Source organism: Bacteroides sp. 43_46 (assembly GCF_001915455.1).
Lineage (GTDB): Bacteria > Bacteroidota > Bacteroidia > Bacteroidales > Bacteroidaceae > Bacteroides > Bacteroides caccae.
In genome coordinates, this window is sequence record NZ_MNQN01000141.1 from 1 (window position 1) to 57,671 (window position 57,671).

A 57,671-nucleotide genomic window follows, 5' to 3' on the forward strand; every position below is an offset into this window, starting at 1 on the left:
CTGAACGACATCCTCGGCTTCTGCCCTATCCAGGGTGATTCTGAGCGCCAATCGAAAGAGTTTGTCCTTCAACGGCAAAATATCGTTTCGGAAGCTGATTTCTTGCATCTCTATAATAATGACGGGCTAGGATTCGAAAAGTTACAGTCGCCCACTACTTTTTTTTGAATTATTTTTTTATCCGGGTTCCTCCGTTGCCGTTAATCGCTGATGCTAAGGTAATTATCACTTCAGACACCCCAGCATTTATTGCTTCAAAAGAATTCTCCAGTTTCGGAATCATACCTCCTTGAATAACGCCATCGGCTACGTATTGTTCAAATTCTGCACGGGTAATCTGAGGAATTACACTATCGTCATCATTCTCATCACGCAGTACACCTTTTTTCTCGAAACAGTACACCAATGTCACATCAAACAGGCCCGACAAAGCTTTTGCCGTCTCTCCGGCAATAGTATCCGCATTCGTATTCAGCATATTCCCTTGTCCGTCGTGTGTCAACGGAGCCATAACCGGCACCACACCTTTGTATATCAAGTCAGACAACAGAGAAGCATCCACCTTCTCCACATCGCCGACGAAACCGTAATCAACTTCTTTCACCGGACGTTTCACCGAACGTATCACGTTCATATCCGCTCCGGTCAATCCCAGCGCGTTGACACCATACGCCTGCAACCCGGCAACAATATTCTTATTCACCAAACCGCCATACACCATTGTCACTACCCTCAACGTTTCCGCATCAGTAATCCGGCGGCCATTGACCATTTTGCTTTCAATTCCCAGTTGTGCGGCTATCTTTGTAGCCGAACGGCCTCCGCCGTGCACCAGCACCTTATGTCCTTCAATAGCGGCAAAGTCGTTTAACAACTGACGAAGGGTGGCTTCCTCTTCTACGATTTTGCCACCCACCTTAATTACAGTTAGTTTTTCTCTCATTTTTATTCTAAATACGTATATCCATAAAGTCCCGAACGGTAGTTGGAAAGGAATTCTTTTCCTTCTTCCAAAGAGATTTTGCCTTCCTTTACTGATTTCGTCACCCAAGTTTCGAGCGTACGAACCAACTTCTTCGGATTATACTGCACGTAGTCCAATACTTCCGCCACCGTTTCTCCGTCAATAATCTGTTCGATATTATATCCTTTCTCGTTCACAGAGACATGCACTGCATTCGTATCACCGAACAAGTTGTGCATATCCCCCAAAATCTCCTGATAAGCACCTACCAGGAAAACAGCTACATAATAAGGTTCTGTTTTCTTCAGGCTATGTACAGGCAGATAATGAGCTACATTACGGGTAGAGATAAAGTTCGCAATCTTACCGTCGGAGTCACAGGTAATATCCTGCAAAGTAGCCGAGCGGTCCGGTTTTTCATCCAGCCGTTGAATAGGCATAATCGGGAATATCTGGTCTATCGCCCAGGAATCCGGCAACGATTGGAACAGTGAGAAGTTACAGAAATATTTATCCGCAAGCAGCTTGGACAATCCTCGGAATTCGTCAGGCGCATGTTTCAGGCCTTCGGCAATCTGATTAATCTCACGTGTGATCGACCAGTACAGGCGTTCAATCTGTGCACGGGTTTTCAAGTCGACAATTCCGTGACTGAACAAATCCAACGCTTCCTCACGAATCTGTTGCGCATCATGCCATGCCTCCAACATTTTATTCTGATTCAACGAATCCCAAATGCCATATAATTCCTGCACCAGTTCATGTGCGTCCGGAGCGATTACTTCTTCATCATCCCATTCGGGTAAAGTGGCAGTCTCCAACACTTCAAAGATAAGCACAGAGTGGTGTGCAGTCAATGCGCGTCCGCTTTCGGTAATAATATTCGGGTGGGGGATACCATTCTTATCGCTGACATCCACCAATGTAGAAATCGAGTCATTCACATATTCCTGAATAGAATAGTTCACGCTGCCTTCGCTGTTGGACGACCGGGTTCCGTCGTAATCAACTCCCAGTCCGCCGCCGATATCCACAAATTCCACTTTGAACCCCATAGCATGAAGTTGGACATAAAACTGTGAAGCCTCACGCAAGGCGGTCTTGATGCGACGGATCTTCGTCACCTGACTGCCGATATGGAAGTGAATCAGTTTCAGGCAATCTTTCAATCCCTTGCTTTCCATGAAATCGAGTGCTTCGAGCAACTCACTGGAAGTCAGCCCGAATTTGCTGGCATCGCCACCCGATTCTTCCCATTTTCCGCTACCGGAAGAAGCCAGTTTAATACGAATACCAATATTAGGTTGCACATTCAACTGCTTCGCCATTTTTGCAATCAGTTTCAGCTCATTCATCTTCTCCACAACAAGGAAGATACGTTTACCCATTTTCTGGGCAAGCAAAGCCAGTTCAATGTAACTCTCGTCTTTATAGCCGTTACATACAATCAATGAGTCAGAATCCGTATTAACAGCAATCACAGCATGCAGTTCAGGTTTAGAACCCGCCTCCAGTCCGAGATTGAATTTCTTTCCGTGGCTGATAATCTCCTCCACCACAGGGCGCATCTGGTTGACCTTAATCGGATAGATAATAAAGTTCTCCGCCTTATAACCGTATTCTTCGGCTGCCTGTTTAAAGCAGGACGACATCTTTTCAATACGATTATCCAGAATATCCGGAAAACGCACCAACGTGGGAGCCGCTACATCTCTCAGTTGTAACTCGTCGACCAACTCTTTCAAATCAACAGCTACCCCATCTCTACGCGGTGTAACAACAACATGACCTTTGTCATTAATACCAAAGTACGAGGTTCCCCAACCTGTAATGTTGTAGAGTTCCTCAGAATCTTCAATACGCCACTTTCTCATTTTTCTGTAATTCAGTGTTTTTAGTAAATAATTGGACGGCAAAAATACAGATTTATCTACATGTTGCCAATTAATTAGACATTATTTCTTTCAGTCGGTCCATATATCCGCTGTTTCCGTTACGGGCGTCATAGCGCTGTGCCAGTTCTTCAGCCTGCTGATAGAAATACCGGCGTAATTCGCTGACAGAGTAAACCCCGTCCGCGCGGTAAAGAGGGAACTCCTCCGGCAAAGCCAGATGAACCTCCGGACGCATCTCATACTTCAAGGCCTCCACCATATCACAGGAGAAACGATATTTCTTCAACGTATTGGTACGCAGGCTCCAGTCAATGCACCGTTCGGCATACTCCCAGCCGCGCTCCGGATTCGTCATCAAATAATAAGCGATAAACAGCCCCATATAGAGCAACAGATACTCGTCCTTCTCTCTTCCGGCCAACGCTTCTTCGGCACGTGTACACATATCGGCGGCAATATCCGGCTTACCCGCTTTTTGTGCATAATAAGCAAGCTTCAGGTAAGCACGCAGGTTAGCTTCATAGCAAGTCACCTGTTTGTTAATCAATGGCTGCGCCCGGCTATAAGCCTCATCAAATTTTCCCGTTTCCAGATAATAATCCAACATAAAGTTCAGTTCACAAGCCTCACACGACTGGTCGTCCATTTTCTCCGCCAGCATCTTATCAATATATTCCTTTGCCTTGTCATACTGCCTCATCCATGTGCATTCCACCGACCAGCGCTGATAATAACTCCGCAAAGAATATCCGTTCCGCAAGATACGGGTCTTATAATCCTCCCCTACGGCTTCCACCTGTTCCATTGGAATCTCCGGAATATCAAAAGTCGAAGACCATATCCATTTATACTTCCACAGCAGATCATCCTCCTTGATCACATCCTTATGATTCTCATAATCATCCAGAATCTTAGAGAACACGGCAATCTCCTCAGTGTCCGCCGAGAGAAGGTTCAGTTCATAAATGAGGTCCAGCCTCATTTCCGTTGCCCATTCCACATCTTCGTTTTCATCAGCGATGCGGATAGCCTCTTTCAACAAATTAGCTTTCTCACGGGGATGCAGGTTTTTATTCTGTGCCTGCAACAGCAGTTTTTGTATTTCAAGTGTGTATTTCATACGCTTTCTTAATTCAGGAAATTTATAAAATCATTCATTTTAGCAGTCATCAATTCACTGAGCGAGTGGTTGAAAAGTTCCATTTCCTCACTGTTCACAGGATACTTACCCTGAAGGAGTGACTGTACATATAATATATGTACCACATGCTGAAACATTTTATTATCTCCCTGTATTTGCAGTAAAGTGCGGACCATTTCATTATCCGCATTAAATGTCAGCGTCGGAGGTATCTGCCTGGTCGTATTGACAGTCCCCAACACAGCCGCTAACGGATTATTGGTACTCTTGGTCGTACTCTCTTTCTCCTCTGCCACAAATATCACCGGAATATCCACCGGAGTAAAGTGCTTCAACCGGCAGACGCAGCCAAAACGCTTTAACAACTCGTTCGCCTTCGCCTCAAAAGCCCGGAACTCTTTTTTGGCTTCTACCTCCCCAAACTGTTCCAGTAATCTCGAAGGGGATATTTCATCCAAAGTCAGTTCCGGATTCAGGCGGGCATACTTTTTCAACAACGTTTCATCAAACGTATAAGCGGCATTAACCACCAACCTTCCTTGTGCTCCGGCAATACGGCGTACCTGCCTGAAATCCTCCAGATTCCTGGTATAACAGATCACATTGTCCGTCGAACGGATACTCCCGAAGCTCCGTACCCCCTTATTCGTCTCAAAAGGAAGATAATCCATAAACAAACGAAGCAACTCATTATCTTCCGAAGCAATCGCCTTGATGTGAAAATGATGCACGTCCAGTATCTTATTAAACATAGCCCGGTTGTTCTGCACCAGTCCCCGCAAATACTCCTTGATAGCCATACCTATCTCCTTGCGGGCATCCTTCAGCAAATCATTGCTTACCAGAGACTCGCGTGAAGCGGTAGACAACAACCCATCCGCATTCACCAGACAACGGATAAAGAAAGCCCACTGCGGCAACAGGTTACAATCATCCTCACTCAACAGCATACGCTTCAAATACACTTTGTGAGAGTTACGCACAGAGAACTGCGTCCGGAAAGGCAACACATAAAGCACTCCCTCCACCCGGCCGCTTTCAGTCCGTATCCGAAAAACATCAAGCGCAGATGATTGAAAAACTTTCGCCCCGTAATCAAGGAGTTCCTTGCGGGTTGCCTTCGGGTCAAGCCATACAGGCGAAGGCGTATTCACCAACTCTTCCTCATCCTGATGATGCAGATAGACAGGATATGGCAACACCTCTCCATAGCCGACCAATATCTTCTTAAATGTATCATATTCAAAAAGATGCATCCAGTCATTCTTGGGATGCAATACCACCTGCGAGCCGATAGGACGTTCTTCGGCGGGTGACGTCAGTTCATACGTACCGTCCACCTTACCACACCAACAGACAGCCTGCCCACCCATTGCCGACCGGCTCTCCACCTTGATCTCATCCGTCACTACAAAACAAGACAGCAAACCAATACCAAACCTTCCGATAAAGTCATCCGCATCGGGCGTATCCCGTTTCGAGCTTTCCCCGATAACGGTAAGGAAACGATATACCTCCTCCTCTTTCAGCCCGATTCCATTGTCGCGGAATATCACCGTTTTGTCATCATTCAGAAAGACATCAATACGTCCTGCATAATTCTCGTCAATATTGCGCAAAGCTGTAATAGCATCCACACAGTTCTGCAACAACTCACGGACAAAGGTATTCGGATTACTATAAATATGCTCTGACAACAAGGCAATCATTCCTTTGAGATTGACTTGAAACAGATTATTCCCTTCTTTCTCCATGCCTACTTACTATTTTCTCCTCCTTCCGGTGATCTTAAGGGCCTTTTCGTTACCATTTTCAGCAGCCTTCTCGAACCACTCCATTGCTATATCATCGTTTTCTTCCACACCATTTCCCGTCAGGTAAGCGTTTCCTAGTTCAAATTGAGCCTTATCATTATTCTTTTCGGCAGCTTTCAACAGCCATTGCACAGCCGCTTCCGGGTCAGGCGTACAGCCTTCGCCATACATTTGCATCTTACCCAGATAATATGCGGCACCGATATTCTCATTACCGGCTGCATCCGTAAACCAACGGTAAGCCTCCGCATAATTCTGCTTCACACCCACTCCGTTGTAATAGCAAAGCCCGGTACGATACATACTCGTCACATTACCGTTATCCGCAGCCAGTGTATAATATTTAAAGGCTTCCGTCTCATTATCCTCTACACCGATACCCATTTCGTAACAGATACCCAGTCCTTCGTTATACCATTCGTATTCGGCAGCCTTCTTAAAGTAAGCAAACGCCTTTTCCGACTCGTTCAGACTATCATAATCATACAAATAATAATCCCCCATGCGCAGCATCGCCATAGGAATCTCATTCGCAACAGCCTTTTCGTACCATTCCACGGCTTTCTTGTTATCTTCCAAACAAGGACCGCACCCGAAGAAATAATAATCTCCCATTTTAAACTGGGCGTAACCATAATCCTGTTCCGCTGCCCGTGTCATATATTCCACAGCCTTTTGCGGGTTTTCCTCCACACCGTTACCGTTCTCATAAGCCAGCCCCAATTCAGTCAGACAGCGGGATTCGTTCTTCTCTGCCCCCTTTCCGAACCACTCGAGTGCCTTGTCCCAGTCCTCCTCCGTACCGATTCCCTGTTTGTAACAACGTCCCAGAGCAAAGATTCCTTCATTTTCATCCGCCATGGCAGCTTTTGTATACCAGGCAAATGCCTCCTCCGGCTTCGCCTCACCCAATACAGCTTTTTCCAGATAAAGACCTATGCGGAACATTGCATAAGGATAGCCTTCCTGTGCCGCTTTTTCACAGAGTTCAAAAGCCTTCTCATAGCTTCTTTCCACTCCGTTGCCATTCTCGTATAAGAATGACAGTTCTACCAATGCAAAACATGAACCCATTCCGGCCGCTTTCTCGTAATATTCTCTCGACTTCACCGCATCCGTCACACCGCTATATCCGTTAGCCAAGTAAAGCGCTGCACGGCAGTATCCGTCCACATTATCCAGTTCAGCTGCTTTCTCGTAATATTCCATAGCTTTCACATAATCCGGTTCTTCAGACAGAAAGCCACGTTCATACATCCAACCCAAACGATAGGCCGCATTTCCCGAACCCAGTTCGAGCGCCTTTTCCAGCAACTGTTTTGCACGACTCATGTCTTCTTCCACCAGATCACCGTTGAAATATACATTCGCCAGTCCTTCGATACCTTCTATATAATCACCTTCCACACAACGTTCGAGACACATCAGCCCACGTTCCACATTCTTATAATCATCATTGTACAAGTAAATCAATGCCAACTCATACGCACTATACAACTCGCAATAAAGCATTCCCTTCTCCAGCCATTCTATTGCTTTAGGCAGATCAAGCCATTCCTCCTCCTGATAATTGTATCCCAGGAAGTTGGCGGCAGACCATACTCCGGCATGCCAGGCTTTCTCCCAAATTTCGAAAGCCAGTTCTTTCGGTTTACCCAGTTCGGGATAACGGAAATAAAGAGTAGCGAGATTTTTCAGACTATATAGATTGGGAACGATTTCCAAAGACTTTTCATAACAGGCAGCTTCCTCGGCTATCTTGCCTTCTCCCCTGTCGAGTGCGTCTCCCATTGCCGCATACACATGAGCACGCAAACGGTCGCCTTCGGGCAGTTCGGCAAGCAAATCCTGCCGTATCTGCAACGCTTTCTCCTTGTTGCCCGTAAACTCTTCGGCAAAAGCGCGATAATGTTTCCCCCAAAGAATAGCTTCGGGTGAAGAAAGAGCCGCAAAACGTCGTTCTCCTTCTTCCTTATCCTGCTCACAATAAAACCCCATATACCGCCAATAGGCAACAGTCGCTTCCGCTTCACCCCAGCCCATATCGGCAGCCTTCTCGTAGCAAGGGAACAAATAGCTCATATCCCGCTTTCCATAGCGGGCCTCGGAGTACTGTGCACCTTTCTGCGCCCAGCCTGCTCCGCTGAACACAGCCACACGTTCGCACACCTGCATCACCTTCTCCCACCAGAACTCATATTCTTCTTCGCTGAGATCGACTTCGACATTACAGTCGAATGCACTGAATATCAATTCAAAGAAACCTTCCGTCAGTTTCTCATCCTCCCGGGTGTCCAACGCATATTCGCATACAGCCAATGCTTCCCACCAGTTATCAGCATTTAATAATGAAGTAGATGTATATTTCGGAAACCATGCCGCAGCAGGTTTCCCAGAGGCTTTAATCCCGGCGGACAACTCCTCGAATTTCTCTTTCAAAGTTCCCATAACAGTCTCTTTATCTTCTTTCTTGTGTTAATAGTCAATAGAAAAATCTCGTAACGAGCGCCAAGGTACAAATATTGACTGAATGAACAAAAAAGAGAACCCAAAAAGATAAAGAGCAGATAAAAAGAAAAGGGAGAAACCATGTGGTTGACATGACTCGTGAAAGTAAAATAGCTTATAGTCCCAACAATTCCTGCAATCGTTGCACGGCTGTTTCGATCTGCCAGCGATCTTCCAGTTCGTCGGCATTGAAAATATATTGCGCCTGCGTGTAGAAAGGAGCCCGTTGTTCCAGTGCCCGGATGATAAACGCTTTCAATTCATCATCCTCTTTTCCCTGAAGTATGGGACGCTGTTGCTTGGCGATACGCAACCGTCTGAACAACACATCGGGATGAACATCCAGAAATACCGTCTTCCCCACCCGGTTCATAAATTCCATATTATCAAAAAAACAAGGCGCTCCCCCCCCCGTAGAGATTACCACATTCTCGAACTCGGCCACCTCATGGAGCATATTCCTCTCCAATTCCCGGAATCCGGTTTCACCACGTTCGGTAAACAGCTCTCCAACAGTTTTGTGAAAACGCTCCTCAATATACCAATCGAGATCAACGAACGGTACATTCATCTTACGGGCAAATGCCTTACCCAATGTCGTTTTTCCGGCACCCATATAGCCGGTAAGGAAGATACGAACCATAAATGACTAATTTTGCTCACAAAATTAGTCATTTTATTAAAATCCAAGTATTAAAAACGAAGTTATTTGAATACCCTCACCCGTTCTTCGAGCGGTTGAAACTCTTTTTCACCCGGTTTAGTCACAGGAAGTCCGAACGGCATTTCCGCAATCAGATGCCAATGTCCGGGCAGATTCCATGCACGACGCACCTCGTCGTCAATCAACGGATTATAGTGTTGCAGTGACGCTCCGAAACCGACATCTTCCAGCATGACCCATATAGCCAGCTGATGCATGGCCGAAGTTTGCAGCGACCAGCCGGGGAAGTTATCCTGATAGGATGGGAAAGCCTCCTGAAGTCCTTTCACTACCTTTTGGTCTTCAAAGAAAAGCACAGTCCCATATCCGCAAGCGAACGAGTTATCTATTTTTTCTTCCGTCTTTACGAAAGCCTCCGCGGGCACAATTTTCTTCAACGCATCTTTCACAATCTTCCACAGTTTCTTGTGTGATTCCCCTAACAAAAGTACCACCCGCGTAGACTGCGAATTAAATGCAGACGGCACGTGGCGTACGGTCATATTGACGATACACTCAATCTCCTGATCCGGGATAGGCGACTGATTAGTAATTGAATAGTAAGTCCGGCGATGTTTCAAAGCTTCACTAAAAGATCTTTCCATAATAGCTCCTTTCTAAATGTTATATTCTTAAACTCTCTTATTTTTATAACAAGTAGCTCTGTTGACTTGTTCAGTTAGAGAATATATTTGTACCTTCGCGCTGTCAATATACAGACATCAATTCATTGTAAAAAGGAAAAATGGCTAAACAGAAATTCTACGTTGTATGGGAAGGCGTGACGCCCGGGGTTTACACATCCTGGACGGACTGCCAGCTTCAAATCAAAGGATACGAAGGCGCCAAATACAAATCATTCGACACCCGCGAAGAAGCGGAACGCGCACTGGCCACCTCCCCTTACGCCTATATCGGAAAAAACGCCAAGAAGAAAAGCGAGAAAGTTTCTTCGGAAACATTGCCCGCCTGCGTGATTGACAACAGTCTGGCGGTGGACGCTGCCTGCAGCGGCAACCCCGGTCCTATGGAATATCGCGGAGTCCACATAGCCAGCCGCCAGGAAGTCTTCCACTTTGGCCCGACGAAGGGAACGAATAATATCGGCGAATTCCTCGCTATCGTACACGGACTGGCTTTGCTGAAACAGAAGGGATTCGATATGCCCATTTACAGTGACAGCGTCAATGCAATCAGTTGGGTGCGGCAAAAGAAATGTAAGACCAAGCTTCCGCGTACCGCAGAAACAGAGGAACTGTTCAAACTGATAGAACGTGCGGAGAAATGGCTTCGGGAAAACACATACACCACCCGTATTCTGAAATGGGAAACCAAAGAATGGGGAGAGATTCCGGCAGATTTTGGCAGAAAATAAGACAAAAAGACCAAACACCCCAAAATATATTTTTATCTTTGAACCCAAGATAGATTTTTGTATCCAAACACATCAATAAATGTATGAAAAATAAGCAATTTATTATTTTAGCGGTCGTTTGCGTCGTTACTCTTCTCCCTTTTATGGGATTAACGGATTTCCATACCAAAGGGGAACCCCGCGAAGCAATCGTTGCATACTCCATGATTGAAACCGGTAACTGGACGCTTCCCGTCAACAACGGCGGGGACATCGCCTACAAGCCGCCCTTGTTTCACTGGTGTATTGCCGCCCTTTCCTCTATTGCCGGGAAAGTAACGGAATACACTTCACGTATGCCCTCTGCATTGGCACTGATAGCTATGGTGTTAGGCGGATTCTTATTCTACGCCAAACGCAGGGGAGCTTCAGTCGCCCTCTTTATGGGCTTAATTACCCTGTCTAATTTTGAAGTCCACCGTGCCGGTATGAACTGCCGCGTTGACATGATGCTGACCGCTTTTATCGTACTCGCGCTCTACCAACTCTACCGTTGGTGTGAGAAAGGGCAAAAAGGATTCCCCTGGATAGCCACCTTGTTTATGGGATGTGCCACACTAACCAAAGGTCCCGTAGGTATCCTCCTGCCTTGCATGGTCACCGGGGTCTTTCTGCTGATCCGGGGTACCAGTTTCTTCAAAGCCTTTTTCTCGATGGCGCTGGTAGCCATTACGTCCTGTATCCTGCCCGCCCTTTGGTACATCGCTGCCTACCAACAGGGAGGAGATAATTTCATCTCACTGGTTATGGAGGAGAATTTCGGTCGTTTCATGGGAAAAATGAGCTACGAATCCCATGAGAATCCTGCTTACTACAATATCATTACAGTCGTATCCGGCTATGCCCCTTACACATTGTTGGTTCTGCTTTCCTTATTCAGCCTTACATACGGGAAAATAACCGGAAAACCCCGCGAATGGTGGCAGAGGTTCACAACATATATCCGCGAAATGGACAGCACCCGCTTGTTCTCTTTATTGAGCATTGTTCTCATTTTCGTTTTTTACTGCATCCCAAAGAGCAAGCGCAGTGTTTACCTGTTACCCATTTATCCGTTCATCGCCTATTTCCTTGCTGAATATATCATGTATCTGGTCCGGAAAAACTCAAAAGCAGTTAAGATATACGGCGGATTTCTCTCCGTCGCCGCTATTCTTCTCCTTGTCACATTTATAGCCGTGCGGTTAGGATTAGTGCCCGACAGTATTTTCCACGGAAGACACGCCGCCGAGAATATAGCCTTCATGAACGCGTTGGCAAATATCTCACTCAACGCAGGCCACATCATCGTCATCTGCCTGCCATTAATTGCAGCCATCTATTTCTTCCGGACAATCGGGAAAAAAGAACCGGGAATGAACGTAGTGTATGCCACTCTTTTCGTTACATTCTCGCTTTTCATGTCATTGGATGGTGCTTACCAGCCCGCCATACTGAACACCAAATCGGACAAAGGAATGGCGGAAGATATCCGGGAAATAGCTTCGGGCAGCAAGATCTATTCTTATGTAGCTGTCGATATGCTCCGTTTCTACACGGTCAATTTCTATCACAACGACCAGATAGGATTGTTTGAAAAGGATATGCCGGCCGAAGGCTATCTATTGGTAGGACGACGCGATTTTGAAGGTTTCAAGCCCAAATATGAATCCGAATATACTTTTGAAGAAGTATATCAGAGCACGAAAAGAGGATGTGACATCCGTGACATTATTTACCTGTATCGTTTCAAGAGAAAATAGCCATAGGATCAGCATAGAATAACAGAAAAAGAAGTAAACCCGTTACAGGTTTACTTCTTTTTCTATCAGATAACGCGGACGGCGTTTCACCTCCTTATATATTTTACCGATATATTCACCGACCACTCCGACGGCAGTCAGGATAGCGCCGCCGATAAACCAGACAGAAATGAGTAGCGAAGTCCAGCCTCGGATTACGTCTCCGCCAATAAACTCCACCAAAGCATAGATAATGGCCAGGAAAGAAACCAGCATAAAGATAAGCCCGGATGTGGTAATCAGGCGTAATGGTTTGACAGAGAAAGAAGTGATTCCGTCCAGGGCGAAGTTCAACATCTTCGTGAACGGATATTTCGATTCACCGGCAAAACGTTCTTTGCGGTCGTAATAGACAGAAGCGGTAGGATATCCGAGCATACACACCATGCCCCGGAGGAAAAGATTACGTTCGGGGAAAGACACCAATGCCTTCAGGGAGCGCTTGCTCATCAGACGGAAATCCGCATGATTGTAAACAATCTCCCCGCCCATTGTCCGCATCAGTTTGTAGAACATCTGCGCGGTATGTTTCTTGAAGAACGTGTCCGTTTTACGTTCCCGCCGTACACCGAACACCACATCGGCCCCCTGATTATAATAATCCACCATTTCCACAATAGCATTCACATCATCCTGCAAATCAGCGTCGATAGATACAGCCGCATCATAATCGCCGGCCGCCACAAAATCCAATCCCGCCCAGAGAGCCTGCTGATGCCCGACATTATGCGCCAGTTTCAAGCCTGCCACACACCTATGAGATTCAGACAATTGCTCTATCAGTTTCCAGGTAGTATCCTTGCTTCCGTCGTCCACATACAAAATCTTTCCTTCGGCCACCTTCCCTTCCTGCTCCATTCGGGCAAGCACATCAGATAGCTGACGAGTCGTTTCTTTCAATACTTCTTCCTCATTATAACAAGGAACTACAATCACAAGTCTCACGCCGTTCATAGCTTTTTATGTTTAAAGACAAACCGAACAAATAAGAAATTCACAGGAATCGCTATCGCAAACACCGGCACAGGTGCCCATGCTTTAGAAACTCCCAGATAGAGGAATACATTCAACAGAATGATATGCAACAAATAATTAACCAGATGCGCCCCTCCCATACCAACCAACTTTTTCCATGACGGAGTGGTTCCGAACGTAAAATAAGAAGTCAGATAGAAGTTGACAATAAAACTGATTACATATCCCGTCGTATAGGCTACATTGACGTTGATAAAAGATTGCAGGAAATAATAAATCCCATAATGCAATGCCGTAGCCAGCACGCCGACCACGCCAAAACGTATAAACTCTTTCACCAACGGCTTTGTTTTCATAAAGCACTTACTTCTTGACGGATACTTTATCTAATGTCTTGTGTTCTTTTACCAGGGATTCCGTACTTTGCAGCATAGAGAAGCAATAATCCTTCAAGTTCCGGAAAGCCTCCTCATCAGTACCAGTGGCAGCGTGGAGCTTACCTTCCTCCAGTTTGTACTTGAATTCCTGTTGGCTGTCCGGCGAATAGATAAACATATTCACCGAGTCTCTTGCCCCGATCAGATTATCCGCCGTAAAGAACATACAAGGACGTTCTTCTTCCAACAGATTGACACCGAAATTGTTTTGCAGGTAACTTATGTTAAGCAGCCCCAACAACGTAGGAGATACATCCACCTGCCCACCAAAACCGTCGTATACCCCCGGCTTGATATCTTTCCCGTAAATCATCAGAGGGATATGGTTATAAGACTGGGGCATTTCACATTCAGGTGTTCCCACCATTTTGCCATGATCGCCCAGAAAAACGAAAATCGTATTGTCAAACCACGGCTGTTTTTCCGCAGCCTGCATAAACTGCCGGATAGACCAGTCGGCATATTCTACAATCTGTTCTTCGAGCACATCACTATGCGGGTGAAAATAGGGCGGAATCACATAAGGGGGATGATTGCTGATAGACAGCAATACGCTGAAGAACGGATTCCCCGTCCCGGCCCTTTCATTCAAAATAGGAAGTGCATACTGATACATGAAGTCATCCTGCACACCGAAGCTGTTCACTACTTTTTCCGAAGGATAATTCTCCTGAGCGTAGATTTCGTCGAAGCCGTTCGTGCGAAGGAAAGCATTCATATTGTCGTACTGCGATTCGTGAGTCATAAAGAACAGGTTACAGTATCCGTTCTCCTGCAATACGGTAGGCAGTCCCGAATAGACAGGAATCACAGAACCTTTCATGGCATTCCGTTTCATGATAGCCGGAAAAGAATAAAGCGTGGAATAAATACCATGATTGGTATGAATACCGGAGGAGTAGAAATGACTGAAACTCAAAGATTGCTGATAAAGGCTATCCAGATAGGGAGTCAGTTTCTTATCCGATCCAAAAGTCCCCATTAGATTGGCGGACATAGACTCCATAAAGACCAGAACTACGTTCCTGCGATTAGGCGTACCTTCCCGTTCTACTTTCCGTGCGATCGGAGACAACCGGTCAATTCCTTGCCTATGCAAATATTTCTGTACTTTTGATAAAGCGTCTTCCTCAGACATCAGATGCAGAGTCCGGTTTTCTTCCCGGTTATCATCCAGTGTACTTGTCAGCAGATTAAAGACGGGATTCACTCCCAACTGATTCAGGAACGGGTCTTCACAATAATATGCCTGACTTACTTTTATCGGGTTATATCCCATACGCCCACGAATGCCGAACAGGCAAAGCCCGATACAAATTGCACCTGCTACCAACACAGCTACCCGGCTCAACAGACTTATCTGTAGTGCAGCCCTTTCTGCCCTACGATAGAAATAGGATGTAAGGGAAGAAGCTCCCCAAACAAATACCACGATAGACAGGAGTCCGAGGAATATCGGAAAATAGTAAGAAGACTCCCCAAACATCAGACCAGCTGTTGTACCGCCATAGCCGAACCAATTATAAATAGAAGAATTAATCGTTTTGAAGAAATATTCAAAATATGGAATATTGGCAGCAGCGATAACAAAAGATACCGAATAAAAACAACTAAAATAAACCGTTGTAAACCTAAACAGCCATTTAGCGGTGTAGTTACAAAGAGCGGCTATCCACAAAACAGCCAGAGGGAGCAACAGGATATAACAAGCTATTACATTGTCAAACCAGAGTCCGCGGAGGAAAGCACCGGACTGCAAAAGAACATCTCCCTTTATTTCTGCCGGGAATTGATAGTCAATGGAACAGAACAGTGTGAACCGGAAAATAAAGAAAATGAAGAGAGCTGCCACGTGTATGGATAACAGATATAAGAGGTAGCACTCAAAACGTTTTATAGAGATTCCTTTCATTAGATTCAACTTAAAAAAGTTCCATTATAATTATTCCGTTACAGTTGCTGCATATCGTGTAAGCGTTTGTAATATCCGTTCAGTTCAATGAGTTCCTCATGCTTGCCGCGTTCTACAATCTCTCCCTCATAGAGCACGCAGATTTCATCCGCATTCTTAATAGTAGAAAGACGGTGAGCAATGGCAATCGTTGTACGCGTCTTCATCAAACGCTCCAACGCTTCCTGTACCAGACGTTCCGATTCGGTATCCAGTGCCGAAGTAGCCTCATCCAGAATCAGAATCGGCGGGTTCTTCAAGATAGCACGGGCAATACTGATACGCTGACGCTGACCACCGGACAACTTACCGCCCCGGTCACCGATATTCATATTATATCCCTCCGGCTTCTCCATGATAAAATCGTGTGCATTCGCAATCTTGGCAGCTTCTATCACTTGCTCCATTGTTGCATTTTCCACACCAAAAGCGATGTTGTTGAAGAATGTGTCATTAAACAAGATTGCTTCCTGATTCACGTTACCGATCAAACTGCGCAAATCGGCAATACGAACATCACGTATACTGGTTCCGTCGATTGTGATATCTCCTTCCTGCACATCGTGATAGCGTGGCAGCAAATCCACCAACGTCGATTTACCCGAGCCCGACTGTCCTACCAGTGCGATCGTCTGACCTTTAGGAACTGTCAGGTTCACATGCTTCAACACTTCCCGTTTACCGTCATAACTGAAAGTGATATCCTTAAACTCAATTTTGTCATTCAGTCCCTTCAACGGTTTCGGATTCGAAATTTCTTTGATCTTATTCTCAGCTTTCAGAATCTTGTCTACACGCTCCATTGAAGCCAGACCTTTCGGGATGTTGTATCCTGCCTTCGCAAAATCTTTCAACGGATTGATTACGCTATACAAGATCACCATATAAAAGATAAATGTCGGAGCGTCAATCGATGCGTTTTGTCCCAGAATCAATGTACCGCCGAACCATAACACAGCTACAATCAGAATCGTTCCTAAGAACTCACTCATAGGATGCGCCATAGCCTGACGTATGGCAACCTTATTTGTCGCGTCACGAAGTTCGTTGCTGCATTTGGTGAAACGGTTAATCATTTTGTCTTCCGCAATAAAAGCTTTGATAATGCGCAAGCCACCCAACGTTTCTTCCAGTTGCGACATCGTATCGCTCCACTTGCTCTGCGCCTCCAAAGACTGGCGTTTCAGTTTTCGTCCTACCACACCCATCAGCCAGCCCATTCCCGGCAACACAACGATCGTAAAGAGAGTCAACTGCCAGCTGGTGATGACCAGTGTCGCAAAATACAGAATAATCATAATCGGACTCTTCATCAACATATCCAACGAGCTGGTAATGGAGTTTTCCACTTCACCCACGTCCCCGCTCATACGAGCGATAATATCTCCTTTTCTCTCTTCCGAGAAGAATGACATCGGCAGACGCATCACCTTGGCATACACCATAATACGGATATCACGCACCACTCCTGTACGCAACGGAATCATTACAGCCGAAGAAGCGAAATAACAACCGGTTTTAAACAATGTCATAATCATCAGGAACAGTCCCAAAAAGATAAGCGCCATAGTAGGTCCATTATCTATTATCATCTGACTGATATAATAATAGAAGTTATTCTTAGCAACATCGGCCAAATCACCACTTCCCCATTCCATAAAATGATAGACCTTATCAGCCCCTTCCGTCTTGAACAGGATACTCAGAATAGGAATCAAAAAAGTGAATGAAAACACATTGAATACAGCAGATAAAATATTCAGCAAAACAGCCCAGCCGATATACTTCTTATAAGGCGACACAAAACGTCGCATCAATTGTAGAAATTCCTTCATTACTTGCCATTAAATAAGTTAAGACCGCAAAGATACAATAAAACCGATTAACAGACAGCAGTTTCACCGAATTATTAACGCGATTTATCGAAAAGAGCTTGTAAGAAAGCGATCATATATCCGACAAACTCTCATTTCCCGAGTCATAAAGTCTTCCTTCCGGCAAGTCTTTCGCAATTGCCCTGTATCTCTTTTTGAGCGACAGCCACCACATGATAATAAACTCCGCGCGTTTTCCTGTACGATTTCACTCCCAACCGTTGCAGAATACGTCCGAAATAGTTCACCTGACCGGAAGAGAATTTCATTTTACTCGCCTTTTGTATCCGTTGCAATATATCGGCAGCAAGTATCCACTCTCCTTCTTCCTCATCGTCCGCAACGCGGTAATACACAAGAAACAGCTGTTCGATAAGCGGTGACTGTTCAAACTCCTGATTGGCTTCCGTCATAATGGCTTCTTCCTTTTCGTCAAACCAATACCGTTCATTGTGATAGAGCGCCGCCATTGCCTGCGCATAAAGCTGTTCATAATCAACAGGACGAACCACATCAATCACTCCCGTAACCTCCACACCTATATAACGACGACTGCCGGAAGTATCTGTCAGCAAATCCTTATGATTGCTTGTTCCGATGAAAGAAGCGTAACGGCGAAGTTCTTCTACCGCCGAAGCATTCGGGCGCCGTGTATTAACGACCGGCTTTTGCATGATATGTTTAAGGAAAGGCTGCTGATTGATACCTATCTGGTCAAACTCATCCATATTAATCAGCAAAAAACGATTCAGATACAACTCCGCATCCCGTTTCCGGCTAAAGTCAATGCTATCCGTATAGTACGCCTGCAAACACGGCGGTAGAATCAGGCGGCAAAACGTAGATTTCCTGTAAGCCTGCGGACCGACTAATATAGGCGAAGTGCTGTTTGCATGATTTTTACCCAGTCCACGCCAATGAGCTATCATGCTGAGAAACCAACGACGGAACAACTGTGCCCAATGGGGATTATTGCAAGGAACCCGCTTTGCCAGATCTCCGATGTGATCTTTGCCGTCCCAACGGGGGAGATCATAAAGGAACTCTTCAATAGGCTGATAAACCGGTACATGATCTGAGTTCAGATAACGCACCACGTCTTTGTCCCACAATTTAAGCCCTTCGTATTGCGCATTCATGGTAATACTTGCCATCAGCCTTTTATTTACCGGACGAAAATAAAAATCAAAACTGTTCCGTTGCCGGCATTCCACTTGCGAGGTCAACTGATTGAAACGAAACTCATAACGACGTTTCATAAACTCATCCATTTGCATCACAAACAGTTGTTCCGGCAGCAGACTGCTTTTATCCGCAAACCCTTTACAAGTGCGATATACATTCTGCACTGTCTCACGGATCAGAAATTCATCATCCGGCAAGCGGTAATGGGCACGAGTCCACCGCACTGTATCCTCTGCGGGAATACCGGCACGAAAACAATGTCCGGCCAGACAAACCAGCAAGGAATGTATATCATCTCCCGGCTGATAGCCATGCTGCTCATCCAAAGCCCGCGCAAAAGCCGCCTCAAAAAGTACGGAAAGAGCTTTATAACTCTCATATCCCGGTACAAGCCGTTGCAAAGGCGAGGTTTCCGCCTTCACCTGTTCGCGATAGGTCGTTTCTCCCGGCATAGCCATAGGCTGTTTCATATAGACAGGCATCGCTTCGGGATTAAAATACAGTTCGGGGTCGAAGGTCAGACGACAATATTGTTCCAGTGAAGGTTCTTTCAAGTCGATATCGAAAGGAAGCTGCGGTTGATAAAATTTCACGGCGAGCCGGTAAGCGTGCGCATGGAAAAGTTCCGCTTGCTCACGGTTGCCCGGCAAAAGATCGTCAGGATAAGTAAAGCGTACCCATATCTTTACCGACTTTCCGGAAGAACCGGTAAAAGCAAGATAGGTCTGCGGAAACTCCTTCACACGTTCTTTCACCTCATCCGCTTCCATAGGTCCGGAGAGATTGTTCACTTGAAGCATCACCACTCCGTTGTACTCGTCCATTGTCATTACCCCATTCTTACGGACAAAGGCAGCCGCAGGAAGCAACTTCGGCACTTTCTGTACATAGTCATTTTTATCTCCCGGAAATATATAAGGCAGGACTTCTCTCATTCCTGAGACGAGTTGTGCTTTAGTTTCCACTTTCATTTGCTCCACGAGCTGTTCGATTTTCAACGTCCGCAAAGTGTTCACTCTGCCGTCGTCTCTAATTTGTGTTATTCTCATTACTTATTTAGTTTGTCCTGCATGTTTGTGTAGGGCGATTATTACCGGAGACAAAAGTACTGTAAATATTCCATACAAACAAATTTTAAAAGCGCTGGTTCTTCTTTCTACCAGAAAAGATTTTTCAATTTCATTTCTCATATTCTCATACTTTTCAGTTAAAGTGTAGTCAATCAAATAGATGTACTATGAGAAATACTTTTTCAAACAGGCATTTCTCATAGTTTATTCCACATTTCGGCTCAAAATTCGGGTATTTCTCATTGTTTTTCAGAGTATTTCTCATAGTCAGCACAACTCTGTTTGCCTAATGCCGGATAACCTTATCCAATATGAAATTAAACTATTATTTACGTATAAACAACTAAGCATTTACTTGTTTTCCGCCCAATATTGTTGTATCTTTGAAGGAACATTCCAACCGTTCCACTCCAGTGCACAGGCCTGTCTACTCCAGTAAAAAGTTCTGTCTACTGAAGTGCAAAGAGCCGTCTACCGGAGTGGAACGATAGAAGCATCGGTAGGAAAAGAAAGGAATGAAGGCAAGATATAGCAACAGCCTAAGTAACATAATACATAAATCACCATTAAATTGAAACAGCAATGGCAATACAATTCGAGTTTTATAAGAATCCCCAACCGGAAAAAGAAGGGGAAGAACCAAGCTACCACCCTCGCGTAGTTAATTTTCAACATGTCACTACTCAGCGACTAGCAAAAGAAATCCACATGGCAACTACTTTCGGAAAAGCAGAAGTAGAGGCAATGTTAATGGAACTGAGCAGATGCATGGGCAATCATCTGCGCGAAGGAGAAAGAGTGCATCTGGACGGGATCGGGTATTTTCAAATCACGTTGCAAGCCGCCGAACCCATACACTCACTTACTACCCGTGCCGACAAAGTGAAACTAAAATCCATCAACTTCCAGGCCGACAGAGACTTGAAAAGTTTGTGTATGACCACACACCTGCGACGTTCGAAATATAAACCGCATTCCGCCTCTCTTTCAGAAGAAGAAATTGACCGGAAACTCACGGAATATTTTGCAACGCATCCTGTCTTGACTCGTACTAATATGCAGTCTCTTTGCAGCTTCACTCAAAGTATGGCCAGCCGGCAAATACGCAGGCTAAAGGCAGAAGGTAAGCTGCAAAATATCGGGAAGCCTACGCAACCTATCTATGTTGCAGGGACGGGATACTATGAGAAATGAGCAAAATCAGGGTCGTTTTGCAAAAAAACTATGAGAAATACAAGTTCCTAAAAGTATTTCTCATAGTCTACTTCACTAATTATCTGCGATTTATAGCGAGCTTATGAGAATATGAGAAATGAAAATCAAAAATACGCGTCAGAGGATCGAGCTAATATAGAAAACCAACAACCCAAATAGGCAACTTACACCTGTAAGGTGTTTCTATCCCATCAGCTAAAATATAGGAATCAGGCACATCCGCTATCTGATTATACGTTTTACCTTCACCGCCAACTTCCAAAGTATATTTCCCATTAACTTTAAAATCTCCTGTCTTCTTTCCATATTCTATTTCATGATCACAAGAAAGTTGATTCACTACAAAAGTTTCACGTGCTGTTCCTATTTTCACAGGATGAGAAGCCAAAGCATACAACAGATTAGGATTATCCAAATAAATCTTATCCGGCTTTTGCATCTTCTTGACAGATAATAAATCCGCATATAAGAGATGCAGTAGTTTTGCTTTTTCCAGACTATTCAGGTATTCTATAACCGTGTTACGATGAATACCGATAGTTGTCGCCAATTTGGATATATCCACTTCAAAAGGAACAGAGGACGCAAGAATACCCAACAAGGCTTTTATCTTACGCACATTACCCACATCAATTCCACACAACTGAGGTAATTCCGTTTCTACAATAAAATTAACAACCTGTTCTATGCTTGTGTAATAGTCTATCTGATTTTTCAAATAAAACGGATAATATCCATACTGCAAATATTCTCTAAAAAGAGGCAAAGGACGACACACTTTGTTCACCTCCGAGCAGATATTTCCAGGAGAAGTCAGAACCTCTTCCAAAGTACATATAGGTAAATCCAACTGTTTATAAAACAATAAAAATTCCCGAAAGGAAAGTCCCTGCATTTCATAAGGGATACAACGCCGGGATAAGTCAGCGTCAGCATTCAATATATTAAGTAAAGAGGATGCACTGAACACAACTTTCAAATCGGGATACATATCATATACTTCTTTTATCTCCTTGCTCCAAGTCGGATATTTATGTACCTCGTCCAAGAAGAGATGCTTCCCTCCATTTTTCACAAACACATCCACCAACTCCAACAAAGTATGATTGGAGAAATAAACAGAGTCCAGCGTACAATAGAGCACTTCCCTGCTATAAACCTCATAATGCTGCTTCATATACTGCAACATTAAAGTAGTCTTTCCCACTCCACGAGGCCCTTTAATAGCAACCAACTGGGCATCCCAATTGATCTGATACATCAATGTCCTTATTATCTCGGTTGATGTCAACGACAACAAACGATCTTGTTTCGCAAAAAGAGTTTCCATAAATTTCTATATCTTAGTACTTTCAAATACAAAGATAACCATTTGCTGTTTGAAAACAGCATTTTCCGCTACTTTTTGCTGTTTGAAAACAGCAAACGAAAATTATTTCAATTTTAATCACCGGCACGTACCTCACGAACGAATTTCTGAATTTCAAAGGGAGATTCCACTTTATCCACGCTTGCATAATAAGGAAGCAGAAAACAGACAAAACCTTCTTCCACTTCACGATTAGGAAAACCCAAACGGTAAATACCCAATTCTTCATCATATCTCTTAATAGTAAGGTATCCACTCTGATAAAGCACCGGACATCAAGATTATCGTATAACTCCTGTTCGCTGACACCACAAATATCTATCTACTTATTCCACATTGATATGTCATCCAGGTTATTCAAATCACTGAATACGCTAACTTTGCCGAACTTGGTAACCCCCGTCAACATAGTAAACAATACAACCATCCTAGCTTTTCAATGCGCCATAGAAAGCTTCTAATGTATTACGGAAACTTTTTTGCAAGGCATCATCACCAATAGCCTGTAGCATCGGTTTATCATACTCTTCCACAAGAATGACCACACGCTGCCCTTCCTGTCGACAAGCACGCTTGATAATACCCTCAAAACGCATCGCTAAGGATTTTCCCGAAGACTCCGCGCCATACATCTTCTCCCATTCTACTAACGCTCCGTTCAGCTTATTCTCCAAACTCTCCGGAATATCATATTTCTCTGTATTAAGATCAAGATGTAATACCGGATATTTTACCCAGTCTTTTTCCAACTTCTCCATAGCCAATCCAACAAATAGTTCACGCTTTCCTTGGAAATAGGCTTCAAGCGTAGAAATAAGCAAGCTTTTGCCAAAACGACCCGGACGGCTAAAAAATAGTAATTCCCAGTTTTTACCAATTGATGGATTAATGCTGTTTTATCAATATAAAAATAACCTTCCTAGCGATTTTTTTCGAAGTTCTGCACGCTGATAGGATAAATTTTACTGCCCATATTTCACTCTGTTTAAGTTCACGCCATACAAATATACATAGAAATATCTGAAATAGATGCAAATTCTACCAAAACTGCCTGACAGAGGTATAAGACATGTAACAACATCTAATATTATCTACTCAAGAAAAGCAAATTCAGTAAAATATAATTGAAAAATCATGTTTATAAACATCCGCTTTATTTTGATATTTATGGATATTATTTTTACTTTAGGCAATTATAAATCCTAAAAAATAATATTATGAAAAAGATTCATTGGTTATTTGGCTTATTATTATCAATTTGCTATTCATGTTCAGAACTTGACGACTTCTCTGTCGAATCAACTTCTGAATCTCTGTCGACTCCAACGACTAGGTATGCTGGAGATGAAAAATATGACGTATTAGGCTATGGTTATGATGTAACAGGTGAATACTTGCATCCTTTATCCGTCCGGAATCCCGTTCTGAATATAGCAAAGTACGAACAAGAGCATTTCGATCGGCTGCAATATAACACTTCTTCCTATGGCTTTGATCAAATGTATTATGGATATTCTGCCTCTGATTACACAAAAGATATTACAAAAGAAACAAAAGTTACTACTAATATGAGTTATGGTAACGAAAAGGTGGATACTGTTCCCTATTTTTCAGGTAACATAACCAGTAATAATTATTTAAAAACAGAGTACGCTTATTCTGATAAATATTCATTTGCAAGCGTAGATGCCGTTAGAAATCGGAAACATATTTGGATTAACGACGAAATTAGTCTCCTCTCTAAGTATTTATCAGAAAGTTTTAAAGCAGATTTAGAAAGGCTATCTCCAAGCAGAATAGTAGAAAGATATGGGACTCATGTATTAACAGATTTCATTATCGGAGGACGTTACAAACTAGTGTACAGATCTGTTATTACACATTCAAAAGATGCAACTCATAAAAAGAAGACTGTAGCATCCGGATTTAAGGCAGCGTTGTTCGGTATTGGTTTTTCCTTGAATATCTCAAGAACTATTCAAACAGATGAATCACTAGTTAAAGATAATCAGAATAAAGAACTTTTTGTTCAATTCTATGGTGGAAACGGTACAAGTTTGAGATACGATTTAGAGAAAGGAATGCCAACAGGAGTAGATGTGCAGAGTTGGGAGAATAGCATAAATTTAGGCAATAGCTGTCTAAATGAAATAATGTGGGAGGAAACTTATCCGATTTATGACTTTATTTCTGATCCAGTAAAAAAGGAAGAAATAAAGCAAGCTGTCATACAATATATAGAAAATTCAAAAATTAATGAACTCAATTTACTTCCATTGTATACTTATTTATTAAAAGGTGATATATCAGACCATCTCGTCACAACACATCCTGCAATAGAAGAGTATTGGCCGGAATATGAGTTTGATCAAATAGAAGGATACATTTTAAAGAAACAGTTACCAGGAACAATTCCATTATATGAATATTACACCGATGCAGGCACAAATCATTATGCTACAGTTGTTTCTGATTTTGACAAAACATATCCCTTTTATGAGAAGAAAGGAATTATGGGTTATGTTTATCAAAACACAACAATGGAAACAGTTCCCTTATATGAATATTTCAGCGATGAATTGAATGATCATTATGCATCAACGATACCTAACATACCAACCCTTTTTCCAGGCTGGAGACGTGTTAATGTAGGTAATAATGGATATGTATATCCTCCTAATTAAAAATTAACTTGAAGCCAGGCACTAAAAAGCAATAAAAGAGGCTGTCTCAAAATAGAAAAATGAGGCAGCCTTACTTATAATCTGTAAGTTGAAGTATAAGAATCCCCTTATTTTAGCCTTATTTCCTTAATAAGAAAGGGCAAAATAAGGGGATTTTTCTAAAGAGATTTCAATCTATAAGTTTTTCGTTCTTGAAATTCTATTTTGAGACAGCCTCTTTCTATTTACACAATCTTATAGATAGTCCCATTTATTAGAAACACGAACATTTACTGAATATCCTACATTACGGTCACGGGGAGTAGAAACGGTTACTTCACCCAACGAAATCTGGAGCTGTTTCTGCATCTTACTGTTACGACGATTACCCATCTGATTTCTTCTTCTGTAAGATATGCATCTTCTCGCCTTCCAAAGCTGCATTAAGGATACTTGTCAACAACGGAGCAAAAGCATCGTCTTTACCTAACAAAGGCTTGCCTGCTTTTAGCTGTTCAATAGTCTTCTTCCTGATACTATCAAATTCTTCTTTCATACAAAAAGCTGTATTAGCAAAGTTAATATTTTCTTCTTTGTTGACACAGTTTAATTTACATACTCTGATTTGTTGTCAGACAACTAAAAGACCAGACTTCCCTGAAAATTACAATATTCTGCAAGACATCTCTGGAATGCTCACATAAATCCCCTAATTTATAAGAGAATATCAGAGACATCTTGCAGTAAAAAGGAAAGTATCAACTACTCATATCATACTATTTTGATAAGATATCATTCGGAGCGACACTGGTATTATGGAATATCCTGAATCAGACCTTCCCAACTTTTAATGCCAATCCGTTCCAGATATTGTTTAAAGTAATCATCTTCTTCATCAGTACCCGCTTTCTGATAGGTAGTCCATACAGGTTTAGCTTCTCCCTTATATTCTTCATCGCTGTATTTACGTAATCCCAAAGGAACACCATCGCCTAAATGATCAAACCAGCTATGCCATTGGATTCCATTAATACCGTCCAAAGCATTAATTTTCTTCCATCCATAAGCAAATCCGGCTGCTTGATCCTGCAAATCTTTATCTTCATAGCTCGGAGAGCATGTTCCTGCTTCAGAAAGCCATACAGAACGCCTGATATTTCCCTTATACTGGTTCTGCGAAATACCAACCCATTTATCCAGTACTTCAAGATTCTTCAGTGTCACATATTCCGTATCCATAGAGAAAGTCGCCTGAGCGTCATCCCAAGTACAAGGATTTCCCAGCTGTGCCGGATAACTGTGGCATGCCAACGACCAGAAGAAATCACCTTCAGCCTTACTAAACAGATTCATCAGATCAAGCATATCCCTCACTTTATACCAGCCACCGCCGGCGGCAATATTCCACCCATGCGAGAAAGAAATGAACACTTCTGAATGCTGGTCATACTGATGTACAATATTATAACACATACGCATTGAACGAAGATAAGTATCCATAAATGTGGCAATCGGCTTATCTCCCATATTTGTCCAATGAATTCCTCCATCTACCTCATTATGGATAATCCAATGTGCTATACGCATATCGGGATCACTATATCTTTGCGCTAAAAAGTCAAGTGCAGCAGCATAACATTGAGTAGACTCTACCGTAGTCATATTGGGCATTGTATAAGGAGCCACCCCGTTATAATCCGGATGCTTCAGGAGTTCACCTGCATCTCCGGAAGGAGCAATCAACAAAATGCCGGCTACAGAAATTCCACGTTGACTGGTCTGTTGCAATACTACATCAAATGAACTTATCAGATATTGTTCGTTAAAATAATATGTTTTTCCTCCATATGTATACGGTATGTCACCTGGCTGCTCAGAAAGATGCATAAAATTACTAATAGGAATATTGATAGTAGCACTGCTGATTCCCAACTCATCCAAATCATGTGTCAATAATCCATGATTAATAAGTCCGCCCAATCCTTTCTTCGATTTCAGAGGAACCGCTTCGACACTTTGTTTTGCATGAATTGCATCTACATTAGCATAACGTGCATGAGAAACAAGCTCATCCACATCCGCTCCTTCTTTAAACACGGCCCATTTGGACAATAGACGATCATATTTAAAATCTCCCACAGTAACATAGCGATCTAACTGTATGGAGAAAGAGTTTTCTGATAAAGGAATTTTAAACTCTATCTTCTCCGTTTTAAACATGTCCACAAAAGGAGGTATTTCGCCCAAGAAGAAAGTACCTTCGCCCGTATAATCTCCCTGGATAGTTACCGATGTTTCTCCAACCGTAACATCTGTGATATGGCAGGCATATTCTTTACTCAGATAATCTTTAATTCCTTGCTCATACTTCTCTTTATTCAAGGCTTCATTCTTTTCTTCCTCTTCTTCCTTTTTCTCTTCGTCGTTCATAACACGCAGGCGAATGTTACGCATCTGTATGGTATTATTAGGATCAGTTCCAAAGTCCATACGCAAGTTATCTCCTTTTTTACCCCAATTAAAATTCTTTCGATATTCTTTCAGACGAACACTAAAAGAAGCCCATTCTTCAGAAGCCGGCACCTGCCCCGCACTCATACTATGCGCCGGATCAATTCCCGTTTCTACATCCATAAAGAAAAGTTCGAGATTACTCATCCCCAACGTTGTCTGATATTCAAATTCAAGTACATTACATTCCTCAGGCACATCTTCCGCAAATACTCCGGTTGTCGCCCATGGATCACCATCAGTTGTTTCTATAGTACAAGTACTATCCTCATGTAAAGTCAAATTAACCCCCGACTTATACTTTCCATTCAATAACATATAAACAGGTGGAGTAACAGTCTCCTCAGGAGGAGTAACGGGAGGCTCTACATTTTCCTGAAAATCGTCCTGACAGGAAATTAAATTCACAATCAAAAATAGTACTCCCAACAATCCCACACATCGCCCTACAAAGCGACCCAGTTTTCTCGTGTAAAAAACTCTCAGCTTTCTCATAATTTCAGTTTTTAGTTAATTATAAACAATCAGAAATTTTCAATAATATTCCAATCAGAAATTCCAATTATAGGTAAAAATTGCTCAAAAAATTCATCTTCTTCGTGTGTGTTTGCTTTTTGGTAGACATACCATGCAGGTTTAGGTTCTCCATTATAAGATTCATCCAAATATTTACGTAACCCCAAACAAGCACCATCACCCGGATGATCAAACCAATTATGCCATTGCCAAGCATCAATGCCTTCTAAAGCATTAACCTTTTTCCAAGCATAAGCAACCCCTGCCGCCTGCTTTTGAAGTTCCTCATCCGAATACCCCCGCGAATTCACCCCTGCTTCCGAAAGCTATACAGAACGTTTAATAATTCCTTTATATTTATTTTCTTTATCCAAAGCCCACTTATTCAGAACTTCAAGATTCTTAAAAGTAACAAATTGAGTATTCATAGAACAAGTAGCATTCGGATCATTCCAAGTACAAGGATTAGTCAAATCCTGTGCATAACTATGATAAGCCAGCCCCCACTGAAAATCCCCCTCCACTTTGCTATAAACGTTTAACAAATCAATCATTTCCTTACAGGTATACCATGTAGGGTTGGATTTTTCTGTCCATGAATGAGAAAAAGAAGCAAACACCTCTGCATTCTCATCATATTGTCGTACAATGTTATAACACATTCTCATAGACTTCACATAGGTATCAGTAAACACTGTTATTGGCTTTATTCCCATGTTAGTCCAATCTCTAGCTCCATCAACTTCATTATGCATAATCCAATGGCTAATTCTTCCATAGCGATTATCAGTAGTACAATACCTTTTCGCCAAAAAGTCAAGTGCCGCAGCATAACAATTAAGTCCCTCTAAGGTTGTCATATTAGGCATAGTATACACCCCACCATCATTATCTGGATGCTGCAATATTTCTCCCAGTTGTGAATCAATACACCTAGATGCTGGCTCTAATAGTATAATTGCTGCAACAGACATATTTCGCTCTTTCGTTGCTGCCAAAAGAGTCCTATCAATCGAATTCTCAAGATACCCCAAATCCATGTAATAGCTTTTCCCCCCATATACATATTCAACATCACCAGTTCTTGGAGTAAGATGCATAAAATGAGTTATACAAACATTGATAGTAGCGCTACTGATATTTAATGATGCAAAATCAGATATATATTGATTAGGAATAATGCCGCCCATTCCCTTCTTAGACACAATCTTAATAGGAGCCAAATGTTGAGTAGCGAAAATCTCATCTGCATAGCGAGCATGCGAAACTAGCAAATTTTGGCCTGCTTCTTCTTTAAAAATAGCCCACTTTGATAAAAGCCTGTCATATAAAAAGCCTTCCCTCTCAACAAACCGTTCAAGTTCTATTTGAAATAATGAATTTACAAGTTTTACTTTATAAGGACTATTCTTCAACTCCGCTACATCCATACTAGGGGTAATCTCACCTAGAAAAAAATTGCCTTCGCCCGTATATTCACCTGTCACCCTAACAGAAGATTCTGTTATAGACACAGAATGAATATGGCAAGTATAATCATTATATAAATAAAAGTTTAATTTTTCTTCATGTCGAACATCTTCCTCGCTAAAAAAAGGAGGTTCCGTTTCCATTCTATTATCACTTTCATTACAAGAAACTATAACTAAAAGATAACATATAAAAGAAAAAGCAAAAATCACTTGCTGCACAAAATTACAGTTCTTTGAATAAAACTGTCTCTTTAGATTTTTCATATATAAAAATTCTATATAGTTTAGGTTTAGGATGCACAAAAATAGAATAATTATAGCATCATCTATAAACAATTGCTTTTTTTAACAATAAAACATTTATAATGCTACAAGAATTTAGGATATCTCCAATATATTTTCAAATCTTTTTCTTCAATAAAACATTACAATCCGTCTAGCACAACCTCATTAAACTATATAAAAACCGGATTCTGGAGTAACATTTTCCAATATTGCTGTGTTTCATCATTATACAATACTACATACTTATCAGGGTTGTCTGCCAACAAAGCTCCAAATTTCCCCAAAGTTCCTTTCGTCGTTATTTGATGTTTACAATGAGCTAACAGATATAAATCCATATAACCTTTATCAGAGCCATTTATATCAACCACTTCTGCACAATCTTTCACAGAAAGCCTTGGCAACAAGTCCATTTTAACCCATTCTGGCTCATCTGAAAAAAAATAAAAATAAGGTCTATACAATTTCTTTTTAAAGAAAGCCGTAGCATTTATAAAATAATCAAATGAAGCTGGCGCTCCATAAGAAGATACTTCTTCCTTTAAATCTCCTCTTCTGACATGAACTCCAACAGAATCTACACACTTATCTATTTCTAAACATTTTATCTGATTAACTTTATCGAGAACACCATCAACCATTCTATATAAAGATTGAAAAGTTTCAAGCCACTGCTTTGATGGGAAATGATAATATCCTCCTAAATATATAGGTGGAACCAAACTAAGAAATGACATATCATTAGTACGAATATCACCATCATTGCCCCCATAAAAGTATTCTCTTCTATATACATCCACTTCCAGTTTTGACGCTTCTTCAAACTCCAAATACGGGAAAGCCTTCAAAATATCAAAGTTCCTAACAAATTCATTGTTTATATCTAATCCCCATTCCTTATAAAATGTCAAATCATAACACACTGAAAAACCTCTTTTACGATATAAATTTCCCAATAAATATTGATGCATCTGCGAACAAATACCACCGTCCATCAATACAACAATTTTAGTTCGTAACAGTCCTCTATTCAGCAAATATTTATAGATATTTCTCTTCAAATCACCCAACATATTTTAAAAGCATTAACTTTAATTCGTATTAATGACAAATATATGTATATTTGCAGAATATACAGCCAACATAGCATATAATTTTATAAGATTAGAACATGATTGCTCCATTACTAAGCATAATTACCGTAAACTACAACAACAAAAGTGGACTTATCCGAACTTTAAATAGTATCAAAAATCAAGAAAGCGTTTTTTTTGAACATATCATCATTGATGCTAACTCCACAGATGGAAGTAAAGACGCAATCCTACTATATGAAAAAGAAATTACATTTCCACTTTATTGGGTATCAGAGCCTGATAATGGCATTTATGACGGAATGAACAAAGGTATAAAACAAGCGCATGGAGAGTATCTGTTTTTTCTAAATTCTGGAGATACCTTAATAAGCAATACCATACTACAGGAAATAGCTTTAGATGGTAATAAATATATATATGGAAATATAAAATACATATTATCAGAAAAAGACTACAGATATATTACCCCCTCTGAAACATTAGATATCGTTTACCTTCTTAAAACAGCATTACCACATCAAGCTTGCTTCATTCACCATTCCCTATTTCAGAAACAATTATATAACACTGAATACAAAATCATATCAGACTGGATACATACAATGGAAAGTATTATTTTTAACGATTGCAGCTATAAATATATAGACATTGTAATAGCAGAAGTAGACGGGAATGGGATCAGTACCAATCAAGAAAAATTAATGGAAGAACGAATAAAATGGATCAAAAGCAAGTTTCCGAAAGCCATATTAGATGCATTATCTGAGCTATACGAGTATCGTATTTCCGAACTTGCTCCTTTCATACAGCCAATATCACAAACAAAAAAATTTAAGAAAAGGATTAGAAAATTAATATCATTTCTTTTAAAAATCAACAATATTATTTCTCACAAAAAAAGAATTGAACAGAAAAAAAATGAGATATGGACCCCCTTCAATTAAGCAGCTAATCTCCCTCCTTAAATCTAACCAATAAAAGCGTCAAATACACTAGCATTTACAAGTGCCACAATTCATAGTTCAAGCACCATAATAATATTTTAGTACACCTAAATTTTACCTTTTTGAATATAGTACTTCAACCTTAAGTTCCCCCACAACATGGAAAATCGGAAAGCAGAAACCACCCTCAATTCACGCTTAGACATTGATTGCTTCAATTCAGGAAAGCATCTCAAATCCTGTATTATTCTATCCATGTCTTTTTTCAAATTACGTATCTTCCTCCAAACAATTTTTTGGAAAGTATTTCTAATATGAAAAAATGCCAAGTCTTTTTTCATAAAGTCTATCACTCCCTTTTGTGCAAGGTAAAGTTCCAACCAACTTCTATAAAATTCAAAATTCGCAAATTTGCCTTCATCAAAATTGCAAGAATGAGAAAGTGAAAGATTCCGAATATTATAATCTAAAATAACATATTCTATAGAAACAACTTTCTTTGAACGTAAAAGCAACTGCACACTCCAAATCACATCCTCCCCAAAACATATATTTGGATATATCTCCATTGGGTCATTCAACAACAATTCACGTTTATGAAATTTAGACCAAACACTCCAATAAGCCTTATTATTTAATATTTCTTTAAGGTAATCAATACCAGACATACTTGAGAAATTAAAAAACGACGATTTATAAGAGGTACCATCTAAATAACAAAACTGGAAAGGGGCAACTACAATATCCGCATTGCTAGCTTCCGCTTTATCTAGCAAATATTCAATTGCTTTTTCATGCAGACAATCATCACTATCCAAATATTGCACATATTTCCCCTTAGCTATTTTCAAGCCTTTATTCCTAGCTAGGGCAGGTCCTCCATTTTTCTGTTCCAACCCGATTATACGCTTATCCAATTTTACATATCGATCTATTATCAATGATGTATTATCTATGCTTCCATCATTTACAACAATAATCTCAATATTTGTATAGCTCTGACATATTACACTTTGAAGGCATTTTTCTAGAAAAATTTCCCCATTGTAAACAGGAACAATAACAGACACAAGTGGTAGTAATTTATCCATATTACATTTATATTATCAACATTTAGGACATACAATTCGTCAGTTTTCCTCCGACTACATCGTCCAACCTCAATTTACATATATCAATACCTACATACTAGACCCTGCCAGTTGTTTCTAATCAGGAAAAATGTCGCCAATAATATATTGGCCAAAAATAGACAATTTTTCTTATTCGTTTGCGATAAAAAACTTCTAACTCTCGAGAAGGAAATTTTAATAATGTTTTAAATTTAGCTCTCATATGCTTTATTGGCTTCTGAAAACACCTCGGTTTCGTCAAAAGGACAAACTCCTCAAAAGTAAAAAAACATATACGAATAAGCCTATTCCTTACTTCCAATAATTCTTCTCCTTCAAACAATAAGTGCTTCTCTATAAACTCTATCCGAGAAAATTCAGCCATAAAATAATGATATCTATTCAAAGGAGTAATTAAATGACAAATACTACTACTGCGTTCAACATAATGATAAAACACCTTATCAACCCAAGCTACCTGCTTACATTGCAATATCCACATATGCATCGCAATTCTATCTTCATAAATATTATTTTCTGGAAATTTATACTCTGAAAAGACTGTTCTTTTAAAAAGCTTTGTACAAGACGAACAATTCAATTTATCCCACATCATATCTCTTAATACATCCAACGATGAGCGTATATATATCTGTCCGGAGTTTTTATCACATCCTTCAATTCGACCATCCAAATATTCAGTCTGAAAATTAGAATAGACAATATCAACATCATGACATTTTATCACATCAAATAACTCCTCATACATATTATAATCGATATAATCATCACTATCAACAAAACCAACATAGGGAGCTGAAGCAATATCTAGTCCTGCATTACGAGCTATTGATGCATTGGCAACCGGAAGATGAAGTACTTTCACACGAGAATCAAAAGACATATATTCATCACACAATGCGGCAGAGCCATCATTTGATTGATTTTCTACTAGAATTATTTCTATATCTTTCAAAGATTGATTACGTATCGAATCAATACACCTAGGCAAATACTCAACTGTGTTATGGACAGGGACAATTACACTTACTAAACAATCCATTCATTTATTATATAAATCGTTATATTCAGCAAATATACATAATTCCTCACTACCCCACACAACAAAAGTAACAAAAAGCCCTCTTCCCTATTAAAAATAGCTAAAGCACTTCCAACAATTTTATCATATAACAAACCTACAAATTCAATTCATTATTATTATATTTGCAAACACATTTAAATAAATGATTATGACCCAACCCACATTAAGTATCATAACTGTAAATTTCAACAATAACAAAGGATTAATAGCAACTCTGAATAGCATAAAGAATCAGTCATTCACATCTTATGAACATATCATTATTGATGCGTGTTCAACAGATGGAAGCAAAGAAACAATTATAAAATACAGTAAAGAAACTTCTCATTTGGCCTACTGGGTATCAGAAAAAGACAATGGAATATACGATGGAATGAATAAAGGAATAGAACATGCTTCTGGAGAATATCTATATTTTCTCAACTCTGGAGATTGTCTTATAAAAGATGTTTTAAGACATATTCCTTTTGATGGCACCCAATACATATATGGCAATATAAAAATTATACCAACAAACGAAGATCCATGGATATGGAAATACCCAGATAGATTCGACACATTCTTTCTTGCAAATTCAAAAGGTTGGATTTCACAACAAGCTTGTTTTATCCACCATTCATTATTCATAGAACAAAAATATGATACTAACTATAAAATTATATCAGACTGGATACATGCAATCCACTCTATAATCTTAAAAGGATGTAGCTATAAACACATTCCAACAACTATCGTTGAATACGATGGTGGAGGTGCAAGTTCTAATTATGAGAAAACATGGGAAGAACGCAACAAATGGATAGAACAAAACATCAATAAAACCTTTTTCAAATCATTTTTAGAACTAGAGGCTTTCAGGGAAACAGGGCTTGGTAACTTAGTTCCGTTATTAAATAAAACTCACAAGTTCAAAAAACGTATAAGGAAAATCATCTTATTTTTATACTACATAAATTCATTTTTTTCATTTCATAAACCAAAACAATAATGACTATGAAATCGCTTTTTATCATATATGACTATCAAATATTCGAAATGCAACGCTTTGGTGGTATTTCACGTTATTTCTGTGAGATAATTAAAAGAATTTCAGCAAAACATAAAATCACCGTGCGATATTCTATCAATTATTACCTCACAAGTTGGATGTTGGAAAAAAGCCTAATATTATTGCCAAGATTTATCTACAAACGATATCATTCCTTTTTTGAAAAAAAGAATCACGAAATAACAAAAAAACTACTAAAAACAGGTGGACCATACTTATTACACCCTACATACTATGATCCATATTTTTTAGATTATATTGGAGAAAACCCATACATTATTACTGTACACGATATGATCCACGAAAAATTTCCACAATATGTAACAGATGCAAATATCACAATAGGTCATAAAAAAAAGGTTATAACACGTGCCAATCGAATTATAGCTATTAGCGAAAACACCAAAAAGGATATCATTGAAATTTTCAATATTAATCCTCAAAAGATAGATGTTATTTACCACAGCACAAGCATGAAACACTTTTCGGGAAAACATAAATTACAAATACCCGAAAGATTTCTATTATTTGTTGGCGATCGTACCCCCTATAAAAACTTCAAACGCTTTATGGAAACATTCGCTCAAATACATGAACAAGATAAAACACTATTTGCAATTTACACAGGAAGTAAACTAAAAAAAGACGAACAAGATATGCTTATTGGCATGGGTATATTCGAATATACGATTCATATAAAAGCTTCTGATCAAGCTCTTAGTGAATTATACTCCAGAGCTTTACTATTCGTATATCCTTCTCTTTATGAAGGCTTTGGAATTCCTATTTTAGAAGCCTATGCATGTCACTGCCCCGTAGCACTCAGCAACACTAGTTGTTTTCCCGAAATAGCAGGTGATGCTGCTGTATATTTTGATCCATACTCTATTAGTTCCATGTCTGAAGCTATCACAAAAGTAATATATAATGAAGAAAAACGTTCTCAATTAATCCGTTTAGGTAACGAACGTTTAAAACGATATTCATGGGAAAAAGCAGCCCAGAAAACAGAAGAGGCTTACCAAAAAGCCATACAATCATGAAAACAATGTAAAATCTTACATATATGAATGGACCAATACTTAGTATAATTACTGTAAACTTTAACAATAATCTTGGTTTACTCAAGACATTAGAGAGTGTAAGTTCACAATCATTTTCATCATATGAACACATTATCATTGATGCAGGCTCCACTGATGGTAGTAGAGAAACTATCATACAATATGAAAAAGAAAACCCTCATCTAAGTTTTTGGTCTTCAGAATCCGACAAAGGAATATATGATGGTATGAATAAAGGAATTGATCATGCAAAAGGACAATATCTATATTTCCTCAACTCTGGTGATTGCCTAAGCCAAGACATTCTCGCAAAAATACCATTTGATGGTACAGAATACCTATACGGAGACACTATCTTATTTTATAAAAGAAAAACTAAAAAAAGAGTATACCCAGACACATTGGATCTCATATATCTATCAGATAATTCACTACACCATCAATCATGTTTTATACATCATACCTTATTTAAAGATAAAAGATATGACATTAATTACAAAATCATATCTGATTGGGCACATTGTTTCCAGTGCCTTATAATTGAAAACCGCACTTATCGCCACTTACCATATATTATATCTGAATGCGATGGAAGAGGTATAAGTTCCAATGGGAAAGAACTTAATCAAGAACGTACATTATGGTTTCAAAACACTTTTCCTGCAACACAAAGTAAAGTATTTATAGACTGCGCTGCACTAGACCGTTCAGGGTTTAGAGACATCATTCATATTTTAGCAAATACACACAAATTTAAAAAACGAATGAAAACTCTCATTCTATTTTTATATAAAATAAATAATCTATTCTCATATAAGCACAAACGTATTAAAAATTAAAGCTCTAAATAATTGCTATTCTGAGGATAGTAATGTATATTTGCATGTTTATTCTTCATAAAATATCTGGAATATGAAAAAAGGGATCACAATATCGTTAATCATCGCTACATACAACTGGCCAGAGGCTTTGCGGCTCTGTTTGGATAGCATTTTAAGACAAACGATATTGCCTTCTGAAATCATCATTGCGGATGATGGGTCTGATGAAAGAACAACAAAACTCATACATGAGTTTACACAAAATGCTTCCTTTCCTATATTCCACGAATGGCATGAAGACAGAGGATTTCGTAAAACAATAGTATTGAATAAAGCTATAAGCAAAGCATCTTCCTCTTATATCATTCAAATAGATGGAGATATCATAGCTAGTCCAAATTTTATAGAAGACCATGTATATATGGCTGAGGAAGGGTGTTTTATTAGAGGAACCCGAGCAAACCTTAATGTAAGAGCGACCACATCTTTACTAGATAAAGGGAAACTATCAATAATAAATAAACTCCAGTTAATAATGAAGCAACCTACAAATGCTTTACGACTTTATCCCATGATTGCGAAGTTTGTCACTCGTAAAGAATTGTCAGGAAAAAGAGTAAAAGGATGTAATATGTCTTTCTGGAAAAAAGACCTTATTGGTATTAACGGATATGACAACAATTTACAAGGATGGGGACATGAAGATGAAGAACTTAGTTGGAGACTAGTAAACTCAGGCATAGAAAAGAAAATTATTAAATTTTCAGCAATAGCCTATCACCTGTACCATAAGCAGCTCTCTCGCAAGGAAGAACCGCATCATAGAGAGTTTATGAAGACTATTAAAGAACAAAAAATAACCCGAACAAATAACGGAATTGAAGAAATCTAACAAACCAAACCTATGACAGTTTCATTGATTATCTCAACATACAACTCTCCCAAGGCACTAGACCTTTGCCTTATGAGTGTACTTCAACAATCAGTACTCCCTGACGAGGTACTGATCGCAGATGATGGTTCCAATGAAGAAACCAGGAAAATAGTGGAAGAATTCAAGAAACAATCTACTGTACCTGTTATACACGTATGGCATGAAGATAATGGCTTCCGCCTAACTGTTATCAGAAATAAGGCTATTGCAAAAGCCAGTATGGACTATATAATTCAAATTGATGGAGATATCATTTTGAATCATCATTTTATCAAAGACCACAAACGCTTTGCACGCAAAAACAGTTTTGTAAGTGGTAGCCGTCTCAATATACAATCTGAACTTTCTAAGAAATTAATAACAGAACGAAGCATACGTGTTTCAATCCGTAATAAAGGAGTACATAACCGGCTCAATGGAATACGTTGGCAACTATTGACATATCTCTTACAAAACTACCACCGGACAGATCTACTATATGTACGCGGCTGTAACATGGGTTTTTGGAGAAGTGATTTATTAATGGTCAATGGATATGATGAAAACATGATTGGCTGGGGACGAGAAGACAGCGAAATAGCCTGCAGACTAATTAATGCAGGTGTACGTAAACGTATCATCAAGAATGCCGGCATTGTGTTCCATTTATATCACCAAGATAATTCACGGGCACAATTTAATATTAATAACGAGATACTACAGAGAACTATTGATGAAAAGCGAATTTGGTGCTCCAAAGGAGTTAACCAGTATCTTACAGAGAAAAAATAGAAAAATAAATATGAGACAAAAAGATTTAAACTTTTTAGACAGAAACGAATTTAACTACAGCCCATCAAAAGAAGTAGTAGAAGCACTCAAAAACTTCGATATAAATAAACTTTGCTTTTATACCCGTATTTACGATGAAGGCAAAAAAAGCATTTTATCCGTTTTCTTATCTGAATTATACGATATAGACGAGACGCAAGTTTTATTAGGGTACGGCGGAGAGGATATTCTGAAACAGGCCGTACATTATTTCCTCACAGAAGAAGACGGAAATAAAACGATGTTGATTCCTAAATTCTCATGGTGGTATTATAAGTCTATCGCAGATGAAGTGAACGGTCGCACTTTACAATATCCTCTTTATGAAGACGGAAACACGTTCAAGTACGACTTCGCCGCCATGAAAGATATGATACAAAAAGAAAATCCGAAGATTTTACTGCTTGCATCGCCCAATAATCCTACCGGAAATGGTCTGACTCCGGAAGAACTGGATGAGTTGCTGGCTGAAGTTCCTGCCAAAACGAAGGTCTTGATTGACGAAGCATACGCCTCTTTCGTCTCAACAGACACAAGATATATCAAAGAGTTGGTGAACAAATATCCGAATTTGATCATCTCCCGCACTTTATCCAAGTTTTACGGCTTGCCGGGGTTACGCATGGGATTCGGTTTCATGAGTAAAGAACTGGAAAAATTTAGCAAATACAGCAACAAATATCTGGGATACAACCGGATATCTGAAGACATAGCTATCGCAGCACTCAAATCGGATGCACACTACCGTAACATCGCCAAACTGATGAATGAAGATCGTGCCCGCTATGAAAAAGAAATCGGTGTGCTGCCCGGATTTAAGGTATACGAATCGGTAGCCAACTTTATTTTAATCAAATATCCGATTACATTAAAAGAGGCACTGCAAAAAGCGTTTGCCGAACAGAGTTATAAAGTGAAATTTATGAATGAACCGGATATCAACACTCATCTGCGCATCACGCTGGGACGCCCTGAGCAGAACCGGATCGTCATAGATACAATCAAAGAAATCGCATCCAAATGAAAGCTGTAATACTAGCCGCAGGAATAGCCTCACGTCTACGCCCACTGACCGACACAACTCCCAAATGCTTGCTCAAGATAGGAGAACGTTGTTTGTTGGAAAGGGCTTTCGACGCTTTAATACAAAATGGTTTTAACGAATTTATCATTGTCACCGGATATCGCCAGCAACAAATAGTCGACTTTCTGCAAGCTCATTATCCGGCTCAAAGTATTACTTTCATCTACAATGATAAATATGAATCAACCAACAATATCTATTCTTTGTGGCTGACCCGCCCTTATACGGAAGGGGAAGAGGTATTACTTCTGGATAGTGACATCGTATTTGATCCCCAAATCGTAGAGAAGTTGCTCCGGTCGGACAAAGCCGATGTACTGGCACTCAACCGCCACGAACTTGGTGCCGAAGAAATTAAGGTTATTGTGGACAATGAACAAAAGGTAATGGAAATCAGCAAGGTTTGCTCTATACCTGATGCAATCGGTGAATCAATAGGTATTGAAAAGATGTCGGCAGCATACACACAAGCGTTATTCCGCGAACTGGAGATGATGATCTTATCAGAAGGATTGGACAATATTTTCTATGAACGGGCGTTTGAAAGACTGATTCCACAAGGATATAGTTTCTACGTAATGGACACCACCGAATTCTTTTCGGCAGAGCTGGACACGGTAGAAGATTTCCAACAAGCACAGAAGCTGATTCCGGCTAGTCTTTACTAATATAAAATTTGAATAGAAATGGCCACTTACGATATTCGCCCCTTACAGCTTCGCATCTTAAAGAATTTACTAGCAATAGATAAAGTCTGTAAAGAACATAACCTGCGATATTATATCATGGCAGGTACGATGTTGGGAGCTGTACGCCACAAAGGATTTATCCCCTGGGATGATGATCTGGATATTGGTATGCCACGGGCAGACTATGATCTATTAATGACTAATGCCAAGGAATGGTTGCCGGAGCCATACGAAGCCGTATGCGCTGAGAATGACAAAGAATACCCGCTTCCGTTTGCCAAGATACAGGATGCCGACACAACATTAATTGAACGTATGCATCTTAAATATCTGGGAGGCGTATATATTGATGTATTCCCATTGGACGGTGTGCCGACAGGCCGTATGGCACAAAGAATGCATTTTGCCAAATATGAATTTTACAAACGGGTTCTTTACCTGATTCACCGCGACCCGTATAAGCATGGAAAGGGGCCAAGTTCATGGATACCATTACTATGCAGGAAGCTTTTCACACTCACCGAAGTACAGAAAAGCATCAGAGAGGTTATGACCAGATACGACTTTGACAAGAGTGATCTTATTTGTGACTATGACGACGGCATGAAAGGAATCATGCCAAAAAAGATTTTGGGAGTTCCTACCCCTGTCTTGTTCGAGAACGAAGAAGTATGGGGCATACAGGAATATGACACATATCTGTCTCAGAAATATGGGGATTATATGACGATTCCCAAACAGAGTGGACAAAGACAACATAATTTTCATTATTTGGACTTGAATAAACCTTATCGGGATTTTGAAGTCTAATTATAAACCATATAAGCAGTAGGTAACAACAGAGATGAGAATAGGTTTTGACGGAAAACGTGCAGTGCAGAATTTCACCGGGTTAGGTAATTATAGCCGCTATGTAGCGGATATTCTTTGCCACTTCTATCCGGAGAATGACTATGTCCTGTATGCACCTAAAAAACGGGAAAACAAAAGGATGAATCTATTAACCGGCCAATACCGGCAGCTCACTCTCGCCTATCCTGCTACTTCTTTTTGGAAAAAACTAAGTTCATTATGGCGCGTATGGGGAATCACCTCTCAATTGGAGAAAGAAGGTATTGAGTTATTCCACGGACTCAGTAACGAGCTTCCTCTCAACATCCATAAAAGTCGCATTAAAAGTATTGTAACTATCCACGACCTGATATTTTTGAGGTATCCGCAATATTACCAATCTATTGACAGGAAAATATATACATACAAATTCCGTAAAGCGTGCGAAAATGCTGATAAGATAATTGCTATCAGTGAATGTACCAAACGGGATATTACCCGATACTTCAACATCCCTGATGATAAAATAGAAGTCGTTTATCAAGGATGCGACGTCTCATTTACTCATCCGGTGACGGAAGAAAAAAAGGAGGAGGTACGGAAAAAATACCAGTTGCCGGACCACTATATACTTAATGTAGGCAGCATTGAAGAACGAAAAAATATTCTTGCAGCAGTACAGGCATTGCCTATGCTGCCGCAACATATTCATATCGTTATCGTAGGACGCCGTACAGGCTACACAAAAAAGGTTGAACAGTTTATCAAAGATAACGGTTTAGGCGAAAGAGTGCATATTATCAGTAATGTCCCTTTCAACGATTTGCCCGCTTTTTATCAATCAGCAGAGATTTTTGTATATCCTTCCCGTTTTGAAGGTTTCGGTATCCCCATCATAGAGGCACTATATTCGGGTATTCCTGTGGTAGCCGCCACAGGCTCATGTCTGGAAGAAGCCGGAGGGCCCGACTCTATCTACGTAAACCCGGATGATATCACCGGACTGGCTGATGCATTTAAACAAATATATTCAAATTCCGATAAAAGGAAGAACATGGTGGAGAAAGGACGGGAATTCGCGAAACGGTTCTCTGAGAAACAACAATCGGAAGAAATTATTAACATCTACAAGAAACTAATACGATGAACATACTTAAACACTCAATAAAGAAATTTATATATGGTACGCTTCCATATTATTTTATGAAAGGGTATAAGCCGGATTCTCCTTATCTGAAGTATTATAAATACATCAGAAAACATGGATATTCAAGACACTTATACGAATTCAAAGATGAGTATTTGAGTATGCCTGTCGATGTACGGAAAGACGAAAATAGGAATTTGTATTATGTACTAAAGGAGGATGGTAAACGCCTGTACTTCCAAAGAACAACACCTCCCCATAAAATCCAGAAGTATTACAGGGCGTTGATGATAGAGCAAGACCAACGCTCCGCACACCATTATTTCAATAATAATAAGGACGTAACGGGAAAGGTTTTTGTTGACGTGGGATGTGCCGAAGGATATTCTTCGCTGGAGATTATCGAAGAAGCCAAACATGTTTATTTATTTGAGCAGAACGAATCGTGGCTGGAAGCTATCAGGGCCACTTTTGAGCCATGGAAAGACAAGGTAACCATTGTTCAGAAGTATGTGAGCAACCGTAATTCTCCCAAAGAACAGAAACTGGACGATTTCTTCAGAGACAAACCGGACGAGCATCTATTTATAAAAATGGATATAGAAGGGGCTGAGCGCCGTGCGCTGGCCGGATGTGAACAGCTTTTCCGGGATTGCAAGAAAATAGATTTCGCCATCTGTACTTATCACCTACATGATGACGAGGAGGTTATTTCTGCGTTTCTTGATAAACACAACTGCACATACAGAAATCAAAAAGGATTTTTCAGACACAAGATCAGGAGTGTTGTTCTTCGAGGCAACAAGAAAGTAAATTAACTACCGATAGTCAGAAGATAGCAAATCGCAATAATCATACTTACACAAGTAGGTATCATAAATATGTTTTTCCTTCGCTAATAAATAATGCGAGAAGTGAGGCTCCCAGGAAAGGAACTTACGCGTAGAGCGACATAAGCGGAACAATAAAATATGCGAAACGATATGTTTTGACTTCTCTTTTCGGGCTGCACGACGGTAAATGTAGTGGGTAAAGAACTGATCACTGTAATAAAGAGCGAGCTTGACAGTAGCCGCCACATCCCAACCCCGCAAAGAAGCATATTCGGTCATTATATATGCCAGCACTTCCCGGGATATGCACAGACGGCACATATTACGGCAAACTTTATCACAATCTATTTCCGGTAATAACTGCATACGGTTCACATCAACCAAAGAGAAGCTATATTCATTTGCTCCATTCTGATGAATCAGAATATTGCCGGGAGAATAGTCCAAATGTAAAATACCCGCCTGATGTAATGCAAAAGTGTAACGCGCGAACGCCAGTAACTTGTCTTCATTTCCCTCAACCTTACCGTCCATCAAATAACGAACGGTTTCACCATTGTCATAGCAACAAACATAGTAGCTGTTTGTAAGAAGACCTTTCTGAAATTGTTCGATCATGGCAATCGGTTCCGGAGTATTGAAACCATGCTTCTGAAGTTCCATGGAATAGATATAGGAGCGGGCAGCTTTGGATTGGCGGAAATATGAATAGACAACACGATTAATGATGTGAGGCTTTTTAAAGCTTTTCACAACAACATCAACGTTATCCAGACTAATCCGTTTTAGAATATTACGCCCATCATACACCACCTTTCCTTCATCCGCAAAGAACTTGGGAATCTCCTCTATCTGTTTTTGCAAATGTGTGTACTTGGGATTTACAATCACTCTCATTACACTCTTCTATAAATCCTACTTACAAAGATTGTGCAAAGATAAAGAAATTAGGGCATATTCCGACTATATTTTTTTCTTTTATCGCAAAACTAAGATAAAAGGGGACAATTTAGCCCTTTATTTCGACTCCCAAGTCTGCGCAGGCTTGCTTTATTGCCTTAAAGCAATAATATCCATGCGAAAGTTTATCGGCTATTTGCAATACATTTTTCTTCATTTCCATGTATTGTCCTGCACTTATTTTAGGTAAAATATCTTCAAGTTCCGTCAAAGAAGAGATACATATACCCACATTGTTCTTCTTCACAAAAGGCGCCAGCCCGGCTTTCTCCCAAACGATAATCGGAAGACCGCAACGTATGTAGAGAGACATTTTATGAGGAGCGTTATATTGAAGATATTCTCCCAAAGCACCACTTCCTCCCTCTAAAGAAGATCCATACCAGGCAAGTCCATATTCGCCTTCTGCCGTCGCTATCAGCTCGTCCGAAGAGACAAAGCCTTTATAATCAACTTTTCCTTCCAGTTTTTCGGTTTCAAGACCACTTCCATAGAGCACTATATCATAAGAACGGGGAGAATTTGCCTGTTTATATAAGAAATCATTATGATAAGAAGACAAAGCACCGACAAACAGGATGCGGTTCGGTGATTTCGGCACATCATTGCCGGCAACAGGTTGGCTATCGGATAAATAATCAAATATCTCCAATATCTGCAGCTTGGCCTTAATTCCATGTTCAAGCAGCCAGTCCCTCATACGTTCACTATGTACTATCACACAGTCCGAGTGATCCAAGCGCGCTATTTCTTGGGGGATAGTCAGCTTCTTACGACGAAAACTACCCAAATCATGAATCAACGTCACCACCTTGCAGCCACGTAGATGAGCCATATTGCAGACAAATGCATAATATTTCTTCAAAGGATATTGCAGTACCAGCACATCGCCTTTACGCAAACAGAGAATACTCTTCAGCACACTGAATAAGGTACGACAAAAAGCTACAACGACATTTCTATACCGGGTTTGTTTCAGCCCGACATTCCGGAAGCCATGCGACTCCATTATCTGTTCAATGTCTGTTTTTGCTTTATTTCCGGCATTATCGACACCTCGGTAATTTCTTGATAGATAACAAATCATAGGAATGATATTTTATAGTTCATTTTGCGCCAAAACCAATGCGGCAGCCACTGTATCGTCCATATCAAAATAAGCGTATTGAGCTAAACGTCCGCCAAACAAGACTCCGGGAGTATGTATAGCCAACTCCTTGTATTTCTCGTACAACCGCATATTTCTCTCGTCATTCACCGGATAATAAGGTTCGTCCCCGGGAGTGAATGCAGAAGGATATTCGCGGGTGATCACCGTATGCGGCTGCTTACCAAATTCGAAATGTTTATGTTCGATAACACGGGTATAAGGAATCTCTCTTTCACAATAATTAATGACCGCATTCCCCTGATAATTTTCCATTTCCAGACGTTCGTGTTCAAAACAAAGACTACGGTATTCCAAATGCCCGAAACGAAAATCGTAATACTCGTCAATACATCCGGTAAACAATACTTTATCCACCAGCGAATCCAGTTCTTCACGAGCAGAAAAATAATTCGTCCCCAAACGCACATCAGCTCCTTCAAACAAACTTTCAATCAGCTTATTGTATCCGCCTTTAGGAATGCCTTGATACTCGTCATTAAAATAATTATTATCATAAACGAAACGGAAAGGAAGTCGTTTTATAATAAAGGCCGGAAGCTCCGTTGCAGGACGCCCCCACTGTTTTTCCGTATATCCCTTGATTAGTTTCTGATAAATATCTTTTCCACAAAGCGTCAAAGCCTGTTCTTCCAGATTGGCAGGAGCCTGGATATGTGCATATTCGCTACGTTGTTCTTCAATCTTATCCTTAGCCTCTTTAGGAGTGTTAACTCCCCATAACTTATTAAAAGTATTCATGTTAAAAGGCAGATTATATAATATGCCTTCATAATTAGCTAATGGAGAATTAGTGTAGCGATTAAATGTTACGAAACGGTTCACATAATCCCAGACTTCTTTATTGTCTGTATGAAAGATGTGCGCTCCGTAAAGATGTACATGAATGCCATCTATATTCTCACAATAGATATTTCCGCCGATATGACTACGTTTATCTATAACAAGACAGCGCTTGCCCGCATCAATGGCTTGACGAACAAACACAGCCGCAAACAGCCCTGCTCCAACTACCAGATAGTCATATTCTTTCATATACATTCAAAAGCTATTTATGATTAATCAATGATTCCCTCAATCTTTGCAATCACCTGTTCGGGAGTTATATCCCTCAAGCAAGCATAGTCGCCCCGCCAGCAAGGCTTCTGTCCATAAACCGAACAAGGACGACAGGATAAATCAAGTTGTACTGTATTGACCGGTAATTGTTTCCACCCCATAAACCCGGCATAAGGATGAGTGGCTCCCCAAACGGAAACCACAGGTATATTCACCAGAGATGCCAAATGCATATTAGCAGAGTCCATAGACAACATCACATCCAGATGACTCATCAGATTCAGTTCCGTACGCATATTCAATTTACCGATCATGGAAACCACCGAAGGATATTTGGCAATCCAGGAGTCAAAGACTTCCTGTTCGCTTTTCCCACCGCCAAACAGAAAAACTTTCACCGCAGGATTAGCAGCAAAATGAGCAACAACCTGTTCCTGCAATTCTAACGGATAAATCTTGCCCTTATGCTTGGCAAAAGGAGCAATACCGATCCATTTTTGTTTTCCTTTCGGTCCTGTCATCGGTTCAATCTCTGCGAAATCACCCTTTCCTTCTCCATAAATAGAAGAAAAGTTCAATAAAACCGGCAGTCCCAACTTTTCTAACACATCAGCATAACGACGGAAAGAACTTTTCTGGTTCTCCAGCACTTTATGACGGCGGCGAACCAGTTTCTTTTTTCCGGCTCTCCCTTTACAAATGAAAGCAACCGGTATATTGGCAAGGCGAAACCGCAGACACAGATATTTCGAACGAAGTACGTGATGAAAGTCCGCCACGTAATCGAAATGCATTCTTTTCAGTTCCGAATAAAGGCTGTTCAATCCCCATAGCCCTTTATGCTTACCTGTCAGATCAGCTCCGACAAAATTCACATTTTCAGGCAAACTTTGAAAAAGAGGTTGCCATACGGCACGACTTAATACAGTGATTTCGTGCTGTGGATATTGCACAGCAAGCGAATGTATCACAGGTATTGTCATGGCTACATCGCCAAGGGCTGAAAAACGGATAATGAGAATACGCGCCATTCGTTATTTTTTTGCATAAAGCACCGGATTCAACGCCGGGTCGTTATACATCTTCATCTGTTTATATACTTTCATATATTTTCTTCCGGCTTCAATGTCTGCCAACAACTGTTCGATAGCAGAAGAAAGGTCTTTCTGCTGTTCCAACAGAATATTCAGCTTGGTCCGGCATTGCTCACGATGTTCTTCGGTAGTATCCGTACGTTCCACCTCCTGCTTCATGTGGTAAATTTTCAACGCAAGAATAGAAAGCCGGTCAATTGCCCATGCAGGACTCTCTGTATTGATAGTTGCATCAGAAAGCGGTTTAACAGCTTTGTATTTGTCCAAAAAATAACTATCAATCAGTTCAACCAGATCAGTACGGTCTTGATTGGACTTATCAATTCTTCTTTTCAAAGCCAGTGCTTCTACAGGATCAATTTGAGGGTCACGGATAATATCTTCGAAATGCCATTGAACGGCATCGATCCAATTTTTCAAGTATAAATAATACTCAATCGTCTTCAACTCGTAAGGATTGTTCATCGGTGCATCTACACTGTCCGTTACGTGGTAATCAGTCGTCGATTTCCAAAAAATCTCGTTGCAAAGGTTACTAAATGTCATAATCTTAACTAGCTTATAGATATATAATAGGGCAAATCTATGTAATATTTTTCAGACAAGCAACCCTTTCTTACTTTTTTATTTCCTACCTTTGTGGGAACTAAATACAGATTGTATATGAAAATTATTATCGATAATAAGATACCTTATATAAAAGAGGCTGTCCAGACAATAGCCGACGAAATAATCTACGCCCCCGGAAAGGATTTTACTCCGGAACTGGTACAAAACGCAGATGCGCTGATTATCCGGACCCGTACTCACTGCAATCAGGAATTACTGGAAGGCAGCCGGGTAAAGTTTATAGCTACGGCAACCATAGGGTTCGACCATATCGATACTGAATATTGTAAGCGGGCAGGTATCGAATGGACAAATGCACCCGGTTGCAACTCAGCTTCTGTTGCCCAATATATTCAATCTTCACTCCTGATATGGAAGTCTTTCAAAAATAAGAAACTGGACGAACTGACTATTGGAATCGTAGGAGTAGGAAATGTGGGGAGTAAAGTTGCCAAAGTCGCCGAAGACTTCGGCATACGCGTTCTACTGAACGATCTACCACGGGAAGAAAAAGAAGGAAAAGAATCCTTTACCTCTTTAAATAAGATAGCGGAAGAATGTGACATCATCACTTTTCACGTACCTTTATATAAAGAAGGCAAATACAAAACATTCCACCTGGCAGATGAAGATTTCTTCAATTCGCTAAAACGCAAACCTGTTATCATTAATACTTCACGAGGAGAAGTTATCGACACAGGCACTCTCTTGAAGGCATTGAACAATGGTTCTATCTCAGACGCTATTATTGATGTATGGGAACACGAACCGGAAATCAATCGTGAATTATTAGAGAAAGTGATTATCGGCACTCCACACATTGCCGGATATTCCGCTGACGGCAAGGCTAACGCAACGCGAATGTCGCTGGATGCAATCTGTAAGTTCTTCCATATAGAGGGAAAGTATGAAATTAACGCTCCCGCACCCACCTCTCCTATCATTCATGCACAAAGTCAGGAAGAAGCATTGCTCCAAATATATAACCCTGTCGAAGACAGCGACCGGCTGAAAGCTCAACCGGAACTGTTTGAAGAATTACGGGGAAACTATCCGTTACGAAGAGAAGAAAAAGCCTACATAATAAAAATCGAATAAAACAATTTCTCACATATATTTATAAAGTTCTTTTCAACTCACCTGCTATCTTCCGAGAATGCATCACCACACCTTCCCTAATCAGATGATAACGCGAGTCATAGAACATACTATCAGGATAAACACAACCGGAAGGTTCCAAATAATAAGGAAAGCCTATAGCCTTCAAACTCTCCGAGATACGGTTAATGGCCAAAGAATCATTTTGAAAAGAAGAACGACAATATGGAGGAGGCAAGAAGAAAATAGTCACCCCCCGCTCACTTAAAATAGATATTTTCTCTTTTAAATCTATAAAAACTTTTTCATCGGGTGATACCATAGGTAATGGGGCACTGTCCCAATGTCCGGCAGAAGATAGATTATAATGTCCGGTATAATCACCATATTCATTATATTTGGTACGAACTTCCATATTCTCCGGTATATCTTCTATATCCATACCTATCCGTTTTACACGTTTACGAATCAAGCGATACATCGAAAAAAAATTATGTGTATTTACCATATTATATAAGGCCTTTCCCCATTCATGCTTTATCAGATACATATCAGTCAGACCTTCATCCCCATAATAACTGCCCTCCTTAAGAAAATGATTATATTCTGCAGAAACGAGCAACACATCTCCTTTTCGTAAATGGTCGTAAACCTCCTCAAACATATAATTCAATCCCAACCCGATATGTATTCCCATATTCACAGGTTCCAGATGTAATGTATCTCTCAGAATGGAAGAATCAAAGCCAAAGCGGGCGTTAGAACCACCTATTATTAGCAAGCGGGACTGATTTCCCAATTCTTCCAAACGCTTTTCTTTATCCAGTGCAGACGCATAATTCACATATGTCAAATCATCTTGCCATGCTAAAAAGACCAACGTTCCCCAACACAATGCATTAATAACAGCTACGGGAATTAATGCTAAAAGAAGATTTCTTAAGAACTTTCTCATATTCCTTATTTAGAATTGAAAATAAATGAACTCCGAGGACTTACCCATGGTTATCTCTATGAATAAGATTACAAACGTCAGGATAGCAACGCGCAATGATTTACTTTTTAGAAATTGAATCTGCAACGCATATGGCTTATCTCGCTGAAACCATTCCAGAATCCAGAAAAGCAGAATATACAATCCTACCTCCAAAGAGTGGGAAGGCATATTGCCGGTAGACTGTTGCATAGAAAAAAGTCGTCCGATATAGCCGATAGCTTGTTCCATATTTTCTGCCCGGAACAGTATCCAGCCGATTACTACCAGAAAAAATGTTGTTCCTATCTGAATAGCCTCCTTCCAGGAAGGAAGAAGTTTTCCTTCTGCCACAATGCCACGATATTTTCTATTGGAAGAAGTAAGTAATAAAGGCAGGAATAATAAAGCATGGAAAAGTCCCCAGCAAATAAATGTCCAGTTAGCTCCATGCCAGAAGCCGCTTACGAGAAATATAATAAAAGTATTCCGCACACTTTTCCACTTCCCTACCCGGCTTCCGCCTAAAGGAATATAAATGTAATCTCTAAACCATGTCGTTAGCGAAATATGCCATCTTCTCCAAAACTCCGCTATATTACGCGAGATATACGGATAATCGAAATTCTTCATTAATTTAATCCCGAGCAACTTGGCTGTACCGATAGCTATATCCGAATAACCGGAAAAATCACAGTAGATTTGAAAGGTGAAGAAGACAGCTCCTAAAAATAGTTGTATGCTTCCCAACTGTTGGTAATTGCTAAAAACGATATCGACCAATCGGCTACAATTATCGGCTATCACCATTTTCTTAAATAACCCGTACAGTATCTGCTGCATTCCGTCTACTGCCTGTCCATAATCGAACGTGCGAACTTTCAAGAACTGCGGCAACAAGTTAGTAGCCCTTTCGATAGGACCTGCCACTAATTGAGGAAAGAAACTGATAAAAGCAAAAAATGCCACCATATCATGTGTAGGTTTCATTTTATGCTGATATATATCAATAGTATAGCTGAGAGCCTGAAAAGTGTAAAAGCTGATTCCAACAGGAAGCAGAATATCTAATGTTACCCAATCCAACTTAATCCCGAAAGTCTCAAATAAGGACACAAAGTTCTCAGAAAAGAAATTAAAGTACTTAAATATGCATAACACCAACAAATTCAATGTAATATTAGCCGCACATATCCATCGTTGAATCAAACGACGTTCTTGCCGCTCTATCAGGATTCCGCTAGCATAACTACACAAAGTAGTAAATGCTATTAAAATTAGAAAACGCCAGTCCCACCAACCATAAAAGATATAACTACTGATTACAACAAATATATTTTGTAATTTCAAACGTTTAAAAATAAACCAGTATCCGATAAAAAACAATGGCAAGAATATTACATATTCTATTGAATTGAACAACATAACAGTTTAGAAGGCTAATTTAGTGTGGGGATTATAACGTCGTTATAATCTGTTCTATTACTCGTGGGAAATGTTCGTACTCTAAAGCGTGTACCTTCTCGGCGACATCCCCAGGAGAATCTGTCGGAAGAACGGGACAGGTCGCCCGAAAGATCGTATCTCCTTCATCATAGTGTTCATTAATATAATGTATAGTAATACCGCTTTCTTTTTCACCGGCAGCAACCACAGCCTGGTGAACACGATCTCCATACATCCCCTTCCCGCCGAACTTCGGAAGAAGTGCAGGATGTATATTTATGATTTTATCGGCACGCGGACAAGGAATCCTGCCAGCACAATAAAATCAATTCGATACTCCTGCAAAACAGCCAGAATTTCATCTCCGGCTATCCAATCTTCCTTTGTAAACACGTTACAGGGCACTCCTAGACGGTGTGCACGCTCCAAAACATAGGCATCACTTTTGTTGGAAAGCACCAATGACACCAGAGCAGAGTCATTCTTTTGGAAATACCGGATAATATTCTCGGCATTAGAGCCGGAACCGGAAGCGAAAATAGCGATGTTTTTCTTCATAACTCTCGATTTCAATGCACAAAACAGTGAAAAATGTGCAAAACATTGCATTTATTTAGTCAAATATTTGCGCAAAACGATAAATATTCATTCCTTTGCACCGCAAATTTAAAGAAATAAAACTAATTATTAATTAAAAACTTAGAAATTGCATCAAGAGTAAAAGCGATTATCGTTGATAAATTAGGCGTAGAAGAATCAGAAGTTACTAACGAAGCAAGCTTCACTAACGACCTGGGAGCAGATTCTCTTGACACTGTAGAACTTATCATGGAATTCGAAAAAGAATTCGGTATCTCTATTCCTGATGACTAAGTAATTATCCGATTTCATCAATATGGAATTAAAAAGAGTGGTAGTAACAGGCCTTGGCGCCATTACTCCTGTTGGCAATGGTGTGCCCGAATTTTGGGAGAATATTGTGAACGGGGTTAGTGGAGCAGGGCCTATTACTCATTTTGATGCGTCGCTATTCAAGACCCAATTCGCATGCGAAGTGAAAAACTTCGATGTAACGAAATATATCGATCGTAAAGAGGCAAGGAAAATGGATCTGTACACTCAGTACGCCATTGCAGTTGCCAAAGAAGCGGTAGCAGACTCCGGTCTTGATGTAGAAAAAGAAGACTTGAACAGAATCGGTGTTATTTTTGGCGCCGGTATCGGTGGTATACATACATTTGAAGAGGAAGTAGGCAACTACTACACTCGTCAGGAAATGGGTCCGAAGTTTAATCCGTTCTTCATCCCGAAGATGATCTCGGATATCGCTGCCGGACAGATTTCTATCATGTATGGCTTCCATGGTCCTAACTACGCGACTTGTTCGGCATGTGCTACTTCTACCAATGCCATTGCAGATGCGTTTAACCTGATTCGTCTGGGCAAAGCAAATGTGATTGTATCCGGTGGTTCGGAAGCGGCTATCTTCCCCGCAGGTGTAGGCGGTTTCAATGCTATGCATGCTCTGTCAACCCGCAACGACGAGCCCGAAAAGGCTTCACGTCCGTTCAGTGCAAGCCGTGACGGCTTCATCATGGGCGAAGGTGGCGGTTGCTTGATTCTGGAAGAATTGGAACATGCGAAAGCCCGTGGTGCTAAAATCTATGCAGAAGTTGCCGGCGTAGGCATGTCTGCTGATGCACATCACCTGACAGCTTCTCATCCGGAAGGTCTTGGAGCCAAACTTGTGATGATGAATGCATTGGAAGATGCGGAAATGGACCCGAAAGAAGTGGATTATATCAATGTACACGGTACATCTACTCCGGTTGGTGACATTTCGGAAGCAAAAGCGATTAAAGAAGTATTCGGTGATCATGCGTTCGAGTTGAACATCAGTTCAACAAAATCAATGACAGGTCACTTGCTGGGTGCTGCCGGTGCGGTAGAATCAATTGCAAGTATCCTTGCCATCAAGAACGGCATTGTTCCCCCGACTATCAACCATGAAGAAGGTGACGACGACGAAAATATCGACTATAACCTTAATTTCACGTTCAATAAAGCACAGAAACGCGAAGTTAATGTTGCCTTGTCCAACACATTCGGATTCGGCGGTCATAATGCGTGCGTTATCTTCAAAAAATACGCTGAGTAAAATCGTGTTACGAAACCAAATAGATAAGATAAGGCTCTTGTTCCACAGGGATAGAGAGTCTTATCTTTGTTTTTACCGGATACTCGGTTTCTACCCGCGTAACATCCAGCTCTATGAGCAGGCTCTCTTACATAAATCCTCATCTGTCCGTTCGGACAAGGGGCGTCCGTTAAACAATGAGCGTCTGGAATTTTTAGGTGATGCCATTCTCGACGCTATCGTAGGCGATATCGTCTACAAACGTTTTGAAGGGAAGCGGGAAGGTTTCCTGACAAACACACGTTCCAAGATTGTACAACGGGAGACTTTAAACAAACTTGCCGTAGAGATCGGACTGGACAAACTTATTAAATATTCAACCCGTTCTTCTTCCCACAACAGCTATATGTACGGGAATGCTTTCGAGGCATTTATCGGAGCGATCTACCTGGACCAAGGATATGAACGCTGCAAACAGTTTATGGAGCAGCGAATCATTAATCGTTATATTGATCTGGATAAAATCTCCCGTAAAGAAGTAAACTTCAAATCAAAACTGATCGAATGGAGCCAAAAGAGCAAACTGGAGGTTTCTTTTGAACTGATTGAGCAATTCCTTGATCAGGACAGCAATCCTGTTTTCCAGACAGAAGTACGCATTGAAGGACTTCCTGCCGGAACCGGAACCGGATATTCCAAGAAAGAATCCCAACAGAATGCCGCCCAGATGGCTATAAAGAAAGTAAAGGACCCGATTTTCATGGCAACCGTCAACGAAACCAAAATGCAGCAATCAGCAATGGCAGCCGAACCTGAACCCGAAATGGATGCAGACTCTGATATCGAATTACTGAATGACAATATATTGGAAGAAAATGAGTTCGACAATGAGATTACGGCAGAACCGATCGTGAAATCTATCCAAAGCAAATCCCCATGCGACGTCCCTGAATCACCAGATCGTGATCTTCACTAACCAACTTTAGTTTCCCAGCCACTTCTTCCAAAGGGATAGAAGCAATAGTATCTCCTTTTAGTGCAACCATACGCCCGAATTCCCCGTTGGCAATCAGTTCCGTCGCGTGTCCGCCCATCCGGGTAGAGAGATTACGGTCATAAGGAGTAGGCGAACCACCACGTTGAATATACCCTAATACGGTTTCACGGGTTTCAATACCCGTCTCATACTCTATTTCCTGTGCAATGTATTCCGCAGCACGTTTACGGCCGTCCGTCCGAATGCCTTCAGCTACTACTACAATAGAATATGGTTTCCCCTTTTTCAATCTTTCCAGAATAGTGTTTCCTATGTTTTTAATGCTATAAGGTATTTCAGGCACAAGAATAACATCTCCCCCTCCTGCCATACCGGAATACAAAGCAATCCAACCCGCTTTATGTCCCATGACTTCAATCACCATCACCCTTTTATGAGAACTTGCGGTAGAATGCAACCGGTCGATAGCATCTGTAGCAATACTTACAGCCGAGTCGAAACCAAAAGAGATATCCGTCCCCCAGATATCGTTGTCAATGGTTTTAGGAACCGAAACGATATTTACACCCATGGCAGCAAATTTGGCAGCCGTCTTTTGCGTTCCGTTTCCACCGATACAGACAACACAATCCAATCCCATTTCCCGAATATTCTGAAAGATCAGTGCAGGTTTATCGACATCCGAAATAACACCTCCTTTTTTAAAAGGCTTCTCGCGGGAAGTCCCCAACATCGTTCCACCAAGATTCAGCAAACCCGATAAAGATTTATCGGTAAAGGATTCTACATCTTTTGTGAGCAACCCCTGAAAGCCGCTATGAATACCTACCACTTCCATACCGTAGTAGTTAATGGCAGTTTTGCACACGCCACGAATAGTGGCATTTATACCGGGGCAATCTCCCCCTGATGTTAAGATTCCGATTCTCATTGTCGCATTTTTTAGTCTAAAACTCGGAGATTATATGAAAGCCGTCAATTTTTAACGATTATTTCCGTCGTAAAGATAGAAAAAAAAGATAAATAAGTTACTTTTGCACGACTAAACATTATTATGTTAAAGCAGAAATGAATATTACAAAAATTATTAGTAAGACTTTTGATTCCCGTTTAAAACAGATAGACCTATATGCTACTCAGGCCAGTGAGATACAGCATAGTGTACTAAACCGCTTAGTACATCAGGCTGCTCAGACAGAATGGGGAAAAAAGTACGACTATTCCTCGATCCGCAGCTATGAAGACTTCAGAAAACGTGTTCCAATCCAGACTTATGAGGAAATCAAGCCGTATGTAGAACGTTTGCGGGCAGGAGAACAGAATCTGCTTTGGCCGTCGGAAATACGTTGGTTCGCCAAATCTTCCGGAACGACAAATGATAAAAGTAAATTCCTCCCTGTCAGTAAGGAAGCACTGCAAGACATTCATTACAGAGGAGGAAAAGACGCTGCCGCACTTTACTTCCGCATCAACCCGGACAGCCATTTCTTTTCAGGAAAAGGATTGATCCTAGGGGGAAGCCATAGTCCGAATCTCAATTCTAATCATAGCCTGGTAGGAGATTTATCTGCTATTTTGATTCAAAATGTCAATCCGCTTATCAATTTTGTCCGTGTGCCCAGCAAGAAAATCGCACTAATGAGCGAATGGGAAACCAAGATAGAGGCGATAGCCAACAGTACTATTCCGGTCAACGTCACAAGTTTATCCGGCGTACCGTCGTGGATGTTGGTGCTTATCAAACGGATCCTTGAAAAAACAGGCAAACAGACGTTGGAAGAAGTATGGCCGAATCTGGAAGTTTTCTTCCACGGAGGAGTTGCATTTACTCCTTACCGTGAGCAATACAAGCAAGTGATTCATTCACCGAAGATGCACTATGTAGAAACCTACAATGCTTCCGAGGGTTATTTCGGCACACAGAACGATCTTTCAGATCCTGCAATGTTGCTGATGATCGACTACGGAATCTTCTACGAATTTGTTCCGTTGGAAGAAGTTGACAAAGAGAATCCACGTGCCTATTGCCTTGAGGAAGTGGAGCTTAACAAGAATTACGCAATGGTCATTTCGACCTCTTGCGGTTTGTGGAGGTATATGATTGGGGATACAGTGAAATTTACCGGCAAGAACCCTTATAAATTTGTCATTACCGGACGAACCAAACATTTCATCAATGCTTTTGGCGAGGAACTAATCGTAGATAATGCGGAAAAAGGACTGGCAAAGGCTTGTTCGGAAACAGGGGCGCAAGTGAGTGAATATTCTGCCGCACCGGTGTTTATGGACGAACATGCCAAATGCCGCCACCAATGGTTAATAGAGTTCGCTAAAATGCCGGATTCCGTTGAGAAGTTCGCAGCAATACTGGATGCAACATTAAAGGAAGTAAACTCCGACTATGAGGCGAAACGTTGGAAAGATATTGCATTGCAACCCTTGGAAGTAATCGTTGCCCGACCGGGACTATTCCATGACTGGCTGGCACAGAGAGGGAAGTTGGGAGGACAGCACAAAGTCCCCAGACTCAGCAATACACGTGAATACATAGAGACAATGCTGGCGTTGAATTCCAGCCCTCAAATATAGAGAAACTTATCATATAGTTATTACAGGTTTTCTTTTTTGCAAAGATTACTTGCCTGAGACCCGGGTGTCGTGTAGACGGAATCCGGGTCTCAGCATGGATGAGACTTGGGTTCGCACAAGTTATTCTGGCTGTCGGATAGTTATCGGGCTTTTACTATAATCCCTCCCCCCAGCAGCAAATCATCTTTATAGAATGCGGCAGCTTGTCCCGGAGCAATAGCAGTCAACGGTTCATGAAGCTGTATATGCAATAAGTGTTCCGGAGTAACAGTTACCGTA

At 40.7% G+C, this 57,671-nt stretch carries 46 protein-coding genes and 5 pseudogenes (1 of these 51 running past the window's edge); 20 read left to right on the forward strand and 31 right to left on the reverse strand.

What is annotated here, in order from left to right; all coding sequences use genetic code 11:
* The 8 genes and pseudogenes from BHV72_RS17815 to BHV72_RS17850 all read right to left on the reverse strand — a co-directional run.
* Positions 1–108, reverse strand: a pseudogene (locus tag BHV72_RS17815) (RNA polymerase subunit sigma-70); the annotation flags it as partial.
* 61 nt (positions 109–169) lie between these two features.
* Complete coding sequence (argB, locus tag BHV72_RS17820; protein WP_005679215.1) at positions 170–943, reverse strand: acetylglutamate kinase; 774 nt, start codon at positions 941–943, stop codon at positions 170–172.
* Between the two features lie 2 nt (positions 944–945).
* A complete protein-coding gene (gene speA, locus BHV72_RS17825) occupies positions 946–2,838 on the reverse strand; it encodes a biosynthetic arginine decarboxylase (RefSeq protein ID WP_005679213.1) in 1,893 nt (630 codons plus the stop codon).
* A gap of 70 nt (positions 2,839–2,908) precedes the next feature.
* Positions 2,909–3,979 carry a hypothetical protein gene (locus tag BHV72_RS17830; protein ID WP_005682410.1) on the reverse strand — a complete coding sequence of 357 codons (1,071 nt, stop codon included), beginning with the start codon at positions 3,977–3,979 and terminating at the stop codon, positions 2,909–2,911.
* An 8-nt stretch (positions 3,980–3,987) separates the two neighbouring features.
* Positions 3,988–5,754, reverse strand: a complete 1,767-nt coding sequence (locus BHV72_RS17835) for an HSP90 family protein (protein WP_286857274.1) — start codon at positions 5,752–5,754, stop codon at positions 3,988–3,990.
* 9 nt (positions 5,755–5,763) lie between these two features.
* Entirely contained in the window at positions 5,764–8,262 is a 2,499-nt protein-coding gene (locus BHV72_RS17840) for a tetratricopeptide repeat protein (protein ID WP_055170045.1), read from the reverse strand.
* A gap of 175 nt (positions 8,263–8,437) precedes the next feature.
* Complete coding sequence (locus tag BHV72_RS17845) at positions 8,438–8,965, reverse strand: shikimate kinase (protein WP_005677038.1); 528 nt, start codon at positions 8,963–8,965, stop codon at positions 8,438–8,440.
* A gap of 62 nt (positions 8,966–9,027) precedes the next feature.
* Positions 9,028–9,630, reverse strand: a complete 603-nt coding sequence (locus BHV72_RS17850; RefSeq protein WP_022041888.1) for a nitroreductase family protein — start codon at positions 9,628–9,630, stop codon at positions 9,028–9,030.
* A gap of 140 nt (positions 9,631–9,770) precedes the next feature.
* Here BHV72_RS17850 and BHV72_RS17855 point away from each other — a divergent pair, with 140 nt between their 5' ends.
* Positions 9,771–10,400, forward strand: coding sequence for a ribonuclease H1 domain-containing protein (locus BHV72_RS17855; protein WP_005677036.1), 630 nt, complete (start codon positions 9,771–9,773; stop codon positions 10,398–10,400).
* Between the two features lie 83 nt (positions 10,401–10,483).
* Positions 10,484–12,181 carry an ArnT family glycosyltransferase gene (locus BHV72_RS17860; RefSeq protein WP_122295653.1) on the forward strand — a complete coding sequence of 566 codons (1,698 nt, stop codon included), beginning with the start codon at positions 10,484–10,486 and terminating at the stop codon, positions 12,179–12,181.
* A 42-nt stretch (positions 12,182–12,223) separates the two neighbouring features.
* Here the strand turns inward: BHV72_RS17860 and BHV72_RS17865 are convergent, their stop codons facing one another.
* The 5 genes from BHV72_RS17865 to BHV72_RS17885 all read right to left on the reverse strand — a co-directional run bounded on the left by BHV72_RS17865 (position 12,224) and on the right by BHV72_RS17885 (position 19,691).
* Complete coding sequence (locus BHV72_RS17865) at positions 12,224–13,174, reverse strand: glycosyltransferase family 2 protein (RefSeq protein WP_286857278.1); 951 nt, start codon at positions 13,172–13,174, stop codon at positions 12,224–12,226.
* Positions 13,171–13,551 carry a GtrA family protein gene (locus BHV72_RS17870; RefSeq protein WP_005677032.1) on the reverse strand — a complete coding sequence of 127 codons (381 nt, stop codon included), beginning with the start codon at positions 13,549–13,551 and terminating at the stop codon, positions 13,171–13,173. The genes BHV72_RS17865 and BHV72_RS17870 overlap by 4 nt, the downstream gene beginning before the upstream one ends.
* Before the next feature lie 7 nt (positions 13,552–13,558).
* Positions 13,559–15,544, reverse strand: a complete 1,986-nt coding sequence (locus BHV72_RS17875) for an LTA synthase family protein (protein ID WP_286857281.1) — start codon at positions 15,542–15,544, stop codon at positions 13,559–13,561.
* A 38-nt stretch (positions 15,545–15,582) separates the two neighbouring features.
* The gene (locus BHV72_RS17880; protein WP_005677029.1) at positions 15,583–17,418 is read right to left on the reverse strand and encodes an ABC transporter ATP-binding protein; all 1,836 of its coding nucleotides are present in this window, start codon (positions 17,416–17,418) and stop codon (positions 15,583–15,585) included.
* 143 nt (positions 17,419–17,561) lie between these two features.
* Positions 17,562–19,691 (reverse strand): BT4734/BF3469 family protein, encoded by a 2,130-nt coding sequence (locus tag BHV72_RS17885; RefSeq protein WP_055256144.1) that lies wholly within the window; start codon positions 19,689–19,691, stop codon positions 17,562–17,564.
* A gap of 603 nt (positions 19,692–20,294) precedes the next feature.
* On the opposite strand from BHV72_RS17885, the gene BHV72_RS17890 reads away from it, so the two are divergent.
* A complete protein-coding gene (locus BHV72_RS17890; RefSeq protein ID WP_055170038.1) occupies positions 20,295–20,906 on the forward strand; it encodes an HU family DNA-binding protein in 612 nt (203 codons plus the stop codon).
* 151 nt (positions 20,907–21,057) lie between these two features.
* Here BHV72_RS17890 and BHV72_RS17895 read toward each other — a convergent pair whose 3' ends face one another.
* A complete protein-coding gene (locus BHV72_RS17895) occupies positions 21,058–22,257 on the reverse strand; it encodes an ATP-binding protein (RefSeq protein ID WP_022041882.1) in 1,200 nt (399 codons plus the stop codon).
* A 116-nt stretch (positions 22,258–22,373) separates the two neighbouring features.
* A pseudogene (locus BHV72_RS17900) lies at positions 22,374–23,269 on the reverse strand (ATP-binding protein); the annotation flags it as partial.
* A gap of 244 nt (positions 23,270–23,513) precedes the next feature.
* On the opposite strand from BHV72_RS17900, the gene BHV72_RS17905 reads away from it, so the two are divergent.
* Positions 23,514–24,980, forward strand: a complete 1,467-nt coding sequence (locus BHV72_RS17905; protein WP_022041880.1) for an MAC/perforin domain-containing protein — start codon at positions 23,514–23,516, stop codon at positions 24,978–24,980.
* A gap of 276 nt (positions 24,981–25,256) precedes the next feature.
* Here the strand turns inward: BHV72_RS17905 and BHV72_RS17915 are convergent.
* The 4 genes and pseudogenes from BHV72_RS17915 to BHV72_RS17930 all read right to left on the reverse strand — a co-directional run.
* A pseudogene (locus tag BHV72_RS17915) lies at positions 25,257–25,515 on the reverse strand (transposase); the annotation flags it as partial.
* A 257-nt stretch (positions 25,516–25,772) separates the two neighbouring features.
* Positions 25,773–27,965, reverse strand: a complete 2,193-nt coding sequence (locus tag BHV72_RS17920) for a DUF5722 domain-containing protein (protein WP_149922402.1) — start codon at positions 27,963–27,965, stop codon at positions 25,773–25,775.
* Between the two features lie 29 nt (positions 27,966–27,994).
* Positions 27,995–29,722 (reverse strand): annotated as a pseudogene (locus BHV72_RS17925) (DUF5722 domain-containing protein).
* A gap of 191 nt (positions 29,723–29,913) precedes the next feature.
* The gene (locus tag BHV72_RS17930; protein WP_055170030.1) at positions 29,914–30,816 is read right to left on the reverse strand and encodes an alpha-1,2-fucosyltransferase; all 903 of its coding nucleotides are present in this window, start codon (positions 30,814–30,816) and stop codon (positions 29,914–29,916) included.
* A 98-nt stretch (positions 30,817–30,914) separates the two neighbouring features.
* Between BHV72_RS17930 and BHV72_RS17935 the strand changes: the two genes are divergently transcribed.
* Positions 30,915–31,784 (forward strand): glycosyltransferase family 2 protein, encoded by an 870-nt coding sequence (locus BHV72_RS17935; protein WP_005682423.1) that lies wholly within the window; start codon positions 30,915–30,917, stop codon positions 31,782–31,784.
* A 107-nt stretch (positions 31,785–31,891) separates the two neighbouring features.
* Here BHV72_RS17935 and BHV72_RS17940 read toward each other — a convergent pair whose 3' ends face one another.
* Positions 31,892–32,875 carry a glycosyltransferase gene (locus BHV72_RS17940; protein ID WP_005682424.1) on the reverse strand — a complete coding sequence of 328 codons (984 nt, stop codon included), beginning with the start codon at positions 32,873–32,875 and terminating at the stop codon, positions 31,892–31,894.
* Between the two features lie 121 nt (positions 32,876–32,996).
* The gene (locus BHV72_RS17945) at positions 32,997–33,959 is read right to left on the reverse strand and encodes a glycosyltransferase family 2 protein (protein ID WP_005682426.1); all 963 of its coding nucleotides are present in this window, start codon (positions 33,957–33,959) and stop codon (positions 32,997–32,999) included.
* Between the two features lie 190 nt (positions 33,960–34,149).
* Between BHV72_RS17945 and BHV72_RS17950 the strand changes: the two genes are divergently transcribed.
* The 10 genes from BHV72_RS17950 to BHV72_RS17995 all read left to right on the forward strand — a co-directional run bounded on the left by BHV72_RS17950 (position 34,150) and on the right by BHV72_RS17995 (position 43,247).
* Positions 34,150–34,989 carry a glycosyltransferase family 2 protein gene (locus BHV72_RS17950; RefSeq protein WP_055170209.1) on the forward strand — a complete coding sequence of 280 codons (840 nt, stop codon included), beginning with the start codon at positions 34,150–34,152 and terminating at the stop codon, positions 34,987–34,989.
* A gap of 5 nt (positions 34,990–34,994) precedes the next feature.
* Positions 34,995–36,092, forward strand: coding sequence for a glycosyltransferase family 4 protein (locus tag BHV72_RS17955; protein ID WP_032838475.1), 1,098 nt, complete (start codon positions 34,995–34,997; stop codon positions 36,090–36,092).
* 23 nt (positions 36,093–36,115) lie between these two features.
* On the forward strand, positions 36,116–36,952 hold the full coding sequence (locus BHV72_RS17960) for a glycosyltransferase (protein ID WP_005682429.1): 837 nt from the start codon (positions 36,116–36,118) through the stop codon (positions 36,950–36,952).
* A 73-nt stretch (positions 36,953–37,025) separates the two neighbouring features.
* On the forward strand, positions 37,026–37,826 hold the full coding sequence (locus tag BHV72_RS17965) for a glycosyltransferase family 2 protein (RefSeq protein ID WP_070100364.1): 801 nt from the start codon (positions 37,026–37,028) through the stop codon (positions 37,824–37,826).
* Between the two features lie 12 nt (positions 37,827–37,838).
* Complete coding sequence (locus BHV72_RS17970; protein WP_022041607.1) at positions 37,839–38,639, forward strand: glycosyltransferase family 2 protein; 801 nt, start codon at positions 37,839–37,841, stop codon at positions 38,637–38,639.
* Positions 38,640–38,649: 10 nt separating this feature from the next.
* Entirely contained in the window at positions 38,650–39,702 is a 1,053-nt protein-coding gene (locus tag BHV72_RS17975; protein WP_122264012.1) for a pyridoxal phosphate-dependent aminotransferase, read from the forward strand.
* The gene (locus BHV72_RS17980; protein ID WP_122295032.1) at positions 39,699–40,430 is read left to right on the forward strand and encodes a phosphocholine cytidylyltransferase family protein; all 732 of its coding nucleotides are present in this window, start codon (positions 39,699–39,701) and stop codon (positions 40,428–40,430) included. Before BHV72_RS17975 ends, BHV72_RS17980 begins: the two co-directional genes overlap by 4 nt.
* Before the next feature lie 18 nt (positions 40,431–40,448).
* Positions 40,449–41,261: a LicD family protein gene (locus BHV72_RS17985; RefSeq protein ID WP_122295034.1), complete on the forward strand. Its 813-nt coding sequence runs from the start codon at positions 40,449–40,451 to the stop codon at positions 41,259–41,261.
* Between the two features lie 34 nt (positions 41,262–41,295).
* Entirely contained in the window at positions 41,296–42,429 is a 1,134-nt protein-coding gene (locus BHV72_RS17990) for a glycosyltransferase family 4 protein (protein WP_055170025.1), read from the forward strand.
* A complete protein-coding gene (locus BHV72_RS17995) occupies positions 42,426–43,247 on the forward strand; it encodes an FkbM family methyltransferase (protein WP_005676998.1) in 822 nt (273 codons plus the stop codon). Before BHV72_RS17990 ends, BHV72_RS17995 begins: the two co-directional genes overlap by 4 nt.
* Here BHV72_RS17995 and BHV72_RS18000 read toward each other — a convergent pair whose 3' ends face one another.
* From BHV72_RS18000 to BHV72_RS18020, 5 genes are all read right to left on the reverse strand, one after another.
* A complete protein-coding gene (locus BHV72_RS18000) occupies positions 43,248–44,159 on the reverse strand; it encodes a lipopolysaccharide kinase InaA family protein (protein WP_005676997.1) in 912 nt (303 codons plus the stop codon).
* A 112-nt stretch (positions 44,160–44,271) separates the two neighbouring features.
* Complete coding sequence (locus BHV72_RS18005) at positions 44,272–45,309, reverse strand: glycosyltransferase (protein ID WP_022041604.1); 1,038 nt, start codon at positions 45,307–45,309, stop codon at positions 44,272–44,274.
* A 12-nt stretch (positions 45,310–45,321) separates the two neighbouring features.
* A complete protein-coding gene (gene glf, locus BHV72_RS18010) occupies positions 45,322–46,425 on the reverse strand; it encodes a UDP-galactopyranose mutase (protein ID WP_122365070.1) in 1,104 nt (367 codons plus the stop codon).
* Positions 46,426–46,448: 23 nt separating this feature from the next.
* On the reverse strand, positions 46,449–47,480 hold the full coding sequence (locus BHV72_RS18015; RefSeq protein WP_005676992.1) for a glycosyltransferase family 9 protein: 1,032 nt from the start codon (positions 47,478–47,480) through the stop codon (positions 46,449–46,451).
* 3 nt (positions 47,481–47,483) lie between these two features.
* On the reverse strand, positions 47,484–48,089 hold the full coding sequence (locus BHV72_RS18020; RefSeq protein WP_005682437.1) for a DUF4254 domain-containing protein: 606 nt from the start codon (positions 48,087–48,089) through the stop codon (positions 47,484–47,486).
* Positions 48,090–48,206: 117 nt separating this feature from the next.
* Here BHV72_RS18020 and pdxB point away from each other — a divergent pair, with 117 nt between their 5' ends.
* Entirely contained in the window at positions 48,207–49,250 is a 1,044-nt protein-coding gene (pdxB, locus tag BHV72_RS18025) for a 4-phosphoerythronate dehydrogenase PdxB (RefSeq protein ID WP_286857293.1), read from the forward strand.
* A 19-nt stretch (positions 49,251–49,269) separates the two neighbouring features.
* Here pdxB and BHV72_RS18030 read toward each other — a convergent pair whose 3' ends face one another.
* From BHV72_RS18030 to purN, 3 genes and pseudogenes are all read right to left on the reverse strand, one after another.
* Positions 49,270–50,205, reverse strand: a complete 936-nt coding sequence (locus tag BHV72_RS18030; protein ID WP_130056515.1) for a hypothetical protein — start codon at positions 50,203–50,205, stop codon at positions 49,270–49,272.
* A gap of 9 nt (positions 50,206–50,214) precedes the next feature.
* Entirely contained in the window at positions 50,215–51,648 is a 1,434-nt protein-coding gene (locus tag BHV72_RS18035) for an MBOAT family O-acyltransferase (RefSeq protein ID WP_005676986.1), read from the reverse strand.
* A 31-nt stretch (positions 51,649–51,679) separates the two neighbouring features.
* Positions 51,680–52,278 (reverse strand): annotated as a pseudogene (gene purN / locus BHV72_RS18040) (phosphoribosylglycinamide formyltransferase).
* Between the two features lie 81 nt (positions 52,279–52,359).
* Between purN and BHV72_RS18045 the strand changes: the two are divergent.
* From BHV72_RS18045 to rnc, 3 genes are read left to right on the forward strand one after another with little or no spacing between them, the layout of a single operon-like run.
* Complete coding sequence (locus tag BHV72_RS18045) at positions 52,360–52,542, forward strand: acyl carrier protein (protein WP_286857372.1); 183 nt, start codon at positions 52,360–52,362, stop codon at positions 52,540–52,542.
* Positions 52,543–52,564: 22 nt separating this feature from the next.
* Positions 52,565–53,827 (forward strand): beta-ketoacyl-ACP synthase II, encoded by a 1,263-nt coding sequence (gene fabF / locus BHV72_RS18050; protein WP_005676981.1) that lies wholly within the window; start codon positions 52,565–52,567, stop codon positions 53,825–53,827.
* A complete protein-coding gene (gene rnc / locus BHV72_RS18055; protein WP_055170009.1) occupies positions 53,793–54,782 on the forward strand; it encodes a ribonuclease III in 990 nt (329 codons plus the stop codon). Before fabF ends, rnc begins: the two co-directional genes overlap by 35 nt.
* Here the strand turns inward: rnc and BHV72_RS18060 are convergent.
* Positions 54,724–55,734, reverse strand: a complete 1,011-nt coding sequence (locus BHV72_RS18060) for an ATP-dependent 6-phosphofructokinase (protein ID WP_022043117.1) — start codon at positions 55,732–55,734, stop codon at positions 54,724–54,726. The two genes, rnc and BHV72_RS18060, sit on opposite strands and share 59 nt — an antisense overlap.
* Before the next feature lie 137 nt (positions 55,735–55,871).
* On the opposite strand from BHV72_RS18060, the gene BHV72_RS18065 reads away from it, so the two are divergent.
* Entirely contained in the window at positions 55,872–57,392 is a 1,521-nt protein-coding gene (locus tag BHV72_RS18065; protein ID WP_005682443.1) for a GH3 auxin-responsive promoter family protein, read from the forward strand.
* Positions 57,393–57,532: 140 nt separating this feature from the next.
* On the opposite strand, the gene mnmA is transcribed toward BHV72_RS18065, so the two are convergent.
* Positions 57,533–57,671, reverse strand: partial view of a tRNA 2-thiouridine(34) synthase MnmA gene (gene mnmA / locus BHV72_RS18070; RefSeq protein ID WP_195414368.1) — the 3' end only. It continues 959 nt past the right edge of the window; 139 of the gene's 1,098 nt are visible here — the last part of the coding sequence; the start codon falls outside the window, past its right edge — the gene reads right to left on this strand; the stop codon is at positions 57,533–57,535.

What these genes read in the sequence shown, in the direction of transcription:
- argB (WP_005679215.1), bottom strand. Translation starts at nt 943, where the DNA reads ATGAGAGAAAAACTAACTGTAATTAAGGTGGGTGGCAAAATCGTAGAA.
- speA (WP_005679213.1), bottom strand. Translation starts at nt 2,838, where the DNA reads ATGAGAAAGTGGCGTATTGAAGATTCTGAGGAACTCTACAACATTACA.
- BHV72_RS17830 (WP_005682410.1), bottom strand. Translation starts at nt 3,979, where the DNA reads ATGAAATACACACTTGAAATACAAAAACTGCTGTTGCAGGCACAGAAT.
- BHV72_RS17835 (WP_286857274.1), bottom strand. Translation starts at nt 5,754, where the DNA reads ATGGAGAAAGAAGGGAATAATCTGTTTCAAGTCAATCTCAAAGGAATG.
- BHV72_RS17840 (WP_055170045.1), bottom strand. Translation starts at nt 8,262, where the DNA reads ATGGGAACTTTGAAAGAGAAATTCGAGGAGTTGTCCGCCGGGATTAAA.
- BHV72_RS17845 (WP_005677038.1), bottom strand. Translation starts at nt 8,965, where the DNA reads ATGGTTCGTATCTTCCTTACCGGCTATATGGGTGCCGGAAAAACGACA.
- BHV72_RS17850 (WP_022041888.1), bottom strand. Translation starts at nt 9,630, where the DNA reads ATGGAAAGATCTTTTAGTGAAGCTTTGAAACATCGCCGGACTTACTAT.
- BHV72_RS17855 (WP_005677036.1), top strand. Translation starts at nt 9,771, where the DNA reads ATGGCTAAACAGAAATTCTACGTTGTATGGGAAGGCGTGACGCCCGGG.
- BHV72_RS17860 (WP_122295653.1), top strand. Translation starts at nt 10,484, where the DNA reads ATGAAAAATAAGCAATTTATTATTTTAGCGGTCGTTTGCGTCGTTACT.
- BHV72_RS17865 (WP_286857278.1), bottom strand. Translation starts at nt 13,174, where the DNA reads ATGAACGGCGTGAGACTTGTGATTGTAGTTCCTTGTTATAATGAGGAA.
- BHV72_RS17870 (WP_005677032.1), bottom strand. Translation starts at nt 13,551, where the DNA reads ATGAAAACAAAGCCGTTGGTGAAAGAGTTTATACGTTTTGGCGTGGTC.
- BHV72_RS17875 (WP_286857281.1), bottom strand. Translation starts at nt 15,544, where the DNA reads ATGAAAGGAATCTCTATAAAACGTTTTGAGTGCTACCTCTTATATCTG.
- BHV72_RS17880 (WP_005677029.1), bottom strand. Translation starts at nt 17,418, where the DNA reads ATGAAGGAATTTCTACAATTGATGCGACGTTTTGTGTCGCCTTATAAG.
- BHV72_RS17885 (WP_055256144.1), bottom strand. Translation starts at nt 19,691, where the DNA reads ATGAGAATAACACAAATTAGAGACGACGGCAGAGTGAACACTTTGCGG.
- BHV72_RS17890 (WP_055170038.1), top strand. Translation starts at nt 20,295, where the DNA reads ATGGCAATACAATTCGAGTTTTATAAGAATCCCCAACCGGAAAAAGAA.
- BHV72_RS17895 (WP_022041882.1), bottom strand. Translation starts at nt 22,257, where the DNA reads ATGGAAACTCTTTTTGCGAAACAAGATCGTTTGTTGTCGTTGACATCA.
- BHV72_RS17905 (WP_022041880.1), top strand. Translation starts at nt 23,514, where the DNA reads ATGAAAAAGATTCATTGGTTATTTGGCTTATTATTATCAATTTGCTAT.
- BHV72_RS17920 (WP_149922402.1), bottom strand. Translation starts at nt 27,965, where the DNA reads ATGAGAAAGCTGAGAGTTTTTTACACGAGAAAACTGGGTCGCTTTGTA.
- BHV72_RS17930 (WP_055170030.1), bottom strand. Translation starts at nt 30,816, where the DNA reads ATGTTGGGTGATTTGAAGAGAAATATCTATAAATATTTGCTGAATAGA.
- BHV72_RS17935 (WP_005682423.1), top strand. Translation starts at nt 30,915, where the DNA reads ATGATTGCTCCATTACTAAGCATAATTACCGTAAACTACAACAACAAA.
- BHV72_RS17940 (WP_005682424.1), bottom strand. Translation starts at nt 32,875, where the DNA reads ATGGATAAATTACTACCACTTGTGTCTGTTATTGTTCCTGTTTACAAT.
- BHV72_RS17945 (WP_005682426.1), bottom strand. Translation starts at nt 33,959, where the DNA reads ATGGATTGTTTAGTAAGTGTAATTGTCCCTGTCCATAACACAGTTGAG.
- BHV72_RS17950 (WP_055170209.1), top strand. Translation starts at nt 34,150, where the DNA reads ATGACCCAACCCACATTAAGTATCATAACTGTAAATTTCAACAATAAC.
- BHV72_RS17955 (WP_032838475.1), top strand. Translation starts at nt 34,995, where the DNA reads ATGAAATCGCTTTTTATCATATATGACTATCAAATATTCGAAATGCAA.
- BHV72_RS17960 (WP_005682429.1), top strand. Translation starts at nt 36,116, where the DNA reads ATGAATGGACCAATACTTAGTATAATTACTGTAAACTTTAACAATAAT.
- BHV72_RS17965 (WP_070100364.1), top strand. Translation starts at nt 37,026, where the DNA reads ATGAAAAAAGGGATCACAATATCGTTAATCATCGCTACATACAACTGG.
- BHV72_RS17970 (WP_022041607.1), top strand. Translation starts at nt 37,839, where the DNA reads ATGACAGTTTCATTGATTATCTCAACATACAACTCTCCCAAGGCACTA.
- BHV72_RS17975 (WP_122264012.1), top strand. Translation starts at nt 38,650, where the DNA reads ATGAGACAAAAAGATTTAAACTTTTTAGACAGAAACGAATTTAACTAC.
- BHV72_RS17980 (WP_122295032.1), top strand. Translation starts at nt 39,699, where the DNA reads ATGAAAGCTGTAATACTAGCCGCAGGAATAGCCTCACGTCTACGCCCA.
- BHV72_RS17985 (WP_122295034.1), top strand. Translation starts at nt 40,449, where the DNA reads ATGGCCACTTACGATATTCGCCCCTTACAGCTTCGCATCTTAAAGAAT.
- BHV72_RS17990 (WP_055170025.1), top strand. Translation starts at nt 41,296, where the DNA reads ATGAGAATAGGTTTTGACGGAAAACGTGCAGTGCAGAATTTCACCGGG.
- BHV72_RS17995 (WP_005676998.1), top strand. Translation starts at nt 42,426, where the DNA reads ATGAACATACTTAAACACTCAATAAAGAAATTTATATATGGTACGCTT.
- BHV72_RS18000 (WP_005676997.1), bottom strand. Translation starts at nt 44,159, where the DNA reads ATGAGAGTGATTGTAAATCCCAAGTACACACATTTGCAAAAACAGATA.
- BHV72_RS18005 (WP_022041604.1), bottom strand. Translation starts at nt 45,309, where the DNA reads ATGATTTGTTATCTATCAAGAAATTACCGAGGTGTCGATAATGCCGGA.
- glf (WP_122365070.1), bottom strand. Translation starts at nt 46,425, where the DNA reads ATGAAAGAATATGACTATCTGGTAGTTGGAGCAGGGCTGTTTGCGGCT.
- BHV72_RS18015 (WP_005676992.1), bottom strand. Translation starts at nt 47,480, where the DNA reads ATGGCGCGTATTCTCATTATCCGTTTTTCAGCCCTTGGCGATGTAGCC.
- BHV72_RS18020 (WP_005682437.1), bottom strand. Translation starts at nt 48,089, where the DNA reads ATGACATTTAGTAACCTTTGCAACGAGATTTTTTGGAAATCGACGACT.
- pdxB (WP_286857293.1), top strand. Translation starts at nt 48,207, where the DNA reads ATGAAAATTATTATCGATAATAAGATACCTTATATAAAAGAGGCTGTC.
- BHV72_RS18030 (WP_130056515.1), bottom strand. Translation starts at nt 50,205, where the DNA reads ATGAGAAAGTTCTTAAGAAATCTTCTTTTAGCATTAATTCCCGTAGCT.
- BHV72_RS18035 (WP_005676986.1), bottom strand. Translation starts at nt 51,648, where the DNA reads ATGTTGTTCAATTCAATAGAATATGTAATATTCTTGCCATTGTTTTTT.
- fabF (WP_005676981.1), top strand. Translation starts at nt 52,565, where the DNA reads ATGGAATTAAAAAGAGTGGTAGTAACAGGCCTTGGCGCCATTACTCCT.
- rnc (WP_055170009.1), top strand. Translation starts at nt 53,793, where the DNA reads ATGCGTGCGTTATCTTCAAAAAATACGCTGAGTAAAATCGTGTTACGA.
- BHV72_RS18060 (WP_022043117.1), bottom strand. Translation starts at nt 55,734, where the DNA reads ATGAGAATCGGAATCTTAACATCAGGGGGAGATTGCCCCGGTATAAAT.
- BHV72_RS18065 (WP_005682443.1), top strand. Translation starts at nt 55,872, where the DNA reads ATGAATATTACAAAAATTATTAGTAAGACTTTTGATTCCCGTTTAAAA.